The sequence below is a fragment of the Nannocystis bainbridge genome, assembly GCF_028368995.1.
GTDB classification, from domain to species: domain Bacteria; phylum Myxococcota_A; class Polyangia; order Nannocystales; family Nannocystaceae; genus Nannocystis; species Nannocystis bainbridge.
The window spans coordinates 2074625-2130256 of sequence record NZ_JAQNDL010000003.1; the positions used below are offsets into that span (position 1 = coordinate 2074625).

The 55632-nt window shown below is 69.5% G+C and carries 57 protein-coding genes and 1 pseudogene (1 of these 58 running past the window's edge); 7 read left to right on the forward strand and 51 right to left on the reverse strand.

Going from position 1 to position 55632, the window contains the following annotated elements:
- From POL25_RS33355 to POL25_RS33375, 5 genes are all read right to left on the reverse strand, one after another.
- A protein-coding gene (locus tag POL25_RS33355; RefSeq protein WP_272090352.1) for a shikimate kinase crosses the window boundary here: on the reverse strand, nucleotides 1–555 show its 5' portion. The gene continues 12 nt to the left of window position 1, outside the view; only the first 555 of its 567 coding nucleotides appear in the window; it begins with the start codon at nucleotides 553–555; the stop codon falls past the left edge of the window.
- Nucleotides 556–572: 17 nt separating this feature from the next.
- Nucleotides 573–1184, reverse strand: coding sequence for a type 4a pilus biogenesis protein PilO (locus POL25_RS33360; RefSeq protein WP_272090353.1), 612 nt, complete (start codon nucleotides 1182–1184; stop codon nucleotides 573–575).
- Between the two features lie 8 nt (nucleotides 1185–1192).
- A complete protein-coding gene (locus POL25_RS33365) occupies nucleotides 1193–1747 on the reverse strand; it encodes a PilN family protein (protein WP_272090354.1) in 555 nt (184 codons plus the stop codon).
- The gene (gene pilM / locus POL25_RS33370; RefSeq protein ID WP_272090355.1) at nucleotides 1744–2790 is read right to left on the reverse strand and encodes a type IV pilus assembly protein PilM; all 1047 of its coding nucleotides are present in this window, start codon (nucleotides 2788–2790) and stop codon (nucleotides 1744–1746) included. Before pilM ends, POL25_RS33365 begins: the two co-directional genes overlap by 4 nt.
- A gap of 93 nt (nucleotides 2791–2883) precedes the next feature.
- Nucleotides 2884–3393: a helix-turn-helix transcriptional regulator gene (locus POL25_RS33375; protein ID WP_272090356.1), complete on the reverse strand. Its 510-nt coding sequence runs from the start codon at nucleotides 3391–3393 to the stop codon at nucleotides 2884–2886.
- 367 nt (nucleotides 3394–3760) lie between these two features.
- On the opposite strand from POL25_RS33375, the gene glpK reads away from it, so the two are divergent.
- Nucleotides 3761–5245, forward strand: a complete 1485-nt coding sequence (glpK, locus tag POL25_RS33380) for a glycerol kinase GlpK (protein ID WP_272090357.1) — start codon at nucleotides 3761–3763, stop codon at nucleotides 5243–5245.
- 173 nt (nucleotides 5246–5418) lie between these two features.
- Here the strand turns inward: glpK and POL25_RS33385 are convergent, their stop codons facing one another.
- Together POL25_RS33385 and POL25_RS33390 are read right to left on the reverse strand one after the other, a co-directional pair.
- The gene (locus POL25_RS33385) at nucleotides 5419–6936 is read right to left on the reverse strand and encodes a Ppx/GppA phosphatase family protein (protein WP_272090358.1); all 1518 of its coding nucleotides are present in this window, start codon (nucleotides 6934–6936) and stop codon (nucleotides 5419–5421) included.
- 307 nt (nucleotides 6937–7243) lie between these two features.
- Nucleotides 7244–7663, reverse strand: coding sequence for an amphi-Trp domain-containing protein (locus POL25_RS33390; protein WP_272090359.1), 420 nt, complete (start codon nucleotides 7661–7663; stop codon nucleotides 7244–7246).
- Between the two features lie 145 nt (nucleotides 7664–7808).
- Between POL25_RS33390 and POL25_RS33395 the strand changes: the two genes are divergently transcribed.
- The gene (locus tag POL25_RS33395; RefSeq protein ID WP_272090360.1) at nucleotides 7809–9701 is read left to right on the forward strand and encodes a TolB family protein; all 1893 of its coding nucleotides are present in this window, start codon (nucleotides 7809–7811) and stop codon (nucleotides 9699–9701) included.
- A 292-nt stretch (nucleotides 9702–9993) separates the two neighbouring features.
- Here the strand turns inward: POL25_RS33395 and fmt are convergent, their stop codons facing one another.
- Both fmt and POL25_RS33405 read right to left on the reverse strand, forming a co-directional pair.
- On the reverse strand, nucleotides 9994–10965 hold the full coding sequence (gene fmt / locus POL25_RS33400) for a methionyl-tRNA formyltransferase (protein WP_272090361.1): 972 nt from the start codon (nucleotides 10963–10965) through the stop codon (nucleotides 9994–9996).
- The gene (locus tag POL25_RS33405) at nucleotides 10962–14135 is read right to left on the reverse strand and encodes a hypothetical protein (protein WP_272090362.1); all 3174 of its coding nucleotides are present in this window, start codon (nucleotides 14133–14135) and stop codon (nucleotides 10962–10964) included. Before POL25_RS33405 ends, fmt begins: the two co-directional genes overlap by 4 nt.
- Nucleotides 14136–14313: 178 nt before the next feature.
- Here POL25_RS33405 and POL25_RS33410 point away from each other — a divergent pair, with 178 nt between their 5' ends.
- Both POL25_RS33410 and POL25_RS33415 read left to right on the forward strand, forming a co-directional pair.
- On the forward strand, nucleotides 14314–14784 hold the full coding sequence (locus tag POL25_RS33410; RefSeq protein ID WP_272090363.1) for a DUF2147 domain-containing protein: 471 nt from the start codon (nucleotides 14314–14316) through the stop codon (nucleotides 14782–14784).
- A gap of 97 nt (nucleotides 14785–14881) precedes the next feature.
- Nucleotides 14882–15571 carry a dienelactone hydrolase family protein gene (locus POL25_RS33415; protein ID WP_272090364.1) on the forward strand — a complete coding sequence of 230 codons (690 nt, stop codon included), beginning with the start codon at nucleotides 14882–14884 and terminating at the stop codon, nucleotides 15569–15571.
- Between the two features lie 67 nt (nucleotides 15572–15638).
- Here the strand turns inward: POL25_RS33415 and priA are convergent, their stop codons facing one another.
- The 3 genes from priA to POL25_RS33430 all read right to left on the reverse strand — a co-directional run bounded on the left by priA (nucleotide 15639) and on the right by POL25_RS33430 (nucleotide 19211).
- The gene (gene priA / locus POL25_RS33420; RefSeq protein ID WP_272090365.1) at nucleotides 15639–18194 is read right to left on the reverse strand and encodes a replication restart helicase PriA; all 2556 of its coding nucleotides are present in this window, start codon (nucleotides 18192–18194) and stop codon (nucleotides 15639–15641) included.
- Nucleotides 18191–18793 (reverse strand): hypothetical protein, encoded by a 603-nt coding sequence (locus POL25_RS33425; RefSeq protein ID WP_272090366.1) that lies wholly within the window; start codon nucleotides 18791–18793, stop codon nucleotides 18191–18193. Before POL25_RS33425 ends, priA begins: the two co-directional genes overlap by 4 nt.
- A gap of 85 nt (nucleotides 18794–18878) precedes the next feature.
- A complete protein-coding gene (locus POL25_RS33430) occupies nucleotides 18879–19211 on the reverse strand; it encodes a hypothetical protein (RefSeq protein ID WP_272090367.1) in 333 nt (110 codons plus the stop codon).
- A gap of 221 nt (nucleotides 19212–19432) precedes the next feature.
- Between POL25_RS33430 and POL25_RS33435 the strand changes: the two genes are divergently transcribed.
- From POL25_RS33435 to POL25_RS33445, 3 genes are all read left to right on the forward strand, one after another.
- Nucleotides 19433–20062, forward strand: a complete 630-nt coding sequence (locus POL25_RS33435; protein ID WP_272090368.1) for a TetR/AcrR family transcriptional regulator — start codon at nucleotides 19433–19435, stop codon at nucleotides 20060–20062.
- A gap of 85 nt (nucleotides 20063–20147) precedes the next feature.
- Nucleotides 20148–22532, forward strand: coding sequence for an endopeptidase La (gene lon / locus POL25_RS33440; RefSeq protein ID WP_272090369.1), 2385 nt, complete (start codon nucleotides 20148–20150; stop codon nucleotides 22530–22532).
- Between the two features lie 245 nt (nucleotides 22533–22777).
- Complete coding sequence (locus POL25_RS33445; RefSeq protein ID WP_272090370.1) at nucleotides 22778–23707, forward strand: serine/threonine protein kinase; 930 nt, start codon at nucleotides 22778–22780, stop codon at nucleotides 23705–23707.
- A 1-nt stretch (nucleotide 23708) separates the two neighbouring features.
- Here the strand turns inward: POL25_RS33445 and POL25_RS33450 are convergent, their stop codons facing one another.
- From POL25_RS33450 to rplJ, 39 genes and pseudogenes are all read right to left on the reverse strand, one after another.
- Nucleotides 23709–25130, reverse strand: a complete 1422-nt coding sequence (locus POL25_RS33450; protein ID WP_272090371.1) for a YncE family protein — start codon at nucleotides 25128–25130, stop codon at nucleotides 23709–23711.
- A 24-nt stretch (nucleotides 25131–25154) separates the two neighbouring features.
- On the reverse strand, nucleotides 25155–25919 hold the full coding sequence (locus tag POL25_RS33455) for a flagellar biosynthetic protein FliR (RefSeq protein WP_272090372.1): 765 nt from the start codon (nucleotides 25917–25919) through the stop codon (nucleotides 25155–25157).
- A 15-nt stretch (nucleotides 25920–25934) separates the two neighbouring features.
- The gene (locus tag POL25_RS33460; protein WP_272090373.1) at nucleotides 25935–26204 is read right to left on the reverse strand and encodes a hypothetical protein; all 270 of its coding nucleotides are present in this window, start codon (nucleotides 26202–26204) and stop codon (nucleotides 25935–25937) included.
- Nucleotides 26201–26788, reverse strand: coding sequence for an EscR/YscR/HrcR family type III secretion system export apparatus protein (locus tag POL25_RS33465; RefSeq protein WP_272090374.1), 588 nt, complete (start codon nucleotides 26786–26788; stop codon nucleotides 26201–26203). The genes POL25_RS33460 and POL25_RS33465 overlap by 4 nt, the downstream gene beginning before the upstream one ends.
- Entirely contained in the window at nucleotides 26778–27188 is a 411-nt protein-coding gene (locus POL25_RS33470) for a hypothetical protein (protein ID WP_272090376.1), read from the reverse strand. The genes POL25_RS33465 and POL25_RS33470 overlap by 11 nt, the downstream gene beginning before the upstream one ends.
- 327 nt (nucleotides 27189–27515) lie before the next feature.
- Nucleotides 27516–27992: a 50S ribosomal protein L17 gene (rplQ, locus tag POL25_RS33475; protein ID WP_272090377.1), complete on the reverse strand. Its 477-nt coding sequence runs from the start codon at nucleotides 27990–27992 to the stop codon at nucleotides 27516–27518.
- A gap of 6 nt (nucleotides 27993–27998) precedes the next feature.
- Nucleotides 27999–29012: a DNA-directed RNA polymerase subunit alpha gene (locus POL25_RS33480; protein ID WP_272090378.1), complete on the reverse strand. Its 1014-nt coding sequence runs from the start codon at nucleotides 29010–29012 to the stop codon at nucleotides 27999–28001.
- Between the two features lie 17 nt (nucleotides 29013–29029).
- Nucleotides 29030–29659, reverse strand: a complete 630-nt coding sequence (gene rpsD, locus POL25_RS33485) for a 30S ribosomal protein S4 (RefSeq protein ID WP_272090379.1) — start codon at nucleotides 29657–29659, stop codon at nucleotides 29030–29032.
- Nucleotides 29660–29662: 3 nt separating this feature from the next.
- Nucleotides 29663–30067, reverse strand: coding sequence for a 30S ribosomal protein S11 (rpsK, locus tag POL25_RS33490; protein WP_272090380.1), 405 nt, complete (start codon nucleotides 30065–30067; stop codon nucleotides 29663–29665).
- Nucleotides 30068–30070: 3 nt separating this feature from the next.
- On the reverse strand, nucleotides 30071–30445 hold the full coding sequence (rpsM, locus tag POL25_RS33495; protein ID WP_272090381.1) for a 30S ribosomal protein S13: 375 nt from the start codon (nucleotides 30443–30445) through the stop codon (nucleotides 30071–30073).
- 9 nt (nucleotides 30446–30454) lie between these two features.
- Nucleotides 30455–30568: a 50S ribosomal protein L36 gene (gene rpmJ / locus POL25_RS33500; protein WP_096328167.1), complete on the reverse strand. Its 114-nt coding sequence runs from the start codon at nucleotides 30566–30568 to the stop codon at nucleotides 30455–30457.
- Nucleotides 30569–30994: 426 nt separating this feature from the next.
- On the reverse strand, nucleotides 30995–32311 hold the full coding sequence (gene secY, locus POL25_RS33505) for a preprotein translocase subunit SecY (protein ID WP_267775478.1): 1317 nt from the start codon (nucleotides 32309–32311) through the stop codon (nucleotides 30995–30997).
- 239 nt (nucleotides 32312–32550) lie between these two features.
- Entirely contained in the window at nucleotides 32551–33015 is a 465-nt protein-coding gene (gene rplO / locus POL25_RS33510; RefSeq protein ID WP_272090382.1) for a 50S ribosomal protein L15, read from the reverse strand.
- Between the two features lie 28 nt (nucleotides 33016–33043).
- Nucleotides 33044–33232, reverse strand: coding sequence for a 50S ribosomal protein L30 (gene rpmD / locus POL25_RS33515; RefSeq protein WP_272090383.1), 189 nt, complete (start codon nucleotides 33230–33232; stop codon nucleotides 33044–33046).
- Nucleotides 33233–33243: 11 nt separating this feature from the next.
- The gene (gene rpsE, locus POL25_RS33520) at nucleotides 33244–33741 is read right to left on the reverse strand and encodes a 30S ribosomal protein S5 (RefSeq protein ID WP_096328172.1); all 498 of its coding nucleotides are present in this window, start codon (nucleotides 33739–33741) and stop codon (nucleotides 33244–33246) included.
- 9 nt (nucleotides 33742–33750) lie between these two features.
- Nucleotides 33751–34110 (reverse strand): 50S ribosomal protein L18, encoded by a 360-nt coding sequence (gene rplR / locus POL25_RS33525; protein WP_272090384.1) that lies wholly within the window; start codon nucleotides 34108–34110, stop codon nucleotides 33751–33753.
- A gap of 21 nt (nucleotides 34111–34131) precedes the next feature.
- Nucleotides 34132–34677 (reverse strand): 50S ribosomal protein L6, encoded by a 546-nt coding sequence (rplF, locus tag POL25_RS33530; protein ID WP_272090386.1) that lies wholly within the window; start codon nucleotides 34675–34677, stop codon nucleotides 34132–34134.
- A 30-nt stretch (nucleotides 34678–34707) separates the two neighbouring features.
- Nucleotides 34708–35103, reverse strand: a complete 396-nt coding sequence (rpsH, locus tag POL25_RS33535) for a 30S ribosomal protein S8 (protein ID WP_272090387.1) — start codon at nucleotides 35101–35103, stop codon at nucleotides 34708–34710.
- 15 nt (nucleotides 35104–35118) lie between these two features.
- A complete protein-coding gene (gene rplE, locus POL25_RS33540; RefSeq protein ID WP_272090388.1) occupies nucleotides 35119–35778 on the reverse strand; it encodes a 50S ribosomal protein L5 in 660 nt (219 codons plus the stop codon).
- 15 nt (nucleotides 35779–35793) lie between these two features.
- Nucleotides 35794–36111: a 50S ribosomal protein L24 gene (gene rplX / locus POL25_RS33545; protein ID WP_272090389.1), complete on the reverse strand. Its 318-nt coding sequence runs from the start codon at nucleotides 36109–36111 to the stop codon at nucleotides 35794–35796.
- Nucleotides 36111–36479, reverse strand: a complete 369-nt coding sequence (rplN, locus tag POL25_RS33550) for a 50S ribosomal protein L14 (RefSeq protein WP_269035392.1) — start codon at nucleotides 36477–36479, stop codon at nucleotides 36111–36113. The genes rplX and rplN overlap by 1 nt, the downstream gene beginning before the upstream one ends.
- On the reverse strand, nucleotides 36476–36763 hold the full coding sequence (gene rpsQ, locus POL25_RS33555; RefSeq protein ID WP_272090390.1) for a 30S ribosomal protein S17: 288 nt from the start codon (nucleotides 36761–36763) through the stop codon (nucleotides 36476–36478). Before rpsQ ends, rplN begins: the two co-directional genes overlap by 4 nt.
- Nucleotides 36764–36766: 3 nt before the next feature.
- Nucleotides 36767–36973, reverse strand: coding sequence for a 50S ribosomal protein L29 (rpmC, locus tag POL25_RS33560; protein ID WP_272090391.1), 207 nt, complete (start codon nucleotides 36971–36973; stop codon nucleotides 36767–36769).
- A complete protein-coding gene (rplP, locus tag POL25_RS33565; RefSeq protein ID WP_272090392.1) occupies nucleotides 36970–37386 on the reverse strand; it encodes a 50S ribosomal protein L16 in 417 nt (138 codons plus the stop codon). Before rplP ends, rpmC begins: the two co-directional genes overlap by 4 nt.
- Nucleotides 37387–37401: 15 nt before the next feature.
- Nucleotides 37402–38076: a 30S ribosomal protein S3 gene (rpsC, locus tag POL25_RS33570; protein WP_272090393.1), complete on the reverse strand. Its 675-nt coding sequence runs from the start codon at nucleotides 38074–38076 to the stop codon at nucleotides 37402–37404.
- Entirely contained in the window at nucleotides 38076–38411 is a 336-nt protein-coding gene (gene rplV, locus POL25_RS33575) for a 50S ribosomal protein L22 (RefSeq protein ID WP_096328183.1), read from the reverse strand. Before rplV ends, rpsC begins: the two co-directional genes overlap by 1 nt.
- A 13-nt stretch (nucleotides 38412–38424) precedes the next feature.
- Nucleotides 38425–38703, reverse strand: coding sequence for a 30S ribosomal protein S19 (gene rpsS / locus POL25_RS33580; RefSeq protein ID WP_267705164.1), 279 nt, complete (start codon nucleotides 38701–38703; stop codon nucleotides 38425–38427).
- A gap of 3 nt (nucleotides 38704–38706) precedes the next feature.
- Nucleotides 38707–39531 (reverse strand): 50S ribosomal protein L2, encoded by an 825-nt coding sequence (gene rplB / locus POL25_RS33585; RefSeq protein ID WP_272090394.1) that lies wholly within the window; start codon nucleotides 39529–39531, stop codon nucleotides 38707–38709.
- 11 nt (nucleotides 39532–39542) lie between these two features.
- Nucleotides 39543–39842 (reverse strand): 50S ribosomal protein L23, encoded by a 300-nt coding sequence (gene rplW / locus POL25_RS33590; RefSeq protein WP_272090395.1) that lies wholly within the window; start codon nucleotides 39840–39842, stop codon nucleotides 39543–39545.
- Nucleotides 39839–40492, reverse strand: a complete 654-nt coding sequence (rplD, locus tag POL25_RS33595; RefSeq protein WP_272090396.1) for a 50S ribosomal protein L4 — start codon at nucleotides 40490–40492, stop codon at nucleotides 39839–39841. Before rplD ends, rplW begins: the two co-directional genes overlap by 4 nt.
- Nucleotides 40493–40498: 6 nt before the next feature.
- The gene (gene rpsJ / locus POL25_RS33600; protein WP_096328188.1) at nucleotides 40499–40807 is read right to left on the reverse strand and encodes a 30S ribosomal protein S10; all 309 of its coding nucleotides are present in this window, start codon (nucleotides 40805–40807) and stop codon (nucleotides 40499–40501) included.
- A 43-nt stretch (nucleotides 40808–40850) separates the two neighbouring features.
- Entirely contained in the window at nucleotides 40851–42050 is a 1200-nt protein-coding gene (tuf, locus tag POL25_RS33605) for an elongation factor Tu (RefSeq protein WP_272090397.1), read from the reverse strand.
- 103 nt (nucleotides 42051–42153) lie between these two features.
- Nucleotides 42154–44283: an elongation factor G gene (gene fusA / locus POL25_RS33610; RefSeq protein ID WP_272090398.1), complete on the reverse strand. Its 2130-nt coding sequence runs from the start codon at nucleotides 44281–44283 to the stop codon at nucleotides 42154–42156.
- A 282-nt stretch (nucleotides 44284–44565) separates the two neighbouring features.
- On the reverse strand, nucleotides 44566–45054 hold the full coding sequence (gene rpsG, locus POL25_RS33615; RefSeq protein ID WP_272090399.1) for a 30S ribosomal protein S7: 489 nt from the start codon (nucleotides 45052–45054) through the stop codon (nucleotides 44566–44568).
- A gap of 18 nt (nucleotides 45055–45072) precedes the next feature.
- Nucleotides 45073–45444 carry a 30S ribosomal protein S12 gene (gene rpsL / locus POL25_RS33620; RefSeq protein WP_096328192.1) on the reverse strand — a complete coding sequence of 124 codons (372 nt, stop codon included), beginning with the start codon at nucleotides 45442–45444 and terminating at the stop codon, nucleotides 45073–45075.
- Between the two features lie 363 nt (nucleotides 45445–45807).
- Nucleotides 45808–50010, reverse strand: a complete 4203-nt coding sequence (gene rpoC, locus POL25_RS33625; RefSeq protein WP_272090400.1) for a DNA-directed RNA polymerase subunit beta' — start codon at nucleotides 50008–50010, stop codon at nucleotides 45808–45810.
- Between the two features lie 96 nt (nucleotides 50011–50106).
- Nucleotides 50107–54219: pseudogene (gene rpoB / locus POL25_RS33630) on the reverse strand (DNA-directed RNA polymerase subunit beta); the annotation flags it as partial.
- Between the two features lie 277 nt (nucleotides 54220–54496).
- Nucleotides 54497–54883, reverse strand: coding sequence for a 50S ribosomal protein L7/L12 (gene rplL / locus POL25_RS33635; protein ID WP_272090402.1), 387 nt, complete (start codon nucleotides 54881–54883; stop codon nucleotides 54497–54499).
- A 63-nt stretch (nucleotides 54884–54946) separates the two neighbouring features.
- Nucleotides 54947–55471, reverse strand: a complete 525-nt coding sequence (gene rplJ / locus POL25_RS33640) for a 50S ribosomal protein L10 (protein ID WP_272090403.1) — start codon at nucleotides 55469–55471, stop codon at nucleotides 54947–54949.
- Between the last annotated feature and the right edge of the window lie 161 nt (nucleotides 55472–55632).

Genomic DNA, 55632 nt, shown 5'->3' on the forward strand with positions numbered 1-55632 from the left:
GAGGCTGGTGGCAAGCGCCGTCAGCAACCGGTGCGCCACATCTTGCGGCGGTCCGTTGCCGTCGACAACTCCGTCCGCTTCCTCATACGCCGACCTTCGGTTGTCAAGGAGTTCGCCGACGCGCGCCGCGACCGCGCCCTCGTCCGACCCGAGCAACGGACGTCCGCCCAGCGGCGTGACGACCAGTCGACGCGCGAGCTCGGCCGGCGGGACGTCGAGGAAGTACACGACCCCGGCTTCGCGCATCAGCGCGCGGTTGGCCGGGTCGACGACGAGTCCGCCGCCCGCGGCGACCACGACGGTGCGCGCCCGAAAGCCGGGCTCGGCCACGAGGAGCTGCAAGGCGGCCTTCTCGCAGTGGCGGAAGTGCGACTCGCCGCGGGCGAACAGCGCGGGGATCGCCGCGCCGAAGAGCCGCTCGATCCGGCGGTCGAGGTCGATGAACGGCGCGCCCCACAGCCCGGCCACGATCGGCCCGACGGTCGACTTGCCGGCGCCCATCATCCCGGTGAGGAAGAGCGGTCGTTGCGGATCGTCTGCACGGCGTGAAGTCATGGCGGTGAGAGAGCTCATCAGCGTGGGACAGGGCTCGGCGCGCTCGGGTGCGCCGGCGGCTCGGCGAGCTCGGCCCTGACCCGCAGCGCGCCTGCGCGAAAAGAGATCTCCAGCGCGCCGTCCTCGGCGGGCCAGCGCAGCGCGAGCTCGTCGAGCACGACGGTCTCGGGCAAGGCGGCGAGCGCGGTGACGAAGCGGACCAGCGCGTCCCAGCCGCCCCGCGCGTCGACCCGCACCGGCGAGCGCACGCCCCACTCGCCCGCGGGCTCGTCGGGCAGCGGCTGCCAGCGATCGATCTCGAGGCCCGAGTCGCGCGCGAGCGCGGGCACGATGAACAGCAGGTCGGCCCGGTCCCCCGCGGCGCCGGGGGTCGCCGCCAGCGCCAGCGTCAGCGCGACCTCGTCGGCGGCCAGCGCCGCGGCGAAGGTCTGCTGCTCGGCCAGCTCCTGCGTCACCCGGTCCCGCCGCGCCTCGGCGGCCGCGAGCTCGTTGCGGGCCGCGAGCAGGTCGGCGCGCGCCGGCACGAAGAACAGCACGTAGCCGACGATCGCGGTGACGCTGGCGCCGAGCCCCCAGATCAGCAGCGTCTGCAGGACGGACAGGCGCGTGAGGCTCTCGGGCGACAGCACGGCGCGTCTCACTGGTTCGGCGCGGCCTCGAGATCGAGGCGGAAGCGCAGGCTGTCGTCGGCGGTGCGGGCGTATTCTGGCCCATAGGACAGGTGGAACTTCGCCTCGGCGCGGACCCGGGCGACCAACGCGGCGAGGGCTGCGTGGTCGCGAGCGAGGCCGTCGACCCGCCAGCCGCCGAGTGTGGCCGCGTGGGCTTCGAGCGGCCGCAGCGCCGCGTCGTCCGCCTCGAACAACCCCGCCAGCTCGGCCAGCGCCGCCGCCGGTTCGCCGCGAGCCTCGCGGAGCCGCGCCAGCGCCTCCTGGCGGATCCGCAGCACCCGCTGGCGCTCCGCCAGGGCCGGATTGTCGCGCTTCTTCTCGAGCCGCCGGATCTCCGCCGTCACCTCGGCCGTGCTCGCGCGCAGCTCGGCCGCCGTCGCGCCGTGGCTGGCGATCCACGCGTAGCCGGTGCCGATCACCGCGGCCCAGCCGAGCAGCATCGCGCCGGCCAGCGCGACCCCGCTGCGCAGCCGCAGGCGTCGCCGCCGCTGGGCCCGCGGCAGGAGGTTGATGCGGATCACGGCGAGTCCTCCGCCCGCCGCAGCGCCAGCCCGAACGCCAGCGCCGCGGCCGCCCCCTCGGCCTGCAGCGCCGCTGTATCGACACCGGCGTCGATCGCCAGGCGGGCAAACGGCTCGACCCGCTGCACCGCGGCGCCGAGGCGTTCACCCAGCGCCGGCGCCAGCGTCGGCGTGGCCGCGGCGCCGCCCGCCAGGTAGATGCGCGTGAGCGGCTCGGCGACCGTCGAGTCGAGGAAGAACGCGAGCGAGCGCTGGACCTCGCCGGCGATCGCCTGCGACACCGGCATGAGCACCTCGGCGAGGCGGGCCGCCACCTCCGGCTCGACGCAGGCGCGCCGCTTGAGCGCCTCCGCCTCGCTCGCGCTCGCGCCGAGGGCTCGCTGGATCGCCGCGTCGAAGTCGCGCCCGCCGGCGCCGAAGTCGCGCCCGTACGCCGGCACCCCGTCGGCCACGATCGTGATCGTCGAGTTCGCCGCGCCGACCGCCAGCACCGCCGCCGTCTCGCCGCCGACCAGGCCGTGGGCCGCCTCGACGCAGTTGTGCAGCGCGAACGCGGCGGCGTCGACGACCACCGGCCGCAGCCCGCAGTCCTGGGCCACGCGCAGGCGCTGGCGGACGATGTCGTGCTTGGCCGCCACGAGCAGCACCTCGATCTCGCCCGTCGCCGGGTTCTCGCGCAAGATCGTGTGATCGATCAGCACCTCGCCGCGCTGCTGCGGCGCCACGATCTGGTCGGCCTCCCACGCGATCTGGGCCACCAGCGCCTCGGGTCGCAGCTGCGGGACCGCGAAGCGCTTGATGATGACGCCGTTCCCCGCGACCGCGAGGGCCACGTCGCGGCCGTGCGGTCGCACGCGCGCGAGCACGCGCCGGACCGCGGCCACTGTCGCCTCGTGGTCGACGACCTGGCCGTCTTCGACGCAACCTGGGGCCAGCGGCTCGACGCCGAAGCGAGCGACCCGCAGGCCCGAGCGGGCCTGTCGCAGCTGCACGAGGCGGACCGCCGAGGTGCCGAGGTCGAGGCCGAAGCAGCGCCTGGTCATGCGTTTAGGCCGGCTCGCGGACAGTGGGCCGCGACGCGGGCTCGCGGGGGGACGGGGACAGGGACGGCGGCGCGACGCGGCCGCGAACGCGGCTCAGGCCTGGTCGATGTCGGGGCCGAACACTTGCTCGCGCGCCGAGGGGCTGAGCCCGAGCGCCTCGAGGATCTTGCGCTTGGTATCCATGCGGCATGGACATCCCGACTCCACGCGGTCGATGGTTAGCGGGCTGACGCCGGCACGTCGCGCGAGCTCGGCCTTGCTCATCATGGCGGCCTGGCGCAGCTTGCGGACGTTGTTGGGCTGCACGCCCTTCCCCTTCGGGGTCGCGGTCGGGGTCGCGGTCGGTGTCGCGGTCGGTGTCGCGGTCGGTGTCGCGGCCCCGTTGTCGTCGGCGGCCTTGCGGGCTCGCTTCGGCGCCGGCGCCTCGACGGCGTTCGCGGCCGCGGGCTCGCCGACCTCGCCGGCCTCGCCGACCTCGCCACCATCGTCTGCCTCGCGCTCGCGCGGCGGCGCGTCCTCGCGGGCGTACAGCTCGGCTGTGTCCGCGGGGGCGGCTTGCTGCGGCGGCGGAGCTTGAAGCTCCTGCTTCGGGGTCGCGGTCATGGGGCTGGCCGGTCGGGCTACGCTTTCCTACACATTGTCAGCCCCGGCAAGGGGTTCGTCAACGTGGCAGGACCGTCTCAGTGATACGTAAGTGAATGTTAGTGATATGGATTTGATAGGTCTTTGTAGCGATCCGAGCGACGCCCAGCACCGCCCCTCCGAGCTAGGTGAAAACGCTTCTGGGGGCAGCTGCGGGGCCACAGGCTGCGATTCGTGGCCCATGTGCGAAAATGCTCACCGGCGGGAACAGCGCGCGCGCGTCCACGCACGCCTGGGCCTTGGGCAGATCTCCCTGGGTCGCGCCGACCAATGCCGAGGCCGCCGACCGCGGTGCCGCGATGCGCGCGGATGGTAACCTCCCGGCGCCGTGACCACCGCAGACTTGATCCTCGCCATCGACCAGGGGACCACCGGCAGCACCTGCTTGCTCGTCGACCCGCAGCTCCGCGTGCTGGCGCGCGCGACCCGGGAGTTCCCACAGCACTTTCCGCAGCCCGGGTGGGTCGAGCACGACCCTGACGAGCTGTACGCCTCCGTGCTAGCGACCGTGGCCGAGGTGCTGCAGACGAGCGGCGTGGAGCCGGCGCGCATCGCCGCCGTCGGCATCACCAACCAGCGCGAGACCAGCCTTTTGTGGGGTCGTCGTGACGGTCGGCCGCTGCACCGCGCGCTCGTGTGGCAGGACCGGCGCACCGCCGACACCTGCGAGTCGCTCCGCGCCGCCGGCCACGAGGACCTCATCCGCGCGCGCACCGGGCTGCTGCTCGACCCTTACTTCGCCGCCACCAAGCTGGCGTGGGTCCTCGACCACGTGCCAGGCGCCCGCGCCCGCGCCGACGCAGGCGAGCTCGCGGCCGGCACCGTCGACACCTACCTCGTGTGGCGGCTGACCGCCGGCGCCGCCCACGTCTCGGAGCCGAGCAACGCCTCGCGCACCCTGCTCTGGCCGCTCCAAGGCGGCGGCTGGGACGAGCAGCTGTGCGGCCTCCTGCGCGTGCCCTCGGCGATCCTCCCGCGCGTCCTCCCGTGCACCGCTCGCTTCGGCGAGACCCGCGGCGTGCCCGGCCTGCCGGACGGCATCCCGATCCACGGCATCGCCGGCGACCAGCAGGCGGCCCTGTTCGGCCAGGCCTGCTTCGAGCCCGGCGAGGCCAAGTGCACCTACGGCACCGGCGCCTTCGCCATGCTCAACACCGGCGACACCCCGGTCGCCTCGCGCCACGGCCTCCTCACCACGGTCGGCTGGCAGATCGGCGAGCGCACCACCTACTGCCTCGAGGGCAGCGCCTTCATGGCCGGCGCGGTCGTGCAATGGCTGCGCGACGGCCTCGGCTTCGTCGTCAAGGCCAGCGAGATCGAGGCCCTCGCCGCCAGCGTGCCCGACAGCGGCGGCGTCATCCTCGTGCCTGCGCACGCGGGCCTCGGCGCGCCCTACTGGCGACCGCACGCGCGCGGCCTGATCAGCGGCATCACCCGCGGCACCGCCCGCGCGCACATCGCTCGCGCCGCGCTCGAGGGCATCGCCTTGCAGATCGCCGACCTGCTCCGCGCCATGAGCGCCGACATCGGCGCCCCGCTCAAGGCGCTCAAGGTCGACGGCGGCGCCGCGGCCAACGACCTCCTCATGCAGCTGCAGGCCGACCTCCTCGGCGTCCCGATCGCTCGCCCCACCATGCTCGAGGCCACCGCTCTCGGCGCCGTCTTCCTCGCCGGCCTCGGCGCCGGCGTCTGGTCCGACACCACCGCCCTATCCGCCGCCTGGAAGCAGGACCGCGCCTTTACCCCGCGGCCCCCGACCACCGCCCTGGCGACCCTGCGCAGCAACTGGGAGCGCGCTGTCGCCCTGGCCTGAGGGACATGTCCCGAAGGCCAGCCTCGCCGCGAGCGTTCGCCTCGTGACTCGCCTGCGCCGGCCGAGTCACGAGTGATGCGCTCCCGCGCTTGGGGCCGTGGGCCCCGAGGCCTACCTCGGGCCTCCGGCGCTCACGGGCCGGGGCCCACGCGCCGCTCGCCCTCCAGCCCCGCTCAGCGGACGCGGAGCTCGAAGCCGACCTCGCGCAGCTTCTCCGCCTCCTCGATCAGGTCGGCGAAGGTCAGCGGGTGGGCCTCGATCCAGTCGGGCAGGAACCCCAGCTCGAGCGCCCCGCGGCGGGCCGTCGCCGTGAACGGCGGCAGCGGCGTCGGGCTGCGGCTGCGGGCCAGGCGGAGCGCCACGCGCAGGCAGATCGTCAGCGCTTTGGCCAGCTCCGCCTCGCTGTTCGGCAGGCCCGTGAACACCTCGCGCGTCAGCCGTTTGCGCTGCCCGAGCAGCATCGCCGCCAGCAGCTCCTGGTCCGCGCGCGAGAACCCCGGCATGTCGGAGTTGGCCACCAGGTACGCGCTGTGCTTGTGATAGCCGGAGAACGCCACCGACAGCCCGATCTCGTGCAGGCGCGCCGCCCAGCCCACCAGCTGGTGCCCGACCTCCGCGTCGAGGCCCCACGCGTCGCGCACCTGCTGGAAGCAGTGCAGCGCCAGGCGCTCCACCCGGCCGGCCTGGGCCATGTCTACCTTGTAGCGCTGGCACAGCTGGCGGATCGTCTGGTCGCGCACGTCCTCGTGGCGGATCCGCCCCAGCAGGTCGTACAGCAGCCCCTCGCGCATCGACCCCGTCGAGATCGCCATGTGCTCGATGTTCAGGCTCTCGAACAGCGCCAGCAGGATCGCCACTCCGCCCGGCAGCACCGGCGCGCGGTCCGCCTGCACCCCCGACAGCCCGCCGATCTTGCTGATGTTGCCCGCGGCGATCAGCGCCTTCTTCAGCTGGCGCAGCCCCGCCACCGTGATCCCGCGGTCGCTCCACCCGTTCGCGCGCAGGATCGCGTCGACCGCCGTGATCGTCCCCGACGAGCCGACGCAGTTCTCCCAGTTCGCCTCGAGGTAGCGGCGCTCGATCGGCTCGAGCTTGAGGCGCGCGGCGATCTCGGCCCGGCGGAAGTCCTCCGCGCGGATCTTGCCGTCGACGAAGAAGCGCAGGCTGTAGCCGACGCAGCCCATGCCGAGGCTGTCCATGCGGATCGGCTCGAAGCGCTCGCCGACGATCAGCTCCGTGCTGCCGCCGCCGATGTCGATCACCAGTCGGCGGCCGCGGTCGTCGGACATCGAGTGCGACACCCCGAGGTAGATCAGGCGCGCCTCTTCGCTGCCGGCGATGATGTCGATCGGGAGGCCGAGCGCCGCCTGGGCCCGGGCCAGGAACACCTTTGCGTTGCCCGCCTGGCGCATCGCGCTGGTGCCCACCGCGCGCACCCGGCCCTCGGGGATCTCCCGCAACCGCTGACCGAAGCGCTCGAGACAGGCCAGCGCGCGCTCCTGCACCTTGTCGGTCAGCTCGTGCTGCGCGTCGAGCCCGGCCGCCAGGGCCACGCGCTCGCGCAGGCGATCGACGATGTGGAAGTGGGTGTCGTCGACCACCCGCCCCACCACCATATGAAAGCTGTTCGAGCCGAGGTCGACCGCGGCGACGCTGTCGGAATCCGTGACTGGCGAATCCGGCTCGTTCATCGCGGTGGGCGACCATACGGCCGCGCATGCCCGCGTGCAAGCGCCGCGAGCGACGGAGCACCCGGAGCATCACCCCTCGGCGACGCGGGTGCGCTCGGCGCGTCCACCTGCTCATGAACTCCCGGGCGTCACCGAGGACGACGTCGTGAGGACGAGTGATTCTCCGACCCCCACGACGAGTGCTCCTCACGGCTCGACGAGGAGCCGCGTGCAGACCACCTCCACGCGGGACACCCCGCGCCGAGTGATCCTCCCGAGAGGCTCCGCGCGCACGCGCCACCCGCAATCGGGAATCGTGCAGGGCGTGTTAGTCCGCCTCGCCGAGCACGACTTCACCCGGCGTCGGCACCGGGCTCTCGCTGTCCGACTCGGCCGTCGCCTTGGCGGCGGACTCGGCCGCGCCGTCGAGCGGCGGCTCGCCGAGCTCGTCGGGCGCCTCTGGCGACGGCAACGACTCGGCCGGCCCGATCGTCAGATCGAGGTCGGCGTCGGGCGCCGCGAACTTGCGCCACGACAGCTCGAGCGCCAGCTTTTGCCGCTTCCCCTTGTCGGACGCCGCCAGCGAGAAGCCCACCACCCCGCGCGGCCCGAGCACCACCTGTTCGGCCCCGCGGTGGACCCGGACCGTCCCGGACTTGAGGGCCGTCACCAGCTGCTCGAGGTAGGCGATGACGTGAGGCACCTCGACCGCGCCGTCGATCTTCAATTCCTGACGTGAGCTCTTCATCTCCGGGGGCTCCTCCCGGACGATTTTGGCCGGGCAGCTCAACTTGCCACGGCCGATTTGTCGCAGCAAGGCGCCGGCTGCCGGGCCGACCGCGGCGGCCGAAAGCGGCATGAATCGGCGGGCGTCTTGTGCGAAGCTCGCGCTCATGGCTGGCTCCCCCGACCCCTCTCCTGACCGTTCCGCGAGCGACCTCGACGTCTTGCGCCGCAGTCACCGCGGCAAGTTCGTCGCGCTCGCCGCCTTGCTCGCCACTGCCGGCGGGCTCGTGTGGTGGAACAGTCGCCCGGGGCCGATCGGTAACGACGAGCAGGCCGAGCGCGTCCTCGTCGTCCCCGCCGCCAACTGGCGCTACAAGCCCTATCTCGAGAAGTGGGGCTTCGTCGCCCAGGAGGGCCGGCTCAAGACCATGGTCGACGAGCTCAAGGAGAAGCTCCCCGAGGCCACCGAGGACGGGCCGGCCGCCGTGCTCAAGCTGGCCGACTGGGCCGGCTTCGCCTTTGTCGCCTTCGAGGAGCCCGCCGCGCTCGACTTCAGCGGCCTCGACATCGAGGGCGGCGTCCCGACCTTCGCCAAGCACCACCGCTTCGCCGTGGTCAGCGCCGGCGACTACGCCTTCCCGCACAAGCTCACCGTCAACGCCGAGCCCTCGGCGTTCATGAACGGCCCCGAGCTCGACCTCCTCAGCGCCCTCTTCGCCCAGGAGCCGCTCGCCAGCACCTTGCGCGACGACCCCAAGAACGGCCCCGAGGTCATCGTCCTGCGCACCAAGGTCCAGGAGGGCATCGACGCCGTCGACGCCATCGTCGCCGCCGAGGCCACCGTCGCCAAGATCGCCGACAAGGCCCGGATCCTCCTCGTCGACAAGGAGCAGGGCCAGCCCAAGCCCACCCTGCTCGGCGGCGTCCAGGAGAGCGTCCAGCCGATCACCCTCGCCGACGGCGGCACCCTCCTCCTCTCCCGCAAGGCCAACTTCTCGAGCAGCACCGGCTTCAACGCCGACCTCCAGCTCGAGGGCACCTGGCGCTTCTTCTACGTCCCCGCCGGCGCCGACCCGGTCGCCGGCCGCGTCCCCTGCACCGGCCTGCTCGACGGCAGCCTCGAGGAGAGCGGCCGCGGCCCGCTGTTCCGCAGCTCGCCGCAGGGCGACGCCCTCCTGATCCACGAAGGCGGGCGCTCGCGCGTGTTCAAGCTCGAGAGCGGCGGCTGCAACTTCTCTGCGCTCGGCGAGATCGCCGTCCCGCTCGGGCGCGGCGAAGATCCGGGCGAGCCGCACCGCAGCGGCCGGGTCGCCCGCGTCTACGCCAACAACGGCGAGAGCGCCGTCTCGCTCGTCAAGCCGGGGGACGAGGTCGCCACCGACCTCGTGCGCACCAGCAAGGTCAACTTCTCGCAGCCCGTGTGGCTGGACGACGAGGTCCTCGCCGGCACCGGCCACGACACCTTCCCCGACAGCACCGGCGTCTACCACCCCTCCATCCTCTTCTACAGCGCCAGCCGCCCCGACCGGGCCCTGCGCATCGACGCCCAGAACTTCAACGCCGCCGACGACCTGCAGCACGTCGCCTTCGCCCCGCCCGGCCCGCAGGGCGCCCGCCTGCTCGTGCGCGCCTGGAGCTCCGAGCGCGGCGAGCAGCTGTTCCGCGTCGACGCCCCCGCCCCGGCCACCCAGATGTTCGCCGACGCCATCGCCGAGGCCGAGAAGACCCCGCTGCCGGCCGAGGTCCGCGACGGCATGGAGCCGCTCATCGTCCCGCTCGACACCCGCGGCTGGAGCTTCACGCCGATCGTCAGCGAGCTCCGCGCCCACGACCCCGTCGTCACCCCCGACGGCAACCTGGTCGCCTTCGCCAGCGACTCCGAGATCCACACCGTCCCGCTCGCCGGCGGCCCGGTGCGCACGGTGACCCGCAACGAGCTCGAGGACCACACCCCCATGTTCACCGCCGACGGCAAGACGATCGTGTTCCGCACCCGGTTCCCGATCGAGAAGACCAACTGGACCCTGACCACCGCCCGCAGCGTCCCCGCCGGCGAGTAACTCTCGTCGTCACCGAAGAGCGCGACCCGTCGCCAAGAGCGCGAAGAGACCTGTCTCTTCGCGCTCTTCGCTTGCTCGCAAGACATGTCCTTCCAGCCACTTCCGCTCCGGACCTCGGTCCCGAGCCCGACCGATCGACATGACTCTTGGAACATGTCCTTTCGGCAATGTCCGAACCTGCCCGCCGCCGCCGCCTCACCGTCTACTAGAGCGCGGGCGACGTCCTGATGCTCCGCAGCTTCGGCGAAAACACGCTGGGACCATCGACCTGTCCCTCAGGACATCTCGACCCTCACTCCGTCTCTCCGCGCGCCGGCGCCGAGAAGCCCTCCCCCTTTTTAAAGGCTTTGCCGGCCGCGTAGGCCTGGGCGGGCATGCGCTTGGCGCCGGCGGCCTGGACCTCGGCGACCAGCACCACCCCGTCGCCGCAGGCCACGTGCAGGCCCGCGCGGTCGACCGCCAGCACCTCGCCGGGCGCCGCGTCGTCGGGGCGAGCCAGCGGCGACGGCCGCGGGCGGTACAGCTTGACCGGTGTCCCCTCGCGCCCGGTCACTGCCGCCGGCCACGGGTCCATCCCCCGGATGTGATTCAGGACATGTCCTGAAGACCATGTCCAATCGACCACCCCTTCTTCTTTGCGCAAGATCGGCGCCAGCGTCACCAGCGTCGGGTCTTGCGGCGTCGGCGGCGGCACCTCCGGGAACTCGCCGAGGAACGCCGCCAGCAGATCGCCGCCGAGCGTCGCCAGGCGGAGGAACAGCTCGCCGCTCGTCTCCTCCGGCCCGATCGGCGTCTGCACCGCGCGGAACACCGGCCCCGTGTCGAGCCCCTCCTCCATCCTCATGATCGCCACCCCCGTCTCGCGGTCGCCTGCCAGCACCGCGCGCTGGATCGGCGCCGCCCCGCGCCAGCGCGGCAGCAGCGACGCGTGGACGTTGATGCAGCCGTGGCGCGGCACCTCGAGGATCGCGCGCGGCAAGATCCGCCCGTACGCCGTCACCACGATCACGTCGGGCTCCAGCGCTTGCAGCTGCGCCGCCAGCGTCCCGTCGCGCACCTTCACTGGTTGGCTGACCGGCACCCCGAGGCGGAGCGCCGCCTCCTTGACCGCCGGCGGCATCAGCTTGCGACCGCGCCCCGCCGGCTTGTCCGGCTGCGTCACTGCCAGCACCAGCTCGCACGTGCGAGCGACCGCCTCCAGGCTCGACACCGCAAAGTCGGGCGAACCCATGAACACCGCACGAAGCCGCGAAGATCCGCTCACGTCGCCCCGATCTGCGCCAGATAGGCGCTGTGCAGCGCGTCGTCGGAGAGCACGTCGCGCGCCTCGTCGAGGGCCGCCATCAGCTCCTCGATCTCCTCTGCCAGCTCGACCCGACTGTCGGGCTCGAGGCTCTCGCAGAACGTCGTCGTAAGGTCCGCGTGGGCCCGCAGCACCTCGGCCCGCGACGCCTCCCGCGGCAGCCCGAGCAGCGCGAAGTAGTCGCTCTCGCGCGCCAGTCGCAGGCGCTCGCGCACCCGCTGGCGGTCGAGCGCCGTCAAGCTCGCCGCCGGATCGTCGATCTCGGGCGCCAGGTGACCCAGCAGCTCGAGCACGTGCACGATCCCCCGGATCGTCGCCTCGTCGGCCACCGCGGCCGCGACCAACTCCGCCACCCGCGTCTGGCCGTCGAACCGCTCCGTCACCGCCACCACCGCTGGCCAGCGCAGCTCCGCCGCCAGCGCCTCCGGCCCCGCGAACGCCAGCCGTGGCCGTCGATCATCATTCACCGCCACGCGCAGCTGCGACAGCGTCGCCCCGCGCTGGACCCCGCCGGCGATCATCGCCGCCAGCGGCACCCCCAGCTCGACCGCCACCGCCGGCGTCTCGCCCGGATCGAGGCCCCAGGCCACGCTGCCGCTCTCGGCGATCCGCTCGACGATCCGCCGCACCGGCTCCCGCAGCGCCTCCCGCATCTCCTGCGGTTTAATCAATGCCGACTGCGCGAGTCGTTCGACGTCACGCCGCGGATCGCCGGTGCCCCAGCGCGCCGCCAGCTCCACGTGTGCCGGGCTGAGCAGCCCGCGCGCGGCCAGGCGGCCCAGCACCGACTCGCTGCTCGCATCGCTCGCGCCGCCGATGACCTGTCCCTCCGACCACCACAGCCGCCGCGCCGGCGCCCCGCTCGCTACCACCCGCAGACAGCCCGTGAACCGCTCGCGCCGCAGCTCGGCCAGCAGCGCCGGAGCCTCCGTCTCACCGCGGCTCTCGGCCCCCGCCAGCGGCGACTCGGTCTCGGCATCCTCCGCCGCCGCGGGCCGAGCCTGCCGGACGACCTCGGCGATCGGCGAACGAGCGCGCTCCTGGCCACCTGACCCAAGAGACAGACCGGTTACCCCGCGCCTCGCCGCCCGCGCGCGTTCATCGCTCCCGCGGACCTCGTGAACCGGCGCGCGATCACGTTCAGACTCGTCGGGAATGTCCCTTCGGGCATGTCGCTGAGGCCATGTCTCTCGAGACATCTCCGAGCCGACCTCGCCGCGCGGCGACGGACGCCGCGCCCAGTGGCGGGACGGCAACACGATCGTGGCTTCCTCGGCACCACGAGGGTCCTCACCGGCATCCGCGCTCGGTTCGTCCCTGTCAGCCCGCGTCACGACCGATCTGCGCGACGGGTCCCGCTCCTCGCGCGATTCCTCGTCCCCGAAGCGCCCCGCACCGCGCGCCTCGTCCCGGTCGCCTCGCGACGCGCCCGGCTCCCTACCGCCGCGCTCCGCGACCCTCCCGCCACCCGTGATTCGCGCCCGGGGCTCCACCCGGAACCTGCCCTCGCGGGCTTCGTCTCCGGACCGCCCCGACTCGCCGCCCTCACCGTCGGCCGCGAGCTCCGCAGCTTCGCCGGCATTCGCCTCCGACGACACATCGCCCGTCTCGAAGCGCTGGCTCCGCCCGGGACCTGTCCCTCGAGACAGGCGAACGTCCATCACCGCGAACCTGCCGCGCCGGCCCTCGAGCTCCGCGGCCTGACTCGCTCGCGTCGCGCCCGACGGCCCGGCGTCCTCCACCGCGAACCGTCCCCGATCCAGACCTGGGGCGAGCTTCGGCCGCGGCGGGGCCTTTTGCGGCTCCGCATCGACCTCGACCACGAACCGCCCGCGTCGCCTTTCGCTCGCGACCTCACCGCCGGAGCCCTCTCGCAACGAGCTCGCACCCTCGTGCCGCGGCCGCGCGCGGGGCAGTTCGGTCGTCCCCTCGCCCTCGATCGGGCCTGGCTCCGCGCCGACCCCGACGCCCGGCCGTTGGCTGCGATCCTCCTTCGGATCTTTCCCCGCGAGCTCGAAGGTCCGCGCCGTCGGCCGCTCACGCTTCAGCTCCACGGTCCGCTCGCGCCTCGGCTCGACTGTCGGCTCGCCGCGGACCGGAACTGTCCCTTCGGCCAGCCCATCCGCGCGCACCCGCGGCGCCCCGCGATTCGGACCTGCCTCTTCGGCCAGATCCTTTGCGCCCCGCAGCCCCACGATCCGGCCTGTCTCTTCGGCCAGCTCGTCCTTCTGCCCCGGCCCCGATCGCGACCGCGCGCGCGGCTCGTCTCCCGCCGCAACCTGTCGTTTCGGCCATGTCCCTCGGGACAGCTCATTCCCCGCCCCCGCGCGCGGACCCGTCCGCCCCTCGTCCCCGCGGCTCGCCCGGTCCTTGCGAACGTCCTCACGGGCCGCGGTCGCCACGGACGCCGTATGGTCGCTGTGGGCCTCTGCGGGCCCCTGCGGGCCCGGCTCCGGCGAGATCTCCCCGTCGCGCGAAAACGTGAGCTCGCTTCGGGTCCCCCGACGACCGATCCGCGATTCGCCAGTCGAGGGCAACCGCTGGGTCGGCTCGCGCAGCAGCTCGAGCTCGCCGCTGTCGTGCTCCGGATCGACGTCGGGAACGGCGTCCAGGCCCATCGCCTCGAGGTCGATCCCGTCGCGGTGACCATCGACCGACTCTTCGCGGGTCTCGAGTCGCGCGGCCAGCACCTCGAGCGTGTGATGCAGGCGGCTGAGGACTGGGTCCGCGCGAACGGGGCGCGGAGCGGGTGAGGCCTCGCGAACCTCCGTGCGCACCGTCCCCGCTGGCGGACCCGCGAGCTCGACCAGCGCAGCCTTGAGCTCGGCCTCGTCGACGGGCGCTTCGAGGAAGCGGTCCGCTCCGAGCTCGAGCACGGCGGCCAGATCGGGCGTCTCGCCTTGCAGGCGCCCGTAGAGCAGCACCGGGATGCCCATCGTCTCCGGTCGCTGTCGCAGCGCCTGTACCAGACCGCTCGCATCCGTCGTGCCGAGGCAGACGATGACCGCCGCGGGGCCCGGGTTTTGCGCCGCACGCGGCACCAGCTCGCGCTCGCGAACCGGCACCACCGTGTAGCCCAGGTCCTGCACGCGAGGGACCAGCTCGCCCCGGTGGGCACGGTCACCCGTCATGAGGATCTCCGGACCCACGGCGACGGGAGTGTACTCCAGTCCTTATGCGCGGCGACGCACCCTCGCAGCTGGCGGTCCGGGGCGGCCTTTTCTTCCAGGATGCGTGAAGCGGCGCGCCCAGCGAGCGTCTGCCCGCTGTCACCTTCCCGCAACCGCTCAAATCAGCCAGGATCTCCCCATGCAACTCAAGTCCGCTCGCACGTCTCTGCGCCCGCTGAAATTCGTGGCCGCCGCGCTGTTGGCCGTGGTCATGTCCGCCTCGGCGACCGCCTACGCCTTCTTCTCCGCCAGCGATTCACCGGTCGGGAACTGGAAGACGATCGACGACGAGACCGGCGAGACGAAGTCCGTCGTCAAGATCTACGAGGTCGACGGCAAGATCTACGGCCGCATCGATCGCCTCCTCCTCAAGCCCGGCGCGCTGTGCGATGCGTGCGAAGGCGACGATCACAACAAGCCCATCGAGGGCATGGTGATCATGTGGGGCATGGGCGCCGACGATGGTGAGTGGAGCGGCGGCAAGATCTTCGACCCCCAGAAGAACAAGACCTACCGCTGCAAGATCTGGCTCGAGGATGGCGGCCGCAAGCTCAAGGTCCGCGGCTACCTCGGCCCGTTCTTCCGCACCCAGACCTGGATCCGTCAGTAGAACCCTCTTGGGGTCCGCACTGCCGGTCGCCCCTCGCGCCTGAGGCCGCCATACGCGGCCTTTGTCGCGACGGGCCGCGGCCCCTACCATGATCATCATGGAACACGGCCGAGCGATCAGCTTCACCCGCCCCGACGGACAGGACGCCCCCGGCGTGCTGTTCTCCGCCGCCGACGGCGCCCCTGGCGTCGTCCTCATTCAAGAGTGGTGGGGCATCAACGACCAGATCCGCGGCGTCGGTCAGCGCCTCGCCGACGCCGGCTACCGCGTCCTGATCCCCGACCTCTACCGCGGCCGCGCCACCGCCGTCGCCGACGAGGCCAAGCACCTCATGACCGGCCTCGACTTCGGCCAGGCCCTCTCCGACATCGCCGGCGCCCTCGCCTATCTCAAGGGACAGGACGCTTCGGCCCGGGTCGGCATCATCGGCTTCTGCCTCGGCGGCGCCCTCGCCCTCGCCTCGCTCTGCAACGTCCACGGCTTCGACGCCGGCGTCTGCTACTACGGCATCCCCGGCGCCGGCGCCGACGCCAGCAACCTGCTCGCCCCGCTTCAGGCCCACTTCGCCGAGTTCGACGACTGGTGCACCCCCGACGCCGTCCGCGCCCTCGAGGACAAGCTGCGCGCCGGCACCACCGAGTACGAGCTCTACCGCTACAGCGCCCAGCACGCCTTCTTCAACGACGCTCGCCCCGAGGTCTACGACCCGGTCGCCGCCGCCGAGTCGTGGCGCCGCTCGCTCGACTTCTTCCACCGCCACCTCGGCGGCCCCGACCGCGCCGCCTGAGCCGGCGCATCACCCCTGAAGCGGCGACCCCGGAGCCTGTCTCTTTGGACAGGCTCCTTTTCATCGTTCACAGCAGCGACTGCGGATCGACATCCACGTTCGCCATCGTCTTGAATTCCCCGCTGCCTGCGTCGCCGAGCCGCGGTCGCAGCTGCCGCAGCAACCACCGCAGCGGCGGTCGGCTGCTCGCGCGGACCAGCATCTGCCAGCGCACCCGCCGGTTCACTCGCTCGATCAGCGACGCCTTCGGCCCGAGCAGCTGCAGGGGTGGCAGCGCCTCGGCGGCCCCGGGCTCCTCCGCGTGCTTGCGCCGCACCTCTTCCGCCGCCGCGCGAATCACCACCGCCAGCTCCTCCGCGCGCCGCTGCACCGCCACCTGATCCGGCCCGGAGATCCGCACCAGCGCCAGGTGGCCGAACGGCGGGTTGTGGAGCTCGCGCCGCTTGTCGAGCTCCCACGCCGCGAACGCCTCGAAGTCGTGCTGCGCCGCGAACGCGATCGCCGGGTTGTTGATCCCGTACGCCTGGATCAGCACTCGACCCGACCTGTCCCCGCGGCCAGCTCGGCCTGCCACCTGCGTCAACAGCTGGAACGTTCGCTCCGACGCGCGGATGTCCGGCAACCCGAGCCCGTGATCGCCCTGGAGGATCCCCACCAGCGTCACCCCGGGGAAGTCGTGCCCCTTCGAGAGCATCTGCGTCCCCACCAGGATGTCCGCCTCGCGGCGACGAAACGCCGACAGCGTCTCGAGCAGGCCCTTGCCCCGACTCGTGTCGCGATCGAGCCGCAGCACCCGCGCCCCCGGCACGTCCTTCGCCAGCGCCAGCTCGATGCGCTCCGTCCCCGCGTTGCCGTGCAGCAGCTCGCCCTCGCCACAATCCATGCAGCGCTCCGGCGGCGCCTCGATGTACCCGCACCAGTGACACATCAAGCGATTGCGCCCGAGGTGATACGTCATCGCCGGCGCGCTGCAGTCGGGGCAGTGATGCAGCGCCCCGCAGCGGTCGCAGATCAGCGTGGTCGCGAAGCCGCGGCGGTTGAGGAACACGATCGCCTGCTCGCCCGCCGCCACCGTCTCCACCAGCGCCGTGCGCATGCGGCCCGTCAGCAGCGTCTCCGGGTCGGGACGGTGCACCGCCAGCGACAGCAGCTCCACCTCCGGCAGCGGTCGCGTCGTCGGCCGCGTCGTCATCCGCAGCCACCGGATCTTGCCTGCCCGCGCCGACTCGTACGTCTCGAGCGCCGGCGTCGCGCTGCCCAACACGGCCACCGCCGACGCGTCGCGCGCCCGCACCAGCGCCACGTCGCGCGCGCTGTAGCGGACCCCTTCCTCTTGCTTGAACGACCCGTCGTGCTCCTCGTCGACCACGATCACCCGCAGGTCGGGCACCGGCGCGAACACGGCCGAGCGGGCCCCGATCACGATCGGCCGCGCGCCCATGCGGATCTGCTGCCACGCGTCCAGGCGCTGACGCGGCGTCAGCCCGCTGTGCAGCACCGCCACCGTCTCGCCGAAGCGCGCCCGGAACCGGTCCGAGAGCTGCGGCGTCAGGGCGATCTCCGGCACCAGCACGATCGCCCCGCCTCCGCGCGCCCGCGCGTCCGCGATCAGCTGCAAGTACACCTCCGTCTTGCCGCTGCCAGTCACCCCGTGCAGCAGCGACGCCGCGAACTTGCCCCCCTCGAGGTCCGCGCGCAACGTCGCCAGCGCCGCCGCCTGGTCGGCCGTCGGCGTCTGCGGCAGCGTCGGCTCGATCGTCCCCGCCGCGAACGGATCCAGCGCCCGCAGCCGCTCCTCGACCGCCACCAGCCCCGCCGCGAGCAGCGGCTCCAGCAGCTTCTTGTGGCCCGGGAACGGCCCGCGCAGCTCCCCCGCCGCCACCCACGAACCTGCCCCTTCGAGCAGGTCGAGCAGCGCCCGTCGCTGCTTGCTGCGACCGATGTGCTCGCGCAGCGTCTCCTCCGCGGTGGCCGCTCCCCGCAAGTAATCCGTGCGGCGGTAGTGCGCCTCGACGCGCGCCCCCTCGCCGCCGGCGTCCTCCCAGGAGATCGTGCACAGCTCTTTGACCGCGAGGTCGCCGATGAGGCGCAGCACCCCGGGGATCCGCGGCCGCAGGTCGATGAGCCGCTCGACCGCGAGCTCGCCCCCCGGCGCCGACGCCAGCGCTGCCAGCACCCGCTGCTCCGCCGCCGTCGGCAGCCCCGTGTCGTCGATCGGCTGCAGCACCACCTCACGCGCGGCCGCCAGCGCCTGCGCACCTGCCTCCGACAACATGACCCTTCGGACGTCATGCCCCGTCAGCAGACCCGGCAGCGCCAGGCGATAGACCTCGCCCACCGGCGCCACATAGTAGTCGGCCACCCACTCGCAGAGGCGCGCCAGCTCGAGCGTCAACGACGGCGCGCCCGGCGGATCGAGCACCTCCTCGAGCAACTTGATGCGCGCCCCGTCCAGCCGCTCCGGCGCCGCCGCGCGCACCACTCCGACCAGCCCGCGGTTGGCGAACGGCACCAATACGCGCGCCCCCGGCTCCGGCGCGCTCGGCCACGACGTCGGCACCGCGTACGTGAACCCGCGGTCGAGCGCCACCGGCAGGGCCACCGAGACCAGCCGCTCGCTCACCGCGAACCCTCCTCCGCCTCGCGCCGCGTCTGATACAGCGCCCGTCGCAGCGCCCCGCGCATCAGCGCCAGCTCGAGCACCGCCGCCACCAGCATCACCCCGCCGGCCGCCAGAAGCACCCGCCGCGACCACTCCACCCACAGCACCAGCAGGCCCGCCTCACCGGCCGCGACCCCGCGCGCCGCCCCGGCGATCACCCCGCGCACGGCCAGCGCCAGCGCGACCACCACCGCCGCGCCGATCACCGCCGTCACGACGCCGATGCGCACCGCGCCCACGCGACCGAGCCGCGAGCGATCGCCCTCGACCCAGCCGAGCGAACCACTCGCCGCCGCGGCCACCAGCGCCGTCACGACCGGCACGCCCACGAACATCGGCCATGTCCCGAAGAACATGTCCAAAAGACCATGCGCGCTCTCGCCCGACCACGCCGCCCGCAACACCGAAGCCAGCGAGGCATCGAGGTGATGCGGGAGCGCGGCCGCCAGCGTCAGGCACAGCAGCGCCGGCACGAGACGCGAGGACCTCGGCCGCAGACCGACCCGCCAGGCCAGCGCGACGCGAGCGCGGCTCGGCGGGGTGGTGGCGTCGAGGTCCACTGCGCGAGGCTTTTAGCGCGCCCGCGCCCGCGCGCCAAGAACCTGGGCGGCCGGCGGAGATCCCGGCCGCCGAGGCCTCGGCCGATCAGCCGCCGACCTCGGGCCGGTTGAACGACAGCTTGAAGCCGGTGAGACAGCGCGTGGCGCCGTTGCCGACCTTGTACGACGGCACGATCTCCACGTTCGGCTGCGAGCGCAGCGCGTCGAACAGCATGCCGATCGAGTCGGAGCTCACGTTGCGACCGGGGCACAGCGACCCGCCCCACTTGTAGTCGCGCTTGGTCCCGGTCTTCTCGCGCACCGACACCACGCCGTTGGCCATCGCGTAGTCGTCGCTGCTGCTCTCGTAGAGGGTCACGGAGTCGACGGTCCCCAGCGAACCGGACGAATCGGCGAACGTGGTGGCGGGGGCGGACACAATCATCAAACCAGCGAGCAGGGACAAACAGGGGCGGAGCGACATGGAGGGTTCCTCGTGCGGATTCGGGGGCCTTCAGACCCGGAGGTGCAGGATGCTATTCACGAGCAGAGCCTGTCACGCCGGCGGTTGCGTCCGCATGACCTCGATCGGATCACCGGGCGGATCTGCTCGTGCGCACGTCGGTGTTTTCGAGCGATGAATGATGTAGTGGTTGCTTCATGGCTCAGTCCGGGACCTCTGCGGCAGACCTCGGCAACCCGAGGCGCGCGCAGATCCTCGACGCCGCCGAGCGACTGCTCCACCACTACGGCCACGCCAAGACCACCGTCGCCGAAATCGCCCGCGAGGCCGGCGTCAGCGTCGGCTCGGTCTATCTCGAGTTCGAGGCCAAGGACGCCATCTGGGTCGAGCTCTCGCACCGCCGTCACGACGCCGTGCTCGCCGCGATTCGTGGCGCCGCCAACGCGCCCAAGAAGCTCTACGCCCACCGTCTGCATGCGGCGCTCGTGGCGCGAACCAGAGCCTTCCTCGCCCTCGCCGAGCGCGGCGCGCACGCCGCGGAGCTCGTTCACGGTCACGCGTGCCCGGCGATCCGCGAAGCGAAGGAGATCTATCACCGCCGCGAACGCGAGATCGTCGCCGAGCTCTTGCAAGCGGGTGAGGACGCCGGCGAGTTCGCGATCAAGGACGCGACCGCCACCGCCGCGACCTTGTTGCAGGCGTTCGTCGCGTTCGTGCCACCGCTCCTCTTCACGCGCGCGCCCGACGAGCTCGAGCGCGAGGTCACCGCTCTGCACCAACTCCTCGTCTACGGGCTCTGCCGCGCCGAACCTCGGTCTCGCAGTTGACGGCGAGTTGAACGGTTTTAAGTTCGGTTCACGTCATCACGACGTACCCCTGCAGGCTTAGCCGCGGGGAGCGAAAGGAACCGAGATGAGCCACCCCGAGTATCCGTCTGTGATCCCGCTGCTGCCCCTCCGCAACGGCGTCCTCTTCCCCGGCACAGTCATCACCGTCCCCGTCGGTCGCGCCCGCTCCATCGCCATGATCGAGGCTGTCGGCCAGGACGCGATCGTCGGCATCGCCGTCCAGCGTGACGCGCGGATGGTCGATCCCGAACTCGCCGATCTCCAGCCGATCGGCACCTACGCCCGCGTCCGCCAGGTCCGGCGCACCGGCGAGCGCAACTATCAGGTCGTACTCGAAGGCCTCGGTCGCTTCTCGCTGAAGACGATCCTCCACGGCAAGCCTTACTGGACCGCCGAGGTCGAGCACCTGCTCGACGAGAACCCGGACCCGACCGAGGCCAAGCTGCTCGCCACGGCCCTCGGCTCGCGCATGCGCGAGAAGCTGCAGGAGATCGCGCCCGACATGTCTTCGAGCTTCGGTCAGTGGATCGAGCTGCTCGGTCGCGGCGACGACCCCGGCCTGCTCGCCGACCGCGTCGCCGCGGCGCTGAGCCTCGACACCGACAAGGAGGTGCAGGTGCTGCTCACGCGTGACGTGAGCGAGCGCCTCCGCGTGGTCTCGCGCCTGCTCGACGAGGCCATCACCCTCGCGGAGCTCAAGCACAAGATCGACTCCGAGGTCCGTCGCGGGCTCCACAGCAACCAGCGCGAGGTCCTGCTGCGCCAGCAGCTGCGCGCGATCCAGAAGGAGCTCGGCGAGGAGCCCAAGTCCGACGACCTCCAGGCCCTGCGCCAGCGGCTCGACGACGCCGGCCTGCCCGAAGAGGCCCGCAAGGTCGCCGACCGCGAGCTCGCCCGCCTCGAGGCGATGAACAACGCCCACGCCGAGTTCGGCGTGATCCGCACCTACCTCGAGTGGATCGCCGACCTGCCGTGGAACAAGCGCGCCTCGGGCATGCTCGAGATCGACGCGATCGCCAAGAAGCTCGACGCCGACCACTTCGGCCTGGAGGAGGTCAAGAAGCGGATCTTGGAGCACATGGCGGTCCTCAAGGTCTCGGGCAACACCCGCGCGACCTTGCTGTGCCTCGCCGGCCCTCCGGGGGTCGGCAAGACCTCGCTGGGCCAGTCGATCGCCGACGCCACCGGCCGTCCGTTCGTGCGCATCGCTCTCGGCGGCGTGCGCGACGAGGCCGAGATCCGCGGCCACCGCCGCACCTACGTCGGCGCGCTGCCCGGCCGGCTCCTGCACGCGCTGAAGAAGGCCGGCAAGAAGAACGCGGTCGTCCTGCTCGACGAGATCGACAAGCTCGGCAACAGCTGGATGGGCTCGCCCGACGCGGCGCTGCTCGAGGTCCTCGACCCCGAGCAGAACAAGACCTTCACCGACCACTACCTCGAGCTGCCGTTCGACCTGTCGGAGGTGCTCTTCATCTGCACCGCCAACAGCCTCGACACCATCTCCGCCCCGCTCCGCGACCGCCTCGAGGTCATCGAGCTCAGCGGCTACACGCTCGAGGAGAAGCTGCACATCGCCAAGGACCACCTGCTGCCCAAGCAGATCAAGGACCACGCGATCGCGGCCGGCACGATGACGGTCACCGACGACGCGGTCAAGACGGTCATCCGCGAGTACACGCGGGAGGCCGGGGTGCGCCAGCTCGGGCGCGAGCTGACCAAGCTGTGCCGCGCGCTGACCCTGGAGATCGCGCGGGCCGACGAGGGCAAGTCGCCGCGGCTCCACATCGACGCCGGCGAGCTCCACAAGTACCTCGGCAAGCCGCGCTTCCAGAGCGAAGTCGCCGAGCGCACCGCCGTCCCCGGCGTAGCGACCGGCCTCGCCTGGACCCCGGTCGGCGGCGACATCCTGTTCGTCGAGACCTCGCGCATGCCCGGCAAGGGCAGCCTCGAGATCACCGGCCAGCTCGGCGACGTCATGAAGGAGTCCGCCCGCGCCGCGCTCACCTACGTCCGCAGCAACGCCGGCCAGCTAGGGGTCGACGTCAACTTCCTCGACCGCCAGGACCTGCACATCCACGTCCCCGCCGGCGCCGTGCCCAAGGACGGCCCCTCCGCAGGCGTCACCATGTTCACGGCCCTGACCTCGCTGCTGACCGGACGTCGGGTCCGCAACGACACGGCCATGACCGGTGAATGCACCCTCCGCGGCCGCGTGCTCCCGGTCGGCGGCATCAAGTCGAAGGTCCTGGCCGCCCACCGGGCCGGCATCAAGCGGGTGGTGCTCCCGCACCGCAACGCCCGCGACATCGAGGACGTGCCCGAGGACGTGCGGCAGCAGGTCGAGTTCATCTTCGCCGAGGACATGCGGCAGGTGCTCGACGCCGCGCTCGAGCCGGTCGTCCTCCCGCCCGAGAGCCTCGCCGCGGACAGCCCGCGCGCCGAGGCCTGAGTCGAGCGGGCGCCCACGGTCGACGACGCATCGCCGCTGACCGCCACGCGCCCGACCCGGGGATCCGCACCACACGGCGCGGATCCTGTTTATTTTCGCGGTTGGACGGCCCGAGCGTGACCGGCGCAAACGGGCGGTCCCGCGGCCGTCCAGCCTCCGGCTCGTGACATTGAGCTTTCCGGAGAGCGAGCCCGCGCCTCACGGCGAATTGACGAAGTCGGACGCGTCGGCCGAGAATCACCGCGTTGACCACGGCACCCGACAAGATCGGTCCCTACGAGGTGCTCGAGCGCATCAGCGCCGGCGGCATGGCTGAGGTGTACAAGGCCAAGCTGACCGGCGCCGACAGCTTCGAGCGGCTGGTGGCGATCAAGCGGATCTTGCCGCACATCGCCCGCGACCCGAACTTCATCGCCATGTTCCAGGCGGAGGCCAAGCTGGCGGTGCAGCTGCAGCACGGCAACATCGCCCAGATCTACCAGCTCGGTCGCCAGGACGAGGCCTTCTACATCGCCCTCGAGTACGTCGAGGGCCGCGACGTCGGAGCGCTGCTCGACCTGCACCAAAAGGCCGGCAAGGCGCTGCCCCTCGCGCAGGCCTGCTACATCATCACCCGCTGCGCCGAGGGCCTCGACTACGCCCACAACAAGAAGAGCGACGACGGCCGGCCGCTCAACATCATCCACCGCGACATCAGCCCGCCCAACATCCTCATCTCGTACGAGGGCGAGGTGAAGCTGATCGACTTCGGTCTGGCCAAGGCGACCAGCTCGTCGGTGCAGACCCAGGCCGGCGTGATCAAGGGCAAGCTCGCGTACATGTCGCCTGAGCAGGTCCGCGGCACGCCGCTCGACGCCCGCAGCGACGTGTTCGCGCTCGGCATCGTGTTCTTCGAGCTGCTGACCGGCCGCCGCCTGTTCCGCCGCGACAGCGACATCGAGACCTTCGAGAGCGTGCGTCAGTGCAAGGTGCCGCGCCCGAGCGAGGTCAACCCGGCGATCCCCGCCCAGCTCGAGCAGATCCTGCTGCGAGCGCTGGCCCGCGGGCTCGACGACCGTTACCCGTCGGCGGCGACCCTGGCCGAGGCGCTGCGCGAGTTCGCGTTCACCCACCAGCTGCGCTACCGCGGCGACCAGCTCGGCGGGTGGATGCGCCAGATCTTCCGCAAGAACTGACTCAGTCGCCGAGCCCGATCCGGCCGATCATCTGCAAGCGGCGCGGCGAGGCGCTGTCGAGCTCGACGACGCCGATCGTGCTGGCGAGCGTGTGCACGACGTACAGCTTGCGCCGCGCCTCGTCGACGACCAGCTCGTTGGGCCCGTCGTCGACCGGGATGGTGCCGATCACGGTGAACGAGCCGAGCGCGACGGCGGCGATCTCGTCATCGGAGTAACAGCTGACGAACGCGATCGCCTCGGCCTGCTTCGGCCGGTGGACCGCCAGGATGTTCGGGTTGTGACACAGCGCGACGCTGTCGATCGGATCGTTGAGCGGCTCGCCCGAGGGGCCGAGGCTGGTATCGACCAGCGACAGCGACGGCGGCGTGGTGTGGACCGCGAGCAGGCGATCGCCGACCTCCGGATCGATGAACTCGATCTCGCCCATGTACGGGCGGTCGCCGGCGGCGTACGGGTCGGCGACCGGCAACCAGTGACTGGCGAACCGCACCAGCGTGTCGCGCCCGGTCTCGACGCTGAACAGACGCACGCCGGGCCAGAAGCGGTGCGAGGCGTACAGCAGCGGGCGCGTGCAACTCTCGGTGCGAGGCGGCGCGTCGGTCGGGTCGCAGGCGCGCTGGGCGACCGCGAAGCCGCCGGCGAGCACGCCCTTGCCGCCCGGCTCGGGCGCGAAGAAGGCGGCGTTGGGGTCGGTGATGTCGGTGATCTTCGGCCCGTACTCGGCGTCGAGGGCGATGAGGCTCATGCGCGCGCCGAGCAGGTGCGGCAAGTAGGCGAAGCGATAGCCCTCGCTGTCGACGAAGATCCGCGCCGGGTCGGACGGCAGGCGCGCGCCCGCCGGGTCGTTGCCGAGCCGCTGCAGCGAGTGCGCCGCGTCGCACTCACCCTCGGCGTCCTGCCCGCACTCGACCTTGATGCCGCCGGCCTCGCGCACGACGTCGATCCACGTCACCGCTCGCTCTTCGAGGCTCGACGGCACCAGCAGCCGCCACGGGCCGTCGTCGCCGATCGGCCGGTCGAGGGCGATGTTGCCGGCGCCGCTGGTGAACCGGACCGAGTGCGCGCGCTGGATGAAGTAGCGCTCCTCGCACTCGACGATCTCCTGGTCCTTCGCACCTGTCCCTTCGGACATGGCCTGGGCGACACGACAGGGCGCGGCGGCGCTGAGCTCGGCGTCGGCCGGCGCGGGCGGCTCGGCGAACGCCTGGTCGAGCGCGCGCAGGTTGAGCACCACGAGGGTGCTCGACTTGACCGCGAGGTCGAGGTTGCTGTTGGTGACGAACAACCACGCGCCGTCGGGCGACAGCAAGGCGCCGGTCGGCAGCCGCAGCGCCTGCAGGTCGGCCGGCTCGGGCTCGCCGCGCCCGCAGGTCGCCAGCAGCAGCATCGCGGCGCACCAGCGGTGAGAGACGCGCGGCATTCGACGAGAGGACGGTATCACGCCTCAGACCCGCGCGAGGGCCTGCAGCCACGCGTCCGGGTGCACGGCCCAGGCCGCGGCGAGGGCGGTGAGTGCGGCGACGGCGACGAGCCACGGCCGGCTCGCGGCCGCCAGCGCGGCCATGGGTCCAGGCCTCGCGGCGCACGCGAGCGCGAGCTCGACGACGGCGGCGGTGAGCAGCACGGGCGTGGCAAGACCGAGCGCGAGCACGGTGGCGTCGTGGGCCGCCGCGCTCACCGCCGCGAGGTCGAGCTGCAACGGCCACGCGCCGGGCTCGCCCACCGGCCAGCGCGTCGCGCACGCGCGCAAGCCGGTCAACAGCGGCCGATGCAGCCCGGTCGCCAGCGCGAGCGAACCGACCAGCGCCACGTGCAGGGCCGCGAACGCGCGCGCCCCTGCGAGCCCGAGCGCGACCCCCGAGCGGCGAGCCGCCCCGAGCGCCGCGTCGCCCGGCAAGCTGACGAGCGCCCCGAGCACGGCGCCGAGCAACAGCTCGAAGCCGGCCGCCAGCAGCCACGATGTCCACGCCACCGGCGCCAGGCGGATCGGGGCCCACGCGGCCGCCAGGATCGCCGCCAGCCCCGCCGCGATCGCCCACCACATCCCGCCCGCGGCCGCGCGCCACAGCGTCTGGGCCTGCAAGACGGCGAACAGACGCAGCGCCAGCCAGGCCCACGCGGCCAGCGGCCCCGCGATCATCGCCGGCCCCGGCCGTGAATCACATGTCCTCCGGGACAGCCTGTTCGCGCTCTCGCACGAAAATAACATGTCCTCGAGGACAGCTCATCGCCCGCGCCCGATCTCGGGCAGCAGCGCCCACAGCCCGCGCGTGTACGTGGTCCCGTCGGCCAGCCATCCCGCGCCGAACCACCACACCACCGCCAGCACCGCCGTCGCACGGGCCAGCAGCACCGGCGCCGGATCGGTGACGCCGAGGCGGTGGCACAGCCAGCCGATCACCAGCGCCGCCCCGGCCGCGGCCCCGGCCGCAGGTGCGAGCAGCCACGCCGTCTGGACCAGCCCGTCGCGCATCGCGTCGAGCGCCGGGGTCACGCGTAGCCTTCCACGAGGCCGCGGATCACCGCGTCCCAGCCGCCGACGGCGATGAACAGCAGGACCTTGACCGGCAGCGCGACCGCGGGCTGCACCTGTCCCGAGAGACCGATGAGCGCCACCAGCTGAGCCAGCACCAGATCGACCAGCACGAACGGGATCAGGATCAGCGCCGCCATCTGCAGCGCCTCGGCCAGCTCGGTGACGAGGAACGCCGGCACGAGCGCGAGCGGGTGCGCGAGGTCGACGGCGTTGAGCCCGGCGAAGTACTCGATCTCCGCGGGATCGGCGTGGCGCTCGAGGAACGCCGAGAGCGGCCCGAACAGCGCCGCGACGTCGAGCGGCGCGCCCGAGCCGTACAGCGCCGCCGTCTCGAACGCGACGGGGCCCATGATCACCGCCGCGACCACCAGCGACAGCGCGAACACGGCGCTCCACGGCAACAGGGACTCGGCGCCGAGCCCGACGCGGATCGCCGACAGCACGACGCTCGCCTTGGCGAACGCGGTGCAGCTGACGGCGGCGATCGGCGCCAGCGACAGGGCCGCCCACGTGGCAGCGCCTGCCGGCAGCTCAGGGACCATGCGCGCGCCACCCCTCCGTGCGGGGCGTCGCGTCGGTGCGCCACTCCGGGTTCGTGCGCTTGGCGTCGGCCCGCCAATGCTCGGCGCTGCGGGCGGCGTCGGCGACCCACGGCGGCGCGTCGAGCTCGCCCGGCGCGGCGTTCCACGGCGCCGGCGGCGGGTCGGGCAGCTCCAGGAGCAGCTGCGGCGGGCCGCCCGGACCTGTCCCGACGACCAGGCGGCGACCGGCGACATCGACCACGTGCAGCGCGTGCGTCGGCGTCAAGCCGATGACCGTCCGCGCCCGCTCGCGTCGCTCGCCCCGCACCCCGCGCCCCAGCCAGACGAGCAGCAACAGCGCGACGAGCAGCCCGCCGCCGACAGCCACGAGGTGAAGGTACGGTTCGATGTCTTCCAGCACGCGTCCTCCAGCGTAGGGAGGACGACGAGCGCGGGCAAAAAAGCCGCGACGTCGGCCCTGAGCGGCCTGCAGGCCGAATGCACGAAGCGCGGGCGAGCGCGAGAATTCGTCGCCCGTTCGCTGGCGAGCAACGATTGAGACAGCCCGGCGCGCGCGACGAGGACGAGCCGCCCGGCGCCGCGCGCGACGAACGGCGCCCGGCGCACACCTCCCGTCTCGGCGGGCCCGCATGCCTCCCTCCCGGCGCGAACCGACCCAAAGCAAAAGGCCCGCGCCGGAGCGCGAGCCTTCATGCTCGGGATTCAGCGGCCGGGTGGCCGCCGGGCGTCAGTCGGCCGACTCGGAGCCGGTCGACGACGCGCCGCCGGCGGCCGCGGGAGCGGCGGAGGGCAGCTTGAAGGTGACGATCTCGAGGATCGCCATCGGCGCGGCGTCACCGGGGCGGGTGCCCACCCTGAGGATCCGCGTGTAACCGCCGGGGCGGCCGCGGAGCTGCGGGGCGATGTCGGTGAACAGCTTGTGCAGCGCGGCCCGCGAGCGGACCATGCGGCCGGCCATACGGAGTGCGTGCACGTACTTGCCCTGCTCGGCCGGGGAGCGCTGCTCCTTCGGCTTGGTGAGCAGGTCACCGAGGCGGAGCGCCGTGGTGATCGTGCGCTCGGCCAGGCGCCGGAGCTCCTTGGCCTTCGGCTCGGTGGTGGTGATGCGCTGGTGCTCGAGCAGCGACGTGACCATGTTGCGGAACATGGCGCGTCGGTGCGACGAGCTGCGGCTGAACTTGCGACCAGCGTTCTGGTGGCGCATGGCGGATCAGGTCTCCTCACGGGCCGGCGGGGGCCCCTGCCAATTGTCGATCTTCATGCCAAGCGACAGGCCCATCTGCGCCAGGATCTCTTTGATCTCCTTGAGCGACTTGCGGCCGAAGTTCTTGGTCTTGAGCATCTCGGCCTCGGTGCGCTGCACGAGGTCGCCGATGTAGTGGATGTTGGCGTTCTGCAAGCAGTTCGCCGAGCGGACGCTGAGCTCGAGCTCGTCGACCGAGCGCCACAGGTACTCGTTGAGCTTGTCGCTCTCGCTCTGCTGCGGGACCGCGGCCTCCTCGATCTCTTCACGATTGATGAAGATCGAGAGCTGCTCCTTGAGGATCTTGGCCGCGTACGCGACCGCATCCTCGGGACGGACGGAGCCGTCGGTCCACACCTCGAGCGAGAGGCGATCGTAGTCGGTGCGATGGCCGACGCGCGCGTTGGTGACGCGGTAGTTGACCTTCTGGATCGGCGAGAACAAGGAGTCGATCGGAATGACGCCGATCGGCATGCCCTCGGTCTTGTTCTGATCCGCGGTCGCGTAGCCGCGGCCCATCGCGCAGGTCATCTCCATGCGCAGTCGGCCGCCCTTGCTGAGCGTGGCGATGTGTTGTTCGGGACGAAGGGCGGTGACGCCGGTCGGGCACTGGATGTCCGAGCCGGTGACCTCGCCCTCGCCCTGCTTGTCGACAACCAGCGTGCGCTGGGTGGCGTCGTCCATGCGGAGGAGCAGCGCCTTGACGTTCAGGATGATGTCCGTGACGTCTTCGACGACGCCGGGCACCGTAGTGAACTCGTGGAGCGCGCCTTCGATGCGGACCGTCGTGATCGCGGCGCCCTGCAGCGAGCTCAAGAGCACCCGCCGCAGGCTGTTGCCCAGGCTGATGCCGTAGCCGCGTTCGAGCGGCTCGCACGTGAACTTGCCGTAGGTGTCGGTGAGCGAAGAGGTATCGACCTCGAGCTTCTTCGGCCGAATCAGGTCGCGCCAGTTCCTGGCGATGGTGTTTTGGTCCTGCATTCGTCCCTCCGTTGTGGTTACTTCGAGTACAGCTCGACGATGAGCTGCTCGTCGATGTCCGCCGAGATGTCCGACCGGGAGGGCAGCGCGGTGATCTTGCCGCGCATGTTCTCCTTGTCGAGGTCGATCCACGCCGGCCGCGGGACCCGGTCGACCTGCCCGAGGGCGGCGACGATGCGCTGGATCTTCTTGCTGGGGTCGCGGACCTCGACGATGTCCCCGGCGCGCACCTGGTAGCTCGGGATGTTGATCCGCTTGCCGTTGACCAGGAAGTGGCCGTGACGCACGAGCTGGCGGGCCTCGGCGTGGCTCGTCGAGAAGCCGCAGCGCAGCGTGACGTTGTCGAGCCGACGCTCGAGCAGGGCGAGCAGGTTCTCGCCGGTCACGCCCTTCATCCGCGAGGCGCGGTAGTAGTAGCCGCGGAACTGCTTCTCGAGCAGGCCGTAGATGCGCTTGACCTTCTGCTTCTCGCGCAGCTGCTGGCCGTAGTCGCTCGGACGCTTCTTGCGACCCTGACCGTGCTGACCCGGGGGGTACTGGCGCCGCTCGTAGCCGCACTTGTCAGTGAAGCAACGATCGCCCTTGAGGAACAGCTTGCCATCTTCACGCCGGCAGAGCCGGCACACGGGACCGATGTAGCGAGCCATGGTTCAGACCCTCCTCCGCTTGGGCGGCCGGCAGCCGTTGTGCGGGATCGGCGTGATGTCCTTGATCGAGGAGATCCGCAGACCCGCAGACTGCAAGCCACGCAGCGCCGACTCGCGGCCGGCACCCGGGCCCGACACGCGGACCGAAACGGTCTGCATGCCGTGGTCCTGGGCCTTGCGCGCCGCGTCGTCGGCCGCCAGCTGAGCGGCGAACGGCGTCGACTTGCGCGAACCCTTGAAACCACGCACGCCCGACGAGGCCCACGCGATGGTGTTGCCGTTGACGTCGGTGATGGTGATCAGCGTGTTGTTGAAGGTCGAGTTGATGTAGACCACGCCGGTCGAGACGTTCTTCTTGGCGCGGCGCTTGGACTTGCCCTTGTCGGCATCTGCCTTGGTGTTCGCCATGGCTCAGACCTTCCTCTTGGCCGCGACCGTGCCCCGCTTGGGACCCTTGCGCGTGCGGGCGTTGGTGTGGGTACGCTGACCGCGGACCGGCAGGCCACGACGGTGACGGAGACCGCGGTAGCAGCCGAGGTCCATCAGGCGCTTGATGTTCATCTGAACGTCGCGGCGGAGGTCACCCTCGACCTTGAGGTCGCTCTCGATGACGCTGCGGATCGACGCGAGCTGATCGTCGGTCAGGTCGTCGGTGCGGATCGCCGCGCCGACGCCAGACTTGTCGAGGATCTTCTGCGCGGTGCCGCGGCCGATGCCGTAGATGTAGGTGAGCGCGATCTCGATGCGCTTGTTACGGGGCAAGTCCACCCCAGCAATGCGTGCCATGGTGTTCTCCTAGCCCTGTCGCTGCTTGTGCTTGGGGTTGTCGCAGATCACCCGCACGACACCTTTGCGGCGGATGACCTTGCACTTGTCGCAGATCTTTCGAACGCTGGCTCTGACTTTCATTGTTCCTCTTGGCGAAGGTCGCTGGCTCAGGGCTGGCGCAGTGCCAACCCGGTGATGAGGCCGCGACCTGGATCGAGACTGGCCCTGCGGACCAGCACACGTTGCCCCGTCCGTATGTGCACGCCGAGGCGACGCGCCTCGGCGGACAAGCTGGCCGTAAGGACAGCCTGCGTCGGCGATTCGGCTTCGAGGCGGTACAGTTGCTGGGGCAACTCAGCGACCACTGTGGCCTCGAAGGTGTCGGCGTGCGGGGGATTCACAGAGAAGAGACCTTGGCCCGACGGGCTTGCGACCCGGCGGGTCCGTGACGATGCAATACTTAAGCTCAAGGACCCCCAGGGGGGGTCAAGGAAGGGCGAAAAGGTGGCAAAAAGCCCGGCGATAGTCCAGCACGGCACCAGACCGGCGCGTGCGGCTCCGCGTGAGTTAGCCCCGACGTCCGCGGATCCGCGGCCCGCCCGGACCCGCAAAACCCTCGTACGAACGGGTCACCAGATGGCTCTCGATCTGCTGCGCAGTGTCGAGGGCGACGCCGACGACGATCAGCAGAGAAGTGCCGCCATAGTAGAACGGGACGTTGAATTTGGTCTGCAGCAGGGTCGGCAGGACGCACACCGCAGCGATGTACCAGGCGCCGGCGAAGGTCAGCCGCGTGAGGATGAAGTCGATGTACTCGGCCGTCCGCTTGCCAGGACGGATCCCGGGGATCGACGCGTTCTGCTTCTTCAAGTTGTCGGCCACGTCGACCGGGTTGAACTGCAGCGACGTGTAGAAGAACGTGAAGAAGATCACGAGCCCGACGAACGCGGTGAGGTACAGCCAGCCATCGTAACGCAGGGCGTTCGAGAACCACTGCATCGACGAGCTGCCCGTCATGCCGGCGATCTGGCTCGGGAACATGAGGATCGAGCTGGCGAAGATCGGCGGGATCACTCCGGCGCTGTTGAGGCGCAGCGGCAGGTAGTTGGCGTTGCCGCCGAACATCTGCCGCCCGACCACCCGCTTGGCGTACTGGACCTGGATCCGCCGCTGGCCGCGCTCCATGATCACGACAAAGGCGATCACCGCGACGACGAGCGCGCCGAGGATGGCGATGAACATCGGCCCGAAGTTCTCGGGATCGTCCTGGGTCTTCTGCCACAGCTGGTACAGCGCGACCGGAAGGTCGGCGACGATGCCGGCGAAGATGATGAGCGAGATCCCGTTGCCGATCCCCTTCTCGGTGATCTGCTCGCCCAGCCACATGATGAAGCATGTCCCTGCGGTCAGGGTCAGGATCGTCATCAAGCGGAACGGGAGGCCAGGGTCGAGCACCAGCGTCTGCCCGGGGGCGTTCTGGGACTCGAGCCAGGTGGCCATGAACCAGCCCTGGACCACCGACAGGAACACGGTGCCGTAGCGGCTGTACTGGTTGATCTTCCGCCGGCCCGTCTCGCCTTCTTTGCTCAGCATCTCCAGCCGCGGGATGACGGCGGTCATCAGCTGCATGATGATGCTGGCGCTGATGTACGGCATGATGCCGAGCGCGAACACGGACAGGTTGCTCAGGGCGCCGCCGCTGAACATGTTGAGGTAGCCGAGGAAGCCGCCCGCGCCCTGGCGGACGATGTCGTCCATCACGGTACGGTCGACGCCGGGCACGGCCACGAACACGCCGAAGCGGTAGACAGCCAGCATCGCCAGCGTGAAAAGCACACGCTTGCGCAGCTCAGGCAGCTTGAAGATGTTGATGATGACACCCATCGGCGATCCCAGCTTGCCCCTTCTCGTGCCCGATCTGACGGCCAGACGGGCGGGCCCTGCGGCCCCGGGGCTACGGCGACAACTTGTACCCCATGCCGCCCGGCGCCGCAGCCGGCTCGGCAACGAACTTCGGCCGGGCCCCGTGCGGGAGCCCGGCCGACACATGAAAGGCCGCGCACCCGGTGACCGGCATCACTGTGCGCGGCCTGCCGGCCCGGACGGCCAGACGAACGACCTGTTCAGGCCTCGACGGGCGCCGCGGGCTCCTGGATGGAGCCGCCGGCCGCCTCGACCTTCTGACGCGCCGACTCGCTGACCTTGTCGACGTTGACCTTCAGCGCGGTCTTGAGCTCGCCCGTGCCGAGCAGCTTGACCTGCTTGACCCGCTTCGGGATCAGGCGCTTGGCCCGCAGCGTCTCGAGCGAGACCTCTTCGCCGGCGGCGAACTTGCCCTCGAGCAGGCCGACGTTGATGCCGTGGTACTCGTCGCGGTTGAGGCTGACGAAGCCACGCTTCGGGACCCGACGCTGGAGGGGGTTCTGACCGCCCTCGAAGTGGTCGGGCATCTGGTTGTGACGCGCGAGCTGACCCTTGACGCCGCGGGTCGAGGTCTTGCCGCGGCGCGAGCCGATACCGCGACCGACGCGCTTGCGACGCTTGCGGGCGCCCGGCGGCGGCGACAGAGTTTCAAGTGTAGTACCCATCTGGGATGTCCCCTTCGGCCGTATCGGCTTACTCGTCGGCCGGCTCGACGGCGACGAGGTGTTGGATCTTCCGGATCATGCCGCGGATCGACGGCGTGTCGTCGAGCACGCGCGAGTGTTGCAGGCGGCGCAGGCCGAGCCCGCGGACAGTGTCCTTCTGCGACTGCTCACGGTGGATCGGGCTGCGGACGAGGGTCACTTTGAGCTTGAGGGCCATGGCTGTGCCTCCTACTGCGTAAGCTCGGCAACCGCGAGGCCGCGGCGACGCGACACCGATTCGGGCGCGCGCAGCCGCTGGAGCGCGTCCAGCGTCGCGTGGATGACGTTCTGCGGGTTGTTGGTGCCGATGCACTTGCTCAGGATGTCGTGGATGCCCGCGCACTCGACGACCGCACGAACCGCGCCGCCGGCGATGACGCCGGTACCCGGCGAGGCCGGCCGCAACAGCACCGTGCCGGCGCCGTGGTGACCGATGACCTCGTGGGGGATCGTCGCGCCCGCGAGCGGAACCTGGAAGAGGTTCTTGCGCGCGAGGTCGTTGGCCTTGCGGATCGCCTCCGGGACCTCCTTGGCCTTGCCGTAGCCGATCCCCACCCAGCCGCGCTCGTTGCCGATGACGACCAGCGCGCTGAAGCTGAAGCGCCGACCGCCCTTGACGACCTTCGCCACGCGGTTGATGTAGACGACGCGGTCGACCAGTTCTCCGAGAGATTCGATGTCGATCATGACTGGTTCCTAGAAGTCGAGCCCACCGGCCCGCGCGCCGTCAGCCAGGGCTTTGACCCGGCCATGGTAGATGTAGCCGTTGCGGTCGAACACGACCTTGGTGATACCTTTGGCCAGGCAGGCCTTGGCGATGGCGCTGCCGACGAGCTCGGCCAGCTCGCGCTTGGTCTTCTCGCTCTCGCTCGCCAGCTCCTTGATGAGTGAGGAGGAGGCCACGAGGGTCGCCGACGTGCTGTCGTCGATGACCTGGGCGTAGATGTGCTTGGCGCTGCGGAACACCGAGAGGCGCGGACGCTCCGTGGTGCCGTGGACCCGCTTGCGAATGCTGCTCTTGCGACGCAGCCGGATCTGTTCTTTGGGCGAGGGCATGGTCGAACTCCAAGCACGCGGCTACTTGCCTTTACCGCGAGCCTTGCCTTCCTTCAGGGTGATTTTCTCGTTCAGGTAACGCACGCCCTTGCCCTTGTAGGGCTCCGGCGGCCGGAAGCTGCGCAGGTCGGAGGCGACCTGGCCGAGCAGGGCCTTGCTCGCCGACTTGACGTGCAGCTTGCCGTCCTTGTCGACCTCGGCCTTGACCCCCGCGGGCAGCTTGTAGCTGACCGGGTGCGAGAAGCCGAGGGTAAGGTCGACGACGTCGCCCTTGACCGCGGCGCGATAACCGACGCCGACGATGTCGAGCGTGCGCGTGAAGCCGACCGAGACGCCGGTCAGCATGTTGGCCGTCATCGCCCGCGCGGTGCCGTGCAGCGCGCGCTCGTCCCCGGACTCGCCGGTGCGGGTGAAGGTGATGTCGTCACCCTCGACCTTGAACTGGATCGCGGCCGGGACCTCGAAGTTGAGGTCGCCCTGGGGGCCCTTGACCGAGAGCGTCTGCCCCTTGGCGGTCACGGTCACCCCTTTGGGGATCTTCACTGGGGATTTGCCGATACGACTCATGGTCTTGTTCCTTCGCGGCGATGGGGCGAATCACCACACGCTGCAGATGAGCTCGCCGCCGATGCCCTGACGCCGGGCGGCGCGGTCGGTCATCAGGCCGCGCGAGGTCGAGACGATCAGAATCCCGAGCCCGTTGTGGACCTTGGGGATGTCCTTGCCGCGCGAGTAGGCGCGCTGACCGGGGCGGCTGATGCGGCGCATGCCCTCGATGGCGGCCTCTTCGCCTTGGTACTTGAGCTTGACCGACAGCAGGCCCTGCTTGTCGTCGTCCTCCCACGAGAAGTCGAGGATGTACCCCTCCTCCTTGAGGATCTGGCAGATGCGAAGCTTCTGCTTCGAGCCGGGCATCGTGGCGCTCGGGTGCTGGGCGTGCTGGGCGTTGCGGATGCGCGCCAGCATGTCGGCGATGGGATCAGTCATGGACATGGTTGCGACTCCTCCTTAGGCGCGCCGGAACGGCATCCCCAGCTTTTCGAGCAGTGCCCGGCCCTCGTCGTCGGTACCCGCCGAGGTGTGAATGCAGATGTTCATGCCCGGCACCTTGTCGAGCTTGTCGATATCCACTTCGGGGAAGATCAGGACTTCCTTCACGCCGAGCGTGAAGTTGCCGCGGCCGTCGAACGCCTTGCGGCTGACGCCCCGGAAGTCACGCGTACGCGGGAGCGCGATCGTCAACAGACGGTCGAGGAACTCCCACATGACGCTGCCGCGCAGGGTCACCATGCACCCGATCTTCATCCCCTCGCGGAGCTTGAAGGTGGCGATCGACTTCTTGGCGCGGGTCACCACCGGTCGCTGACCGGTAATGTTGCCGAGCACCTCGAACGCCTGCTCGAGCAGCTTCGGCTGGCGAATCGCCTCGCCGAGCCCGATGTTGAGCACGATCTTCTCGACTCGTGGCACATTGAGGACGTTCTTGTAGCCGAACTCGCTGACGAGAGCTGGCTTCGCGACCTCGCTGTACTTCTGAACGAGCCGGGGGACATACCCCTCCTCGCGCTTGAGCGGCTCCTCCTGGACCCGCTGAAACTTGAACCCGAAGCCGGCGGCTTCCTTCTTCTTGGCGGGGGGTGCCCCGCCGGCGCGTGCTGCCTTGGCCATGACGTCGAATTCCGGTTACTTGTCGATCTGCTCGCCCGACTTGACCGCGACGCGGACCTTGCGGCCATCGTCGAGGACCTGGAAGCGCACCCGAGTCGGGTCGCCCGACTGCGGATCCGCGAGCATCACGTTGGAGAGGTGGACGGGGGCCTCGCGCTTCACGATGCCGCCCTGGGGGTTCTCTTTGCCGGGCTTGACGTGCTTGGTGACGATGTTGACACCCTGCACGACCACTCGGTCGGTCTCGGGCACGACCCGCAGCACCTTGCCGCGGCGACCCTTGTGTTTTCCAGCGATGACGACGACCTCGTCGCCCGAACGAATCCGCTGCATCACAGCACCTCCGGCGCCAGCGAGATGATCTTGAGGTAGTTCTTCTGCCGCAGCTCGCGCGCCACGGGCCCGAAGATGCGGGTGCCGATCGGCTGCTTCTGGGCGTCGATGAGCACGGCGCTGTTGGTGTCGAAGCGGATCACGCTGCCGTCGACGCGACGCACGCCCTTGCGCGTGCGGACGATGACGGCCTTCATGACCGAGCCCTTCTTGACCTTGCTGTTCGGCAGCGCGTCGCGGACCGAGACGACGATCACGTCGCCGATGGTCGCGTAGCGGCGCTTCGAACCGCCCAGCACCTTGATGCAGAACAGCTTGCGCGCGCCCGAGTTGTCGGCCACGTCGAGGACGGACTGGACCTGAATCATACGAGCGTCGCTTTCTCCACGATCGCCTGGAGCGACCAGCGCTTCTCGCGGGACAGGGGCCGGCAGCTGACGATGCGAACGACATCGCCGACCTTGGCCTGGTTGGTCTCGTCATGCGCCTTGTAGCGCATCCGCTCGCTGACGTACTTGCGGTAGCGGGGGTGCTTGAAGCGCCGCTGCACCTGGACGACGATGGTCTTGTCCATCTTGTCCGACACGACGGTGCCGGTAAGGACTCGGCGCTGACGCGTCTCGGTCTCGGAGGTGGTGTCTTGCTCAGTCATGGCTCATGCCTCTCCCGCGATGCCGTGAGCGCGCTCGTGGAGGACGGTCTTGATGCGGGCGATGTCGCGGCGCAGAGCGCCGAACTGGGCGAAGTTGGTGGCCCGCTGGGTCGCCTTGGCGACGCTCAGGCGGACAAGCTTGTCGCGGAGCTGGCCCTCGAGCTCGGTGAGCTCTTCGGTGGTCTTCTCGCGGAGTTCGAGCGCTTTCACAGGGCGGTGTCCCTTCGGATGAAGCGGGTCTTGATCGGGAGCTTGTGATGGGCGCGGAGGAACGCCTCGCGGGCGAGCTCCTCGGTGACACCCTCGATCTCGTAGAGGACGCGGCCGGGACGGACGACGGCGACCCAGTAGTCCGGGGCACCCTTGCCCTTACCCATTCGGGTCTCGGCCGGCTTGCGCGAGACCGGCTTGTCCGGGAACACCCGGATGTAGAGCTTGCCGCCGCGCTTGACGTGGCGGTTGATCGCGATACGGGCAGCCTCGATCTGGCGCGCAGTCAGCCACCCGCACTCGACGGTCTGCAGGCCGAAGTCGCCGAAGGAGACCTCCGACCCGCCCTTGGCCTGGCCGGCCATGTGGCCCTTTTGGACCTTGCGGTACTTGACTCTGGATGGGGAGAGCATGTTCGGATGCCTCGCTTACTTCTGGGGCCGCGGGAAGCGCGGGTCGTTCTGTTGCGTGGCGCGCTGGCCGTAGACCTCGCCCTTGAAGATCCAGCACTTGACGCCGATCGCGCCGGCGGTGGTGTGGGCCTCGGCAAAGCCGTAGTCGATGTCGGCGCGCAGGGTGTGCAGCGGCACGCCACCGGCGCGGTAGGTCTCGCGACGCGACATCTCGGCGCCGGCCAGGCGGCCCGAAGCGGCGACGCGGATGCCCTTGGCGCCGAACTTCATGGCGGTCTGCATGGCCCGCTTGAGCGCGCGGCGGAAGGCGATGCGACGCTCGAGCTGCTGGGCGATGTTCTCGGCCACCAGCTGCGCGTTGGTCTCGGCCTTGCGGACCTCCTGGATGTTCAGGAACACCTCGGACTCGGTCAGGCGGGAGACCTTCTTCTTCAGGCCCTCGACGCCGGCGCCGCGCTTGCCGATGATGATGCCGGGACGCGCCGAGAAGATGTTGATCTTCAGCTTGTTGGCGGCCCGCTCGATCGTGATGTCGGCGATGCTGGCGGCGTAGAGATCCTTCTTCAGGAAGCGCCGGATCTTGAGGTCCTCATGCAGCCACTGGCGGTAGCGCGAGTGCTCGAACCACTTCGAGCCCCAGGTACGGACGATGCCGATGCGGAAGCCGATCGGATGTGTTTTCTGTCCCATTAGCTGCGAACCTCCGCCACCTCGAGGTGGATGTGGCTGGTCTTCTTGAGGATCCGATTGGCGCGGCCCATCGCCCGCGGGCGCCAGCGCTTGAGCGTCGGGCCCTGGTCGACAGTCACCTTGGTGACGACGAGGTTGTCGACGTTGACGTCGCCGGTGTCTTCGGCGTTGGCGACCGCGGACACGAGCAGCTTGAAGAACTGCTTGGCGCCCGACTTGTGCAGGAAACGAAGGTCGTCGATGGCGCGGGCGACCTGCTTGCCACGGATCAGATTGGCGATGATCCGGGCCTTTCGCGGGGTGATGCGCGCGTGGCTGAGACGTGCGATGGCCATGGGTACCTCGGGATTACTTCTTGGTGGCCTTGCGGTCGCCGGAGTGACCACGGAAGGTACGGGTCGGGGCGAACTCGCCGAGCTTGTGCCCGACCATGTTCTCGGTGATGAAGATGGGGATCCACTTGTGACCGTTGTGGACCATCACGTTCGCGCCGACGAACTGCGGCATGATCGTGGAACGACGCGACCAGGTCTTGACCACGCGCCGGCTGCCCTCCCTGAGGGCGACTTCGATCTTCTCGACCAGGTGAGAGTCCGCGAACGGGCCCTTCTTAATGGAGCGTGCCATGCGTTACTTCTTCCTACGGGAGACGATGAAGACGTCGGTGCGCTTGTTGTGCCGCGTGCGGTAGCCCTTCGACAGGATGCCCCACGGCGAGCACGGGTGCCGGCCGCCAGAGGTGCGGCCCTCGCCGCCGCCCATCGGGTGGTCGACCGGGTTCATGGTAACGCCGCGGTTGTGCGGGCGGATGCCGAGCCAGCGGGTGCGGCCGGCCTTGCCGAGGCTGACGCGGCTGTGGTCGCCGTTGCTCAGCGTGCCGACGGTGGCGCGGCACTCGATGTGGACGCGACGAACCTCGCCGGAGGGCAGGCGGACCTGCGTCCAGTCGCCCTCGCGCGCCATCAACTGGGCGCCCGAACCGGCGGTGCGGACCAGCTGGCCACCCTTGCCGATCTTGATCTCGAGGTTGTGGATGATCGTGCCGACCGGGATGTTGCGCAGCGGGAGGCTGTTGCCCGGCTTGATGTCGGCCGCCTGGTCGCTGATCACCGAGTCGCCGACCTTGAGACCTTCGGGCGCGAGGATGTAGCGCTTCTCGCCGTCAGCGTAGCTGATGAGCGCGATGAAGGTGGTGCGGTTCGGGTCGTACTCGACCGTCGCAACCTTGCCCGGCACGCCGAACTTGTCGCGCTTGAAGTCGATGACGCGGTACAGCTGCTTGTGACCGCCGCCGCGGAAGCGCGCGGTCTGACGGCCGTGGTTGTTGCGACCGGTGTGGCGGTCGATCTTCTCGACCAGCGGCCGGTGCGGCTCGCTCGCGGTCACCTGGTCGCGGGTGTTGACGCTCATGCCGCGTCGGCCCGGGGAGGTCGGCCTGTAGACTTTGATGCCCATGGTGCGCTCCTTCAGCCCTTGTCGGCTTGCTCTCCGTAGAGGTCGATCGAATCACCGGGGTGAACGGTGACGATCGCCTTCTTCCACGACCGCTGCTTGCCGGTGAACTTGCCGACTCGACGGAGGTCGCCGCGCACGACCATGGTGCGCACGTCCCGGACGCGGACGCCGAACACCTGCTCGACGGCCTTGCGGATCTCGATCTTGTTCGCGGCCTTGGCGACCTCGAACACGTAGTGGTTGTGACGGCCCTGCGCTTCGGTCGACTTCTCGGTCACGACCGGGCGGACGATGATCTGCTGCGGGGTCATGCGACCTCCTTCGGGGCGTCGGACTTGGTGCCCGACAGACGGGCCTCGACCGCGCGCAGCGAGGTCTCCGAGATCAGCAGCTTGGGGAAGCGCAGGATGTCGTAGACGTTGAGGCCGCGGATGTCGAGGAAGCTCGCCGCTGCCAGGTTGCGCGTGCTGAGACGCAGGTTCTTGTTGTCGCCGGCGTCGACCACCAGGACCTTCGGCGCGCCGAGAGCGGTCAGCGCGTTGGCGATGGTCTTGGTCTTGACGGCCTCGAGCTGCAGGTCGCGGACGACGATCAGGTCGCCCTTCGAGGCCCGCACGGTCAGAGCGGTGCGCAGCGCGCTCGCCATGACCTTCTTGTTGACGTGGAAGGCGTAGTTGCGCGGCTTGGGCCCGAACACCTGGCCGCCTCCGCGGAAGATGTTGGAGCGGCGCGAGCCGTGACGGGCGCCGCCGGTGCCCTTCTGCTTGTGCAGCTTCTTGCCGGTGATGGAGACCTCGGCGCGGGTCTGGGTCGAGTGGGTACCAGCGCGGCGAGCAGCCCGCTGGTAGCGCACGACCTCCCACAGGAGGTGCTCACGCACGGGGACGGCGAACACCGCGTCAGCGACGTCGATCTCGCCGACCTGAGCGCCCGTGAGGTCTTTGACGATGAGCTTGGCCATGGTGCCTCAGGTCTTGATCTCGACGTCCACGCCCGCCGAGAGGTCGAGCTTCATCAGCGCGTCGAGGGTCTGCTTGTTCGGTTCAAGGATGTCGAGGAGCCGCTTGTGGGTGCGGATCTCGAACTGCTCGCGCGACTTCTTGTCGATGAAGGGGCTGCGCAGGACCGTGTACTTGTTGATCTTGGTGGGCAGCGGGATCGGGCCCGCGACCGTCGCGCCAGTGCGGCGGGCGGTCTCGGCGATCTCGCTGGCCGACTGGTCGAGCAGCTTGTGGTCGAAGGCTTTGAGCCGGATGCGAATCTTGAGCGTGTCCACGGCGATATCCCTTGCGTCTTGGCCGGCGTACTCGAGCGAAGTCCTACTCGAGGATCTTGGTAACGACGCCGGCGCCGACGGTCTTGCCACCCTCACGGATGGCGAACTTCAGCCCCTCTTCGCAGGCGATCGTGCTGTGCAGCTCGACGACGATCTCGATGTTGTCACCGGGCATCACCATCTCCACACCCTCGGGCAGCGTCACCGAGCCCGTCACGTCCGTCGTGCGGAAGTAGAACTGCGGCCGGTACCCCTTGAAGAACGGAGTGTGACGACCACCCTCTTCCTTCTTCAGCACGTACACCGTCGCGTTGAACTTCTTGTGCGGGGTGATCGAGCCCGGCTTGCAGAGGACCTGCCCGCGCTCCACACCCTCACGGTCGATGCCGCGGATCAGCAGGCCGACGTTGTCGCCCGCCTGGCCCTGGTCCAGCAGCTTCCGGAACATCTCGACGCCCGTCACCGTCGTCTTCTGCGTGTCCCGCAGACCGACGATCTGAACCTCGTCGCCGACCTTGATCACGCCGCGCTCGATGCGACCCGTCGTCACCGTGCCACGACCCGAGATCGTGAACACGTCCTCGACCGGCATCAGGAACGGCTTGTCCAGCTCACGCTGCGGCTGCGGGATGTACGAGTCGCACGCGTCCATCAGCTCCCAGATGCACTTCGCGTCCGCGTGGTCCCACGTCGGCGCGTTCAGGGCCTTCAGGGCGCTGCCGCGGGTGATCGGGACGTTGTCCCCGTCGAACTGGTACTTCGACAGCAGCTCGCGCAGCTCGACCTCCACCAGCTCGAGCATCTCCTCGTCGCCGGCGCCGATCATGTCGCACTTGTTCAGGAACACCACCATCGCCGGGATGCCCACCTGACGGCCGAGCAGGATGTGCTCACGCGTCTGCGGCATCGGACCGTCCGGCGCGCTCACGACGAGGATCGCCCCGTCCATCTGAGCCGCGCCCGTGATCATGTTCTTGATGTAGTCCGCGTGCCCCGGGCAATCCACGTGCGCGTAGTGCCGCTGGCTCGACTCGTACTCCACGTGCGCCGTCGAGATCGTGATGCCGCGCGCCCGCTCCTCGGGCGCCTTGTCGATCATGTCGTAGCCCTTGAACTCCGCCTGTCCCTTCAGGCTCAGCACCTTCGTGATCGCCGCCGTCAGCGTCGTCTTCCCGTGGTCCACATGGCCGATCGTGCCGATGTTCACGTGGGGCTTGTTGCGTACGAATGTTTCCTTCGCCATGGCTGTGCTTCGCTCGTAGAGGTGTTGGAGTCTGAGGGGCGGGATCTAGCAGCTAGTCAAGGATTGGAAAAGCCCGATCGCGTCGCCTGAGTGAGAGAAACCGCTAATATCCGCGGGCGCGGGTGACGATCTCCGCCTGCCGGTCGCTCGGGACCTCGGCGTAGTGGCTGAAGTGCATCGTGTAGCTCGCCCGGCCCTGAGTGGCCGAACGAAGCGCCGTAGCATACCCGACCATCTCGGCGAGGGGAACTTCCGCGTCGATGACCTGAAGCCCGCGGAGGGGCTCCATGCCCTGGACGCGGCCGCGGCGGCCCGCCAGGTCGTTGACCACGTGCCCGGTGAAGTCCTCAGGAACCTCGACTTCGACCTTCATCATCGGCTCGAGCAGCCGGGGCTCGGCCCGCTCGAAGGCCTCCATGAGGCCCATGCTGGCGGCCGCCCGAAAGCTCACGGCGGTCGAGTCGCCCTCGACGTAGGCGCCATCCTTGAGCCGAACCTCGACGTCGACCAGCGGATAGCCCAGCAGCGGGCCCCGTGTCAGGGCATCCAACGAGCCCTCGCGGACCGCCGCGATCATGTCGGGCAGCAGCTTGGGCGGCTCGAGCTTCTGGCCGCGCTCGCGGACCGGCTCGGGGATGAGGTTTACGAAGGAATTGCCGGCGCCGCGCTCACGCTGGGCCAGCTCCAGGACGATCCGGGCGAACTGCCGCTTGCCGCCGATCTCCCGGTCGTACTCGATGGGATGGACCAGCGAGCGGCCGACCGTCTCGCGGTAGGCGACCTGCGGCTTGCCGACGTTGCTCGGCACGCGAGCCTCGCGGGCGATGCGGTCGACGATGATCTCCAGGTGCAGCTCGCCCTGCCCGGCCATCAGCGTCTGGCCCGAATCCGGGTCGACGCGCACGGTGAAGCTCGGGTCCTCGCGCTGCATCCGCTCGAGTGCCTCGGTCAGCGCCGTCTGGTCGGCGGTCGACTTGGCCTCGATCGCGCGGAAAATCACGGGCTCGGGAATCTCCAGGCCCGGCAAGATCACCTGCTCGCGGTCGGTCGCCACGACCACCGTGTCACCGGTGGTGGTGAAGCGGAGCCCAACGGCGGCGGCGATGTTGCCAGCGGAGACCTCGTCGATCTCCTGCATCTTGTTGGCGTGGACCTGCAGGAGCTTGTTGACCCGCTCCTTGCGGTCGCGCGTGACGTTCTGGATCGCGTCCTTGACCTTGAGGACGCCCGAGTAGACGCGCAGGAACACCAGCGGGCCGCGGTGCGGGTCGTGCACGACCTTGAACGCCAGGGCGAGCAGCGGCTCGTCGACCGCGGGGCGCCGCTGGACCTCGCCGTCGTCGGCCTTGCGCCGAGCGATCACCGGCGGCATGTCGAGCGGCGACGGCAGGTAGTCGATCACGGCGTCGAGCAGCGGCTGGATGCCCTTGTTCTTGAGCGCCGTGCCGCACAGGACCGCCACGCCCTTGTTGGCGATGGTGGCCCGACGTAGGCCGGCCTTGAGCAGGTCGAGCGGGACGCCGGCCGCACCTGTCTCGAGGAACACGTTCATGGTCTCGTCGTCGACCTCGGCCACCGCCTCGACCAGCGCCTCGCGGGCCAGGGTCGCCTCGGTGTGCAGCTCGTGGGCCTCCGTGACGGGGGCGCGCGTGAGCTGAGTACCGCCGTCGTCGGTCCAGACGATCTCTTCCATGAGGAGGAGGTCGATGACGCCGGTGAAGGCCGACTCGAGGCCGTTGGGGATCTGTACGACCATCGGGTGGGCGTGCAGGACGGACTTCATCATCTCGACGGTGCGGTCGAGCGTGGCGCCGACGCGGTCCATCTTGTTGACGAAGGCGATCCGCGGGACGTGGTAGCGCTCGGCCTGGCGCCACACGGTCTCGGTCTGCGGCTGGACGCCGGCGACGGCGTCGAACACGGCCACGGCGCCGTCGAGGACGCGGAGCGAACGCTCGACCTCGATCGTGAAGTCGACGTGGCCGGGGGTGTCGATCAGGTTGATCCGGTTGCCGCGCCAGAAGCAGGTGGTGGCCGCGGAGGTGATCGTGATGCCACGCTCCTGCTCCTGCTCCATGAAGTCCATGACCGTGTTGCCGTCGTGGACCTCCCCCATCTTGTGCGAGATCCCCGTGTAGAAGAGCACGCGTTCCGTCGTCGTGGTCTTCCCGGCATCGATGTGGGCCATGATGCCGATGTCTCGGATGGCCGCGATGTCGTTGGAGGATTGCATGGCAGGGAGGAAGCCGTTTCGGGAACGAGACGAGGGCCGCTCCGCCGGCCATCCGTCTCCACGCACTCGGGAGGGGTTATGGCAGGCGAGGGGCCCGGCTCGGGATCTGCTGCGAAGGGACCGGTGGTCCAATCGCGCGGCAGAATCGAGGGTTGTCGCGCTCTTGTCGGCTCAGGTCAGTGGGTCATCGACGGGTGGCCCGCGAAGGGGCCGGACATCCGGAGCTGAAGGAGAGAGGAGAGACAGATCGAGCGGCCCGCACGGGGCGGGCCGAGGCGCCGACTACCAGCGGTAGTGGGCGAAGGCCTTGTTGGCCTCGGCCATCTTGTGCGTGTCTTCACGCTTCTTGACGGCGCCGCCGCGGTTCTGGGCCGCGTCGAGCATCTCGTTGGCGAGGCGCTCGCGCATGGTCTTCTCGGGCCGCGAGCGGGCGAAGCCGATCAGCCAGCGGTACGCCAGGGCCATGCCGCGCTCGGGGCGAACCTCGATCGGGACCTGGTAGTTGGAGCCGCCGACACGGCGCGAACGAACCTCGAGGCGCGGGAAGACGTTGGAAATCGCCTTCTCGAACACCTTGACCGGGTCGTCCTTGGTGCGCTCGGAGATGATGTCGAAGGCGCCGAAGACGATCTTCTCGGCGATCGACTTCTTGCCGGCGCGCATGATGCCGCAGATGAACTTGTGGATGTTCCGGTTCACGTCCACGGGGTGGTCGGTGTACCGGATGTCGTTCTGCGGGCGCTTCCGCGTGGTGATACCTTTGCGCGACATGGTCGTCCTTCTAAGTCACTACTTGGGCCGCTTGGCGCCGTACTTGGAGCGCCGCTGGCGACGGCCGTTGACGCCGGTGGTGTCGAGGGTGCCGCGCACGACGTGGTAGCGGACGCCGGGGAGGTCCTTCACGCGACCGCCGCGGATCAGCACCATCGAGTGCTCCTGCAGGTTGTGACCCTCACCCGGGATGTACGTGGTCACTTCCATGCCGTTGGTGAGGCGGACGCGAGCGACCTTGCGGAGCGCAGAGTTCGGCTTCTTCGGCGTGCAGGTGTACACGCGGACGCACACGCCGCGCTTCTGCGGGCAACCGCGCAGCGCCGGAGCCGTCGTCTTCTTCTTCTGCAGTTCGCGTCCCTTGCGGACAAGCTGATTGATCGTCGGCATGCGCCGTGAAGCCTTTCCAGTATTCGAGCCGGTGGCTCAGGCCCCGGAGGGCCGAGGGGTTTGGGCAGGTCCGAGCCCGAGAGAACCGGACCTGTTCGCTTTTGCCCCCTGCGGCTGGGGGGCTGTTTATATAGGGGGGCGCCAGCCAGATCAAGCATCGCCGCCGGCGGGGCGCGCGGGCCCGGACTGCCGTCCGAACCCCTCAGAGCGAGAGAGAACGGCCTGGAGTGCGAGTCCAGGCCCGGACCGCGGAGGCGGCCACGCGTGGTGCGTGTGCTGCCGCGGCGGGTGGACGGGAGATCACCTCCCGCCCACCGGAGAGACAGGCGCCGGCGCATCCTGCGCCAGCCCTGTCGAAGTGCATCAGTCCTGCACGTTGATGAGATCCCGCTCGTTCGAGCGACGGGCGATCGGCTCGGCGTTCGGATCGTGCTGCGCCTGGTCGTCCGAGACCATGTGCAGGCGGTCGTAGACCGTGAGGCCGGTGCCGGCGGGGATGAGCCGGCCCATGATCACGTTCTCCTTGAGACCGCGCAGGAAGTCGATCTTGCCCTGCAGCGCCGCCTCGGTGAGCACCTTGGTGGTCTCCTGGAACGACGAGGCGCTGATGAAGCTCTCGGTCGACAGCGAGGCCTTGGTGATGCCGAGCAGCAGCGCCTGGCCGGTCGCCGGCGTGCCGCCGAGCGCCGCGACGCGCTGATTCTCCTGCTGGAAGATCTGCCGCTCGACGTGATCGTCGGCCAGGAAGTTGGTGTCGCCCGGATCCTTGATCCGCACGCGCCGCATCATCTGGCGGACGATCGTCTCGATGTGCTTGTCGTTGATCTTCACGCCCTGCAGTCGATAGACCTCCTGGATCTCGTCGAGCAGGTAGGACGCCAGCGCCTTCTCGCCGAGCACCGCGAGGATGTCGTGCGGGTTGGCCGGGCCGTCCATCAGCTTCTCGCCGGCGCGGACGCGGTCGCCCTCGCGCACGAGCAGGTGGCGGACCTTGGGTACCAGGTACTCCTTCGGCTCGCCGTGCTCGGCGGTGACGATGATGCGCCGCTTGCCGCCCTTGTCCTTGCCGAAGCTGACGACGCCGTCGATCTCCGAGATGATCGCGTGGTCCTTCGGCGTGCGCGCCTCGAACAGCTCGACCACGCGCGGCAGACCGCCCGTGATGTCCTTGGTCTTGGTCGACTCGCGCGGCAGCTTGGCGATGACGTCGCCGGCGGTCACCTTCGTGCCCTCGGTGAGGGTGAAGGCCGCGCCGACCGGGAGGAAGTAGCGCGCCTCGTGCTTGCCGTAGACGCGGATGACCTCGCCGTCGTCGTTCTTGATGACGAAGCGCGGGCGCGCGTCGGGGTCGCGGCTCTCCTGCACGACCATGCTCGAGTGCTGGGTGCTCTCGTCGACCCGCACCGCCATGGTCACGCCCTCGATGATGTCGCCGTACTCGATGGTACCGGTGACCTCGACGATGATCGGCAGGGTGAACGGGTCCCACTCGGCCATCAGCTGACCGGCCTTGACCACCTCGCCGTCCTTGACCCGCAGCTTGGCGCCGTAGACCAGGTCGTAGCGCTCGCGCGGGCGGCCCTTCTCGTCGAGGAGGTTGAGCTGCGCGTGGCGGTTCATGACCACCGAGTACGTGCCGTCCTTGTCCTCGCGGCCGGTGGTGAGCTCGATGTCCTCGAGCTTGACGGTGCCGCCGAAGCGGGCCGCCAGCTGCGACTGCTCGGCGGTGATGTTGCCGACGCCGCCGATGTGGAACGTGCGCATCGTCAGCTGCGTGCCGGGCTCGCCGATCGACTGGGCGGCGATGATGCCGACCGCCTCGCCGACGTCGACCATGTTGCCGCGGGCCAGGTCGCGCCCGTAGCACTTGGCGCAGATGCCCCGCAGCGCCTCGCAGGTGAGCACGCTGCGGATCCGCACCGACTGGATGCCGGCGTCGTCGACCTGACGGGCGCGGGTCTCGTCGATGAGGTCGCTCTCGGCGATGATGAGGTCGTCGGTGCCCGGACGGTACAGCGGCTCGAGCGCGACGCGGCCGAGGACGCGGTCCGCCAGGCGCTCGATGACCTCGCCCGACTCGACCAGGGCGGTCATGTCGAGGCCCTGGATCGTGCCGCAGTCGAACTCGGTGATCACGGCCTCCTGGGCGACATCGACCAGGCGGCGGGTGAGGTAACCGGAGTTCGCGGTCTTGAGCGCGGTGTCGGCGAGGCCCTTGCGCGCGCCGTGCGTCGAGATGAAGTACTGGAGGACGGAGAGGCCCTCGCGGAAGTTGGTCGTGATCGGGAACTCGATGATCTCGCCCGAGGGACGAGCCATGAGGCCGCGCATGCCGGCGAGCTGGCGCATCTGCTGCCGCGAACCGCGGGCGCCCGAGTCGGCCATGATGTAGACCGAGTTGAACGACGGCTGCTTGACCTGCTTCCCGGTCCGCTCGTCGGTGAGGACGGCGGTCGAGATGCCCTCCATCATCGCGTTGGCGATCTGCTCGGAGACGTTCGCCCAGATGTCGATGATCTTGTTGTAGCGCTCGCCCGACGTGATGAGGCCGTCGGCGTACTGCGACATGATGCGCTTGACCTCGGTGGTCGCCTGCTGAAGCAGCTTCTTCTTGGCCTCGGGGATGACCATGTCATCCATGCAGATCGAGATGCCGGCCTTGGTCGCCTCGCTGTAGCCGGTGCTGCGCAGGTAGTCCGCCATCAAGACGGTGGCCTTCTGGCCGCACAGGCGGTAGCAAGTGTCGATCAGCTCGTTGAGCTCCTTCTTGCCCAGCGAGCGGTTGACCATCGGGAACGGGATCTTCTTGGGGATGCCGCCCTCGTACAGCAGGACGCGGCCGACGGTGCTGTCGAGCATCGGCTTGCCGGGCTCCATGCGCACGCGGACCCTGGCCTGCAGGTGCGCCGCGCCGTGGTCGTAGGCCATGCGCACCTCGGCCGGCGAGCCGAAGTGACCGATGAAGAAGCCGTCCTCGGCCGGGTTGTCGTTGACGCCGCCGTGGGCGAAGGCCCGCTCGCGGGTCATGTAGTAGAGGCCCAGGACGATGTCCTGCGACGGGACGATGATCGGCCGGCCGTGCGCGGGGCTGAGGATGTTGTTGGTCGACATCATCAGCACGCGCGCCTCCATCTGCGACTCGATGCAGAGCGGGAGGTGAACGGCCATCTGGTCGCCGTCGAAGTCGGCGTTGAAGGCGGTGCAGACCAGCGGGTGCAGCTGGATCGCCTTACCCTCGATGAGCACCGGCTCGAACGCCTGGATGCCGAGGCGGTGGAGCGTCGGCGCGCGGTTGAGCAGCAGCGGGTGCTCCTTGATCACCTCGTCGAGGATGTCCCAGACCTCCGGGGCCTCCTTCTCGACCATCCGCTTGGCGCTCTTGATGGTGGTGACGAGCCCCTGCGCCTCGAGCCGGTTGTAGATGAACGGCTTGAACAGCTCGAGCGCCATCTTCTTGGGGATGCCGACCTCGTGCAGGCGCAGCTCGGGGCCGACGACGATGACGCTACGACCCGAGTAGTCGACGCGCTTGCCGAGCAGGTTCTGGCGGAACCGGCCCGACTTGCCGCGCAGCATGTCGGACAGCGACTTCAGCGGGCGCTTGTTGGGGCCCGTGATCGTCTTGCCGCGGCGGCCGTTGTCGAACAGCGCGTCGACGGCCTCCTGCAGCATGCGCTTCTCGTTGCGGATGATGATCTCCGGCGCGGCCAGCTCCTGCAGGCGCTTGAGCCGGTTGTTGCGGTTGATCACCCGCCGGTACAGGTCGTTGAGGTCGGAGCTGGCGAAGCGGCCGCCGTCGAGCGGCACGAGCGGGCGCAGGTCGGGCGGCAGCACCGGCACGACCTCGAGCATCATCCACTCGGGCTTGTTGCCGCTGTTGCGGAAGGCCTCGACCACGCGCAGGCGCTTGGCCGCCTTCTTGCGCTTGGCCTCGCTGGTGGCGCCGGCGATCTCCGCCCGCAGGTTGCGGGCCTCGACCACCGGGTCGATGCGCGACAGCAGCTCCTTGATCGCCTCGGCGCCCATGCCGGCGTTGAACGCGTCGGGGCCGAGCTCCTCCATCAGCTGGTCGAAGCGCTCCTCGCTGAGCAGCTCGCGCTCCTCGAGCCCGGAGTCCTTCGGGTCGATGACGATGTAGGCCTCGCAGTAGAGGACCTTCTCGAGCTTGGTCAGCGGGATGTCGAGGATGTTGCCGATGCGCGACGGCAGGCTCTTGAGGAACCAGATGTGCGCGACCGGGGTCGCCAGGTCGATGTGACCCGCGCGCTCACGCCGGACCTTGGAGTGGATGACCTCGACGCCGCACTTCTCGCACACGACCCCGCGGTGCTTCATGCGCTTGTACTTGCCGCAGAGGCACTCGTAGTCCTTGATGGGCCCGAAGATCTTGGCGCAGAACAGGCCGTCGCGCTCGGGCTTGAAGGTCCGGTAGTTGATCGTCTCGGGGTTCTTGACCTCCCCGTACGACCAGTCGCGGATGGTCTTCGGCGAGGCGACGCCGATCCGGAGCGCGTTGAAGTAGGTGGCCTCTTTCTGCTTCTCGAAGAAACTGAAGATGTCTCTCATGGCCGTGTCTCCTTGTTCGCTTTCTCCGGTTGATTATTCCGCCGCCGACATCGCCTCGCGGGAGACGCCGGTGACCACGCCCGTCTCCGCGTTGACGTCGACGAGCTCGATGTTCAGGCACAACGCCTGCAGCTCCTTGAGGAGCACGTTGAACGACTCCGGCACGCCGGGCTGCATGGTCGGCTGACCCTTGACGATCGACTCGTACATCCGCATGCGGCCGACGACGTCGTCCGACTTGACGGTGAGCAGCTCCTGCAGCGCGTACGCGGCGCCGTAGGCCTCGAGCGCCCAGACCTCCATCTCGCCGAGTCGCTGGCCGCCGAACTGGGCCTTGCCGCCGAGCGGCTGCTGGGTGACGAGCGAGTACGGGCCGATGCTGCGGGCGTGGATCTTGTCGTCCACGAGGTGGTGCAGCTTGAGCATGTACATGATGCCGACGGTGACGTTCTCCTCGAACGCCTCGCCGGTGCGGCCGTCGAACAGGATCGCCTGGCCGCTCTCGGGCACGCCGGCCTTGTTGAGGGTGCCCTTGACCTCGGTCTCGAGCGCCCCGTCGAACACCGGCGTGGCCATGTGGACGCCGCGCCGCAGCTTGTCGGCGAAGCGGATCACGTCGTCGTCGGCGAGACCGTCGATGAAGCGCTGGGCCTCCTTGGTCTCGTAGATCTTCTTCAGCTGGGTGCGCAGGACCTCGGGCGAGAACTTGGTCTGCATGTACCGGTCGATCTGCAGCCCGAGCTCGTACGCCGCCCAGCCGAGGTGGACCTCGAGGATCTGGCCGACGTTCATGCGCGACGGCACGCCGAGCGGGTTCAGCACGATGTCGACCGGGCTGCCGTCCTCGAGGTACGGCAGGTCCTCGATCGGCAGGATGCGCGAGATGACGCCCTTGTTGCCGTGCCGGCCGGCCATCTTGTCGCCGACCTGCAGCTTGCGCTTGATGGCGACGTAGACCTTGACCATCTTGATGACGCCGGGCGGCAACTCGTCGCCCTTGGTCAGCTTGGCGATCTTCTCGCGGTAGATGGTCTCGATCTCGTCGAGGTCCTTCTCGAGGCGGCGGGCCAGCGCCTCGACGACCTCGGTGTCCTCGGCGGTGGTCAGCGAGAACCGGCCCCACTCGCCGCGGGGCACGTCGACCAGGTTGGCCTCGGTGAGCGCCACGCCGGCGGTGATGAGCTCGCGGCCGGCGTCGTCGACCAGCTTGGCCGCGGTGATCTTGCCGACCAGGATCTCCTTCATCCGGTTGTAGTAGCCGTCGGACACGATGGCGACGTTGTCGCGCCGGTCCTGCATCAGCTTCTCGCGCTCGGCGTCCTCGATCTGCTGGGCGCGCGTGTCCTTCTCGACCGACTTGCGGGCGAACACCCGCGCGTCGATGACGATGCCGCTGACGCCCGGCGGCAGGCGCAGCGAGGTGTCACGCACGTCGCCGGCCTTCTCGCCGAAGATGGCACGCAGCAGCTTCTCCTCGGGGCTGAGCTGGGTCTCGCCCTTCGGGGTGATCTTGCCGACCAGGATGTCGCCGGCCTTCACCTCGGCGCCGATACGAGCGATGCCCGCCTCGTCGAGGTTGGCCAGCGCGTCCTCGCCGACGTTCGGGATGTCGCGCGTGATCTCTTCCTTGCCCAGCTTGGTGTCGCGGGCGACGCACTCGAACTCCTCGATGTGGATCGAGGTGTACACGTCCTCGCGGACGATGCGCTCGGACACGAGGATCGAGTCCTCGAAGTTGTAGCCCTGCCACGGCATGAACGCGACGACCACGTTCTGGCCGAGCGCCAGCTCGCCGCGCTCGGTCGCAGCGCCGTCGGCGATGACGTCGCCCTTCTTCACGCGGTCGCCGACGCGGACGATCGGCTTCTGGTTGAGCGCGGTGTTCTGGTTCGACCGCTGGAACTTGGTCAGGTTGTAGATGTCGGGCTTGGCGCCGAGGATGCCGCGGTTCTCCTCGGTCTTGCCGGTGACCGGCTTGACGACGATGCGCGCGCCGTCGACCTGCTCGACCACGCCGTCGCGATGAGCGACGACCGTCGAGCCCGAGTCGCGGGCGACGTGCATCTCCATGCCGGTGCCGATCAGCGGGGCCGCGGTGCGCAGGCACGGGACGGCCTGCCGCTGCATGTTGGAGCCCATCAGCGCGCGGTTGGCGTCGTCGTGCTCGAGGAACGGGATCAGCGAGGCCGCGACCGAGACCAGCTGGCTCGGCGAGATCTCCATCAGCGTCACCGAGGCCGGGGCGACCGCCTCGAACTCGTCGTTGTGACGGACCTGGACCTGATCGGCGAGCAGCTTGCCGTTGTCGTCGGTGACGGCGCTGGCCTGGGCGATGAAGTGGCCCTGCTCCTGGAGCGCCGAGTAGTAGTCGACGTCGCCCGAGGCGACGCCGCCGTCGACGGTGCGGTACGGCGTCTCGATGAAGCCGAACTCGTTGATGCGCGCGTAGGTCGACAGCGACGCGATGAGGCCGATGTTCGGACCTTCCGGCGTCTCGATCGGGCAGATGCGGCCGTAGTGGGTGTTGTGGACGTCGCGGACCTCGAAGCCAGCGCGCTCGCGCGTCAGGCCGCCCGGGCCGAGGGCGGACAAGCGACGCTTGTGCGTGACCTCGGACAGCGGGTTGGTCTGGTCCATGAACTGGCTCAGCTGCGAGGACGCGAAGTACTCCTTCACGACCGCCGAGACCGGCTTGGCGTTGATCAGGTCGGCGGGCATGAGCGCGTCCATCTCCTGGGACATGCTCATGCGCTCCTTGATCGCCCGCTCCATGCGCACGAGGCCGATGCGGTACTGATTCTCCATCAGCTCGCCGACGGCGCGCACGCGGCGGTTGCCGAGGTGGTCGATGTCGTCGATCTGGCCGCGCCCGTTGCGGAGCTCGACCAGGTACTTGACCGTCTCCATGATGTCGCGCTTCGTCAGCACGGTGGAGGTCAGGCTCTCCTCGAGGCCGAACTTGTGGTTCAGCTTGAGTCGGCCGACGGTCGACAGGTCGTAGCGCTCGGGCTTGAAGAACAGCGACTCGAACAGGGTCCGCGCGGTCTCGGCCGTCGGCGGGTCACCGGGGCGGAGGCGGCGGTAGATCTCGAGCAGCGCCTCTTCGGGCGTGTGCAGCTTGTCCTGCAGCAAGGTGTTGCGCAGGTACGGGCCGACGTTGAAGTCGTCGATGAAGAGGATCTTGAAGCTCTTGATCTTGGCGTCGGCGAGGCGACGGACGTGCTCCTCGGTGAGGTCCTCGTTGCAGTTGAGGAGGACCTCGCCGGTGATCTCGTCGATCACGTCCTCGGCGGAGACCTTGCCGACCAGGCTCTCGGCGTCCATCGGCAGGGTGCGGATGCCCGACTGGCGCATGCGCTTGATGTTCGCCTTGGTGAACTTGCGGCCCTTGCGGACGATGACCTCGCCGGTCTCCGGGTCGCGGATGTCGTGCGAGGCGCGCTGGCCGGCCAGCAGCTCGAAGTCGATCGCGCGCGTCAGGACGCCGCCTTCCTCGATGTTGATCGTCTCCTTGTCGTAGAAGAAGTCGAGCAGATCGGGGGTGTTGTAGCCGAGCGCGCGCAGCAGCACGGTCGCGTGCAGCTTGCGCCGACGATCGATGCGGACGAAGATCGCGTCCTTGTGATCGAACTCGAAGTCGAGCCAGCTGCCGCGATACGGGATGATGCGGGCCGAAAACAGCTTCTTGCCCGAGGCGTGGGTCTTGCCCTTGTCGTGGTCGAAGAACACACCGGGGGAGCGGTGCAGCTGCGACACGACCACGCGCTCGGTCCCGTTGATGATGAAGGTGCCGTGCGCCGTCATCAGCGGGATCTCACCGAAGTAGACCTCCTGCTCCTTGACGTCGCGGATCGACTGGGTGCCGGTCTCGTCGTCGACGTCCCACACCACCAAGCGAACCACCACCTTGATCGGCGCCGCGAACGTCATGCCGCGCGCGCGACACTCGTCCTCGTCGTACTTGGGGCGATCGAGGCTGTAGCTGACGAACTCGAGCGAGCTGGTCTCGCCGAAGTCCTTGATCGGGAACACGCTCTTGAAGACGGCCTGAAGCCCGGTCTCCTCGCGGTTCTCAAGCGGCACGTCCCGCTGCAGGAACTTGTCGTACGACCGCTTCTGGATGTCGATGAGGTTGGGGACCTCGATGATGCGCTTGAGCTTTCCGAAGTTCTTGCGCACACGGAAGTTGTTCTGGATCATCGGTGGCATCGCGGTTCCTCAGGGGGGACGAACTGCCGCGGAGGCAGTGGAGCGGGCCGGCAGGTTGTCTAAGCGCTAAGCGAGGCAATTGCTCAAGACTTCGGGCCTGGCGGCTCGTGAGCCAGCGAGATCGCGAAGCGGCAAAAAGTACTCGAGATTCGATGTGAGCCAAGGCTCACGGGGGCGCGAAAATGCGCCAATACAAACGCGACATGTGCACGGCACCCAGGGGGCTTCCCCCCTGGCGCCGTACACGCCGGAGCAGCTTGGGCGGCGGGCCCTGAGATCACTTGATCTCGACCTCAGCGCCTGCCTCCTTGAGCTGCTTCGCCATCTCCTCGGCCTCGGCCTTGGAGATGCCTTCCTTGATGTTGGCCGGGGCGCCCTCGACGAGGTCCTTGGCCTCCTTGAGACCGAGGGCCGGGTTGAGCACGCGGACGGCCTTGATGACGTTGATCTTCTTGTCGCCGAAGCCCTTGAGCACGACCGTGAACTCGGTCTGCTCTTCCTTCTTCTCGGCGGCGGGCGCAGCAGCGGCGGGGCCAGCGGCGGCGACCGGCGCGGCGGCGGAGACGCCCCACTTGGTCTCGAGCTCCTTGACCAGGTTGGCGATCTCGATGACCGGAAGGTTGCTCAGGTAGTTGATGACTTGGTCGCGGGTGATGTCGGTCATGGTGAATTCCTCGAAGTCTGTCGATGCAAACGGTGACGGGTTGAAGAGGGACGAGCGCCGGCCTCAAGCGGCCGCGGCGAGCTGGTCCTTGCGGGCGTTCAGGAGGTAGAGGAAGCTCTGCGGGCCGGCGTTCAGCACGCGGACGAAGCTCGTCGCCGGGGTGTTGAGCAGGGCCAGGAACTGCGCCTTGAGCTCGCGCGGCCCAGGCATGTCGGCCAGGCGGCTGACGCCGCTGACGTCGAGCGTCTGGCCGTCGATGATGCCGCCCTTGACCTTGAAGCCCTTGGCGTCCTTGGCGAAGTTACGCGCCACGCGGGCCGCTGCACCCGGGTCCTCCGGCGAAAACGCGATCCCGGTCATGCCCTTCAGCAGGGCGGCGGCCGGCTCGTGCTTCGTCCCGGTCACCGCGTAGTGGATGACCGAGTTCTTGTAGACCTGGTAGCGGCAGTTCGCCTCGCGGAACTTGTTGCGGACGTCGCTGGCTTCGGCCACGGTGATCCCGGTGTAATCGACCAGGATGAACGCGGACACGTCGCTCAGTTCCTCGCGGAGCTTCGCCGATTGTTCGTGTTTGCTCAGGGTGGGCATCTGTGGCTCGTCTCCTCGGCCCTCCGGGTGGAGGACCGCCGAGATGGAGGACGGACGACCCGCCCCCGCTTCCTCTCGTCGCTCGCTCCACTCTCGGCAGGCCGCTTTCGCGTTTACGGTCGGAAGGCCGACCCCCTGCTGTCTTCGAGTGCGTGCGCCCT

Excerpts from the sequence above, each read along its gene's own strand:
- pilM (WP_272090355.1), bottom strand. The coding sequence starts at position 2,790 with ATGACCAGGCGCTGCTTCGGCCTCGACCTCGGCACCTCGGCGGTCCGC.
- POL25_RS33375 (WP_272090356.1), bottom strand. The coding sequence starts at position 3,393 with ATGACCGCGACCCCGAAGCAGGAGCTTCAAGCTCCGCCGCCGCAGCAA.
- POL25_RS33385 (WP_272090358.1), bottom strand. The coding sequence starts at position 6,936 with ATGAACGAGCCGGATTCGCCAGTCACGGATTCCGACAGCGTCGCCGCG.
- POL25_RS33390 (WP_272090359.1), bottom strand. The coding sequence starts at position 7,663 with ATGAAGAGCTCACGTCAGGAATTGAAGATCGACGGCGCGGTCGAGGTG.
- POL25_RS33395 (WP_272090360.1), top strand. The coding sequence starts at position 7,809 with ATGGCTGGCTCCCCCGACCCCTCTCCTGACCGTTCCGCGAGCGACCTC.
- POL25_RS33405 (WP_272090362.1), bottom strand. The coding sequence starts at position 14,135 with ATGACGGGTGACCGTGCCCACCGGGGCGAGCTGGTCCCTCGCGTGCAG.
- POL25_RS33410 (WP_272090363.1), top strand. The coding sequence starts at position 14,314 with ATGCAACTCAAGTCCGCTCGCACGTCTCTGCGCCCGCTGAAATTCGTG.
- POL25_RS33415 (WP_272090364.1), top strand. The coding sequence starts at position 14,882 with ATGGAACACGGCCGAGCGATCAGCTTCACCCGCCCCGACGGACAGGAC.
- POL25_RS33435 (WP_272090368.1), top strand. The coding sequence starts at position 19,433 with ATGGCTCAGTCCGGGACCTCTGCGGCAGACCTCGGCAACCCGAGGCGC.
- lon (WP_272090369.1), top strand. The coding sequence starts at position 20,148 with ATGAGCCACCCCGAGTATCCGTCTGTGATCCCGCTGCTGCCCCTCCGC.
- POL25_RS33450 (WP_272090371.1), bottom strand. The coding sequence starts at position 25,130 with ATGCCGCGCGTCTCTCACCGCTGGTGCGCCGCGATGCTGCTGCTGGCG.
- POL25_RS33455 (WP_272090372.1), bottom strand. The coding sequence starts at position 25,919 with ATGTTATTTTCGTGCGAGAGCGCGAACAGGCTGTCCCGGAGGACATGT.
- POL25_RS33465 (WP_272090374.1), bottom strand. The coding sequence starts at position 26,788 with ATGGTCCCTGAGCTGCCGGCAGGCGCTGCCACGTGGGCGGCCCTGTCG.
- rplQ (WP_272090377.1), bottom strand. The coding sequence starts at position 27,992 with ATGCGCCACCAGAACGCTGGTCGCAAGTTCAGCCGCAGCTCGTCGCAC.
- POL25_RS33480 (WP_272090378.1), bottom strand. The coding sequence starts at position 29,012 with ATGCAGGACCAAAACACCATCGCCAGGAACTGGCGCGACCTGATTCGG.
- rpsD (WP_272090379.1), bottom strand. The coding sequence starts at position 29,659 with ATGGCTCGCTACATCGGTCCCGTGTGCCGGCTCTGCCGGCGTGAAGAT.
- rpsK (WP_272090380.1), bottom strand. The coding sequence starts at position 30,067 with ATGGCGAACACCAAGGCAGATGCCGACAAGGGCAAGTCCAAGCGCCGC.
- rpsM (WP_272090381.1), bottom strand. The coding sequence starts at position 30,445 with ATGGCACGCATTGCTGGGGTGGACTTGCCCCGTAACAAGCGCATCGAG.
- rpmJ (WP_096328167.1), bottom strand. The coding sequence starts at position 30,568 with ATGAAAGTCAGAGCCAGCGTTCGAAAGATCTGCGACAAGTGCAAGGTC.
- secY (WP_267775478.1), bottom strand. The coding sequence starts at position 32,311 with ATGGGTGTCATCATCAACATCTTCAAGCTGCCTGAGCTGCGCAAGCGT.
- rplO (WP_272090382.1), bottom strand. The coding sequence starts at position 33,015 with ATGGGTACTACACTTGAAACTCTGTCGCCGCCGCCGGGCGCCCGCAAG.
- rpmD (WP_272090383.1), bottom strand. The coding sequence starts at position 33,232 with ATGGCCCTCAAGCTCAAAGTGACCCTCGTCCGCAGCCCGATCCACCGT.
- rpsE (WP_096328172.1), bottom strand. The coding sequence starts at position 33,741 with ATGATCGACATCGAATCTCTCGGAGAACTGGTCGACCGCGTCGTCTAC.
- rplR (WP_272090384.1), bottom strand. The coding sequence starts at position 34,110 with ATGCCCTCGCCCAAAGAACAGATCCGGCTGCGTCGCAAGAGCAGCATT.
- rplF (WP_272090386.1), bottom strand. The coding sequence starts at position 34,677 with ATGAGTCGTATCGGCAAATCCCCAGTGAAGATCCCCAAAGGGGTGACC.
- rpsH (WP_272090387.1), bottom strand. The coding sequence starts at position 35,103 with ATGTCCATGACTGATCCCATCGCCGACATGCTGGCGCGCATCCGCAAC.
- rplE (WP_272090388.1), bottom strand. The coding sequence starts at position 35,778 with ATGGCCAAGGCAGCACGCGCCGGCGGGGCACCCCCCGCCAAGAAGAAG.
- rplX (WP_272090389.1), bottom strand. The coding sequence starts at position 36,111 with ATGCAGCGGATTCGTTCGGGCGACGAGGTCGTCGTCATCGCTGGAAAA.
- rplN (WP_269035392.1), bottom strand. The coding sequence starts at position 36,479 with ATGATTCAGGTCCAGTCCGTCCTCGACGTGGCCGACAACTCGGGCGCG.
- rpsQ (WP_272090390.1), bottom strand. The coding sequence starts at position 36,763 with ATGACTGAGCAAGACACCACCTCCGAGACCGAGACGCGTCAGCGCCGA.
- rplP (WP_272090392.1), bottom strand. The coding sequence starts at position 37,386 with ATGCTCTCCCCATCCAGAGTCAAGTACCGCAAGGTCCAAAAGGGCCAC.
- rpsC (WP_272090393.1), bottom strand. The coding sequence starts at position 38,076 with ATGGGACAGAAAACACATCCGATCGGCTTCCGCATCGGCATCGTCCGT.
- rplV (WP_096328183.1), bottom strand. The coding sequence starts at position 38,411 with ATGGCCATCGCACGTCTCAGCCACGCGCGCATCACCCCGCGAAAGGCC.
- rpsS (WP_267705164.1), bottom strand. The coding sequence starts at position 38,703 with ATGGCACGCTCCATTAAGAAGGGCCCGTTCGCGGACTCTCACCTGGTC.
- rplB (WP_272090394.1), bottom strand. The coding sequence starts at position 39,531 with ATGGGCATCAAAGTCTACAGGCCGACCTCCCCGGGCCGACGCGGCATG.
- rplW (WP_272090395.1), bottom strand. The coding sequence starts at position 39,842 with ATGACCCCGCAGCAGATCATCGTCCGCCCGGTCGTGACCGAGAAGTCG.
- rplD (WP_272090396.1), bottom strand. The coding sequence starts at position 40,492 with ATGGCCAAGCTCATCGTCAAAGACCTCACGGGCGCTCAGGTCGGCGAG.
- tuf (WP_272090397.1), bottom strand. The coding sequence starts at position 42,050 with ATGGCGAAGGAAACATTCGTACGCAACAAGCCCCACGTGAACATCGGC.
- fusA (WP_272090398.1), bottom strand. The coding sequence starts at position 44,283 with ATGCAATCCTCCAACGACATCGCGGCCATCCGAGACATCGGCATCATG.
- rpsG (WP_272090399.1), bottom strand. The coding sequence starts at position 45,054 with ATGTCGCGCAAAGGTATCACCACGCGGAAGCGCCCGCAGAACGACATC.
- rpsL (WP_096328192.1), bottom strand. The coding sequence starts at position 45,444 with ATGCCGACGATCAATCAGCTTGTCCGCAAGGGACGCGAACTGCAGAAG.
- rpoC (WP_272090400.1), bottom strand. The coding sequence starts at position 50,010 with ATGAGAGACATCTTCAGTTTCTTCGAGAAGCAGAAAGAGGCCACCTAC.
- rplL (WP_272090402.1), bottom strand. The coding sequence starts at position 54,883 with ATGACCGACATCACCCGCGACCAAGTCATCAACTACCTGAGCAACCTT.
- rplJ (WP_272090403.1), bottom strand. The coding sequence starts at position 55,471 with ATGCCCACCCTGAGCAAACACGAACAATCGGCGAAGCTCCGCGAGGAA.